The 56,577-nt window shown below is 67.4% G+C and carries 51 protein-coding genes and 1 riboswitch (2 of these 52 only partly in view); of the genes, 26 read left to right on the top strand and 25 right to left on the bottom strand.

From position 1 onward, the window contains the following. The 3 genes in view from rnhA to ispH are tightly spaced (each overlapping or abutting the next) and all read right to left on the bottom strand, a layout consistent with a single transcriptional unit that may run on beyond the window. Window positions 1–434: the 5' portion of a ribonuclease HI gene (gene rnhA, locus SJY20_RS14135; protein ID WP_380787554.1), read on the bottom strand. 22 nt of this gene lie to the left of the window's left edge; 434 of the gene's 456 nt are visible here — the first part of the coding sequence; it begins with the start codon at window positions 432–434; the stop codon falls past the left edge of the window. Then, window positions 431–1,378 carry a homoserine kinase gene (gene thrB / locus SJY20_RS14130; protein ID WP_380787553.1) on the bottom strand — a complete coding sequence of 316 codons (948 nt, stop codon included), beginning with the start codon at window positions 1,376–1,378 and terminating at the stop codon, window positions 431–433. The genes rnhA and thrB overlap by 4 nt, the downstream gene beginning before the upstream one ends. Next, window positions 1,378–2,334, bottom strand: a complete 957-nt coding sequence (gene ispH, locus SJY20_RS14125) for a 4-hydroxy-3-methylbut-2-enyl diphosphate reductase (protein ID WP_380787552.1) — start codon at window positions 2,332–2,334, stop codon at window positions 1,378–1,380. Before ispH ends, thrB begins: the two co-directional genes overlap by 1 nt. 118 nt (window positions 2,335–2,452) lie before the next feature. Here ispH and SJY20_RS14120 point away from each other — a divergent pair, with 118 nt between their 5' ends. From SJY20_RS14120 to gcvPB, 5 genes are all read left to right on the top strand, one after another. After that, on the top strand, window positions 2,453–3,088 hold the full coding sequence (locus SJY20_RS14120; RefSeq protein ID WP_380787551.1) for a hypothetical protein: 636 nt from the start codon (window positions 2,453–2,455) through the stop codon (window positions 3,086–3,088). Between the two features lie 111 nt (window positions 3,089–3,199). Further along, window positions 3,200–3,303, top strand: a riboswitch (glycine riboswitch). Window positions 3,304–3,466: 163 nt separating this feature from the next. Further along, complete coding sequence (gcvT, locus tag SJY20_RS14115) at window positions 3,467–4,705, top strand: glycine cleavage system aminomethyltransferase GcvT (protein ID WP_380787550.1); 1,239 nt, start codon at window positions 3,467–3,469, stop codon at window positions 4,703–4,705. A 1-nt stretch (window position 4,706) separates the two neighbouring features. Further along, the gene (gene gcvH, locus SJY20_RS14110; RefSeq protein ID WP_380787549.1) at window positions 4,707–5,078 is read left to right on the top strand and encodes a glycine cleavage system protein GcvH; all 372 of its coding nucleotides are present in this window, start codon (window positions 4,707–4,709) and stop codon (window positions 5,076–5,078) included. A 121-nt stretch (window positions 5,079–5,199) separates the two neighbouring features. Then, window positions 5,200–6,558, top strand: coding sequence for an aminomethyl-transferring glycine dehydrogenase subunit GcvPA (gene gcvPA, locus SJY20_RS14105; RefSeq protein WP_380787548.1), 1,359 nt, complete (start codon window positions 5,200–5,202; stop codon window positions 6,556–6,558). Continuing rightward, window positions 6,555–8,129, top strand: coding sequence for an aminomethyl-transferring glycine dehydrogenase subunit GcvPB (gcvPB, locus tag SJY20_RS14100; RefSeq protein ID WP_380787547.1), 1,575 nt, complete (start codon window positions 6,555–6,557; stop codon window positions 8,127–8,129). The genes gcvPA and gcvPB overlap by 4 nt, the downstream gene beginning before the upstream one ends. A gap of 66 nt (window positions 8,130–8,195) precedes the next feature. Here the strand turns inward: gcvPB and SJY20_RS14095 are convergent, their stop codons facing one another. Continuing rightward, window positions 8,196–9,089, bottom strand: coding sequence for a DMT family transporter (locus SJY20_RS14095; protein ID WP_380787546.1), 894 nt, complete (start codon window positions 9,087–9,089; stop codon window positions 8,196–8,198). Window positions 9,090–9,433: 344 nt separating this feature from the next. Here SJY20_RS14095 and SJY20_RS14090 point away from each other — a divergent pair, with 344 nt between their 5' ends. Further along, window positions 9,434–10,969: an aminoacyl--tRNA ligase-related protein gene (locus SJY20_RS14090; RefSeq protein ID WP_380787545.1), complete on the top strand. Its 1,536-nt coding sequence runs from the start codon at window positions 9,434–9,436 to the stop codon at window positions 10,967–10,969. Window positions 10,970–10,990: 21 nt separating this feature from the next. On the opposite strand, the gene SJY20_RS14085 is transcribed toward SJY20_RS14090, so the two are convergent. Continuing rightward, window positions 10,991–11,260, bottom strand: a complete 270-nt coding sequence (locus SJY20_RS14085) for a hypothetical protein (protein WP_380787544.1) — start codon at window positions 11,258–11,260, stop codon at window positions 10,991–10,993. A 166-nt stretch (window positions 11,261–11,426) separates the two neighbouring features. On the opposite strand from SJY20_RS14085, the gene SJY20_RS14080 reads away from it, so the two are divergent. Further along, on the top strand, window positions 11,427–13,724 hold the full coding sequence (locus SJY20_RS14080) for a ribonuclease R family protein (RefSeq protein ID WP_380787543.1): 2,298 nt from the start codon (window positions 11,427–11,429) through the stop codon (window positions 13,722–13,724). A gap of 79 nt (window positions 13,725–13,803) precedes the next feature. Next, window positions 13,804–14,091 carry a hypothetical protein gene (locus tag SJY20_RS14075; RefSeq protein WP_380787542.1) on the top strand — a complete coding sequence of 96 codons (288 nt, stop codon included), beginning with the start codon at window positions 13,804–13,806 and terminating at the stop codon, window positions 14,089–14,091. 13 nt (window positions 14,092–14,104) lie between these two features. On the opposite strand, the gene SJY20_RS14070 is transcribed toward SJY20_RS14075, so the two are convergent. Then, window positions 14,105–15,880: an ABC transporter transmembrane domain-containing protein gene (locus tag SJY20_RS14070; RefSeq protein WP_380787541.1), complete on the bottom strand. Its 1,776-nt coding sequence runs from the start codon at window positions 15,878–15,880 to the stop codon at window positions 14,105–14,107. A 138-nt stretch (window positions 15,881–16,018) separates the two neighbouring features. On the opposite strand from SJY20_RS14070, the gene SJY20_RS14065 reads away from it, so the two are divergent. Beyond that, window positions 16,019–17,251 (top strand): polyhydroxyalkanoate depolymerase, encoded by a 1,233-nt coding sequence (locus tag SJY20_RS14065; RefSeq protein ID WP_380787540.1) that lies wholly within the window; start codon window positions 16,019–16,021, stop codon window positions 17,249–17,251. 51 nt (window positions 17,252–17,302) lie between these two features. Here SJY20_RS14065 and SJY20_RS14060 read toward each other — a convergent pair whose 3' ends face one another. The 3 genes from SJY20_RS14060 to SJY20_RS14050 all read right to left on the bottom strand — a co-directional run bounded on the left by SJY20_RS14060 (window position 17,303) and on the right by SJY20_RS14050 (window position 19,580). Continuing rightward, complete coding sequence (locus tag SJY20_RS14060; RefSeq protein WP_380787539.1) at window positions 17,303–17,785, bottom strand: pyridoxamine 5'-phosphate oxidase family protein; 483 nt, start codon at window positions 17,783–17,785, stop codon at window positions 17,303–17,305. Window positions 17,786–17,912: 127 nt separating this feature from the next. After that, entirely contained in the window at window positions 17,913–19,091 is a 1,179-nt protein-coding gene (locus tag SJY20_RS14055) for an acetyl-CoA C-acyltransferase (RefSeq protein ID WP_380787538.1), read from the bottom strand. A 54-nt stretch (window positions 19,092–19,145) separates the two neighbouring features. Next, complete coding sequence (locus tag SJY20_RS14050) at window positions 19,146–19,580, bottom strand: MaoC family dehydratase (RefSeq protein WP_380788713.1); 435 nt, start codon at window positions 19,578–19,580, stop codon at window positions 19,146–19,148. Window positions 19,581–19,701: 121 nt separating this feature from the next. Here SJY20_RS14050 and putA point away from each other — a divergent pair, with 121 nt between their 5' ends. Further along, the gene (gene putA / locus SJY20_RS14045; RefSeq protein ID WP_380787537.1) at window positions 19,702–22,752 is read left to right on the top strand and encodes a bifunctional proline dehydrogenase/L-glutamate gamma-semialdehyde dehydrogenase PutA; all 3,051 of its coding nucleotides are present in this window, start codon (window positions 19,702–19,704) and stop codon (window positions 22,750–22,752) included. 153 nt (window positions 22,753–22,905) lie between these two features. Here the strand turns inward: putA and SJY20_RS14040 are convergent, their stop codons facing one another. Together SJY20_RS14040 and SJY20_RS14035 are read right to left on the bottom strand one after the other, a co-directional pair. Further along, window positions 22,906–24,081 carry a mechanosensitive ion channel family protein gene (locus SJY20_RS14040; protein ID WP_380787536.1) on the bottom strand — a complete coding sequence of 392 codons (1,176 nt, stop codon included), beginning with the start codon at window positions 24,079–24,081 and terminating at the stop codon, window positions 22,906–22,908. A gap of 13 nt (window positions 24,082–24,094) precedes the next feature. After that, window positions 24,095–25,132 (bottom strand): DNA topoisomerase IB, encoded by a 1,038-nt coding sequence (locus SJY20_RS14035; RefSeq protein ID WP_380787535.1) that lies wholly within the window; start codon window positions 25,130–25,132, stop codon window positions 24,095–24,097. Window positions 25,133–25,238: 106 nt separating this feature from the next. On the opposite strand from SJY20_RS14035, the gene SJY20_RS14030 reads away from it, so the two are divergent. After that, on the top strand, window positions 25,239–25,802 hold the full coding sequence (locus SJY20_RS14030) for a type 1 glutamine amidotransferase domain-containing protein (protein ID WP_380787534.1): 564 nt from the start codon (window positions 25,239–25,241) through the stop codon (window positions 25,800–25,802). Window positions 25,803–25,884: 82 nt separating this feature from the next. Here SJY20_RS14030 and SJY20_RS14025 read toward each other — a convergent pair whose 3' ends face one another. From SJY20_RS14025 to SJY20_RS14015, 3 genes are read right to left on the bottom strand one after another with little or no spacing between them, the layout of a single operon-like run. Further along, window positions 25,885–26,904, bottom strand: coding sequence for an acyltransferase family protein (locus SJY20_RS14025; RefSeq protein ID WP_380787533.1), 1,020 nt, complete (start codon window positions 26,902–26,904; stop codon window positions 25,885–25,887). Next, window positions 26,901–28,250 (bottom strand): putative O-glycosylation ligase, exosortase A system-associated, encoded by a 1,350-nt coding sequence (locus SJY20_RS14020; protein WP_380787532.1) that lies wholly within the window; start codon window positions 28,248–28,250, stop codon window positions 26,901–26,903. Before SJY20_RS14020 ends, SJY20_RS14025 begins: the two co-directional genes overlap by 4 nt. After that, entirely contained in the window at window positions 28,243–28,386 is a 144-nt protein-coding gene (locus SJY20_RS14015; protein ID WP_380787531.1) for a hypothetical protein, read from the bottom strand. Before SJY20_RS14015 ends, SJY20_RS14020 begins: the two co-directional genes overlap by 8 nt. A gap of 83 nt (window positions 28,387–28,469) precedes the next feature. On the opposite strand from SJY20_RS14015, the gene SJY20_RS14010 reads away from it, so the two are divergent. The 3 genes from SJY20_RS14010 (at window position 28,470) to SJY20_RS14000 (ending at window position 32,062) form a co-directional block, all read left to right on the top strand. Continuing rightward, window positions 28,470–29,705, top strand: coding sequence for a TIGR04063 family PEP-CTERM/XrtA system glycosyltransferase (locus tag SJY20_RS14010; protein ID WP_380787530.1), 1,236 nt, complete (start codon window positions 28,470–28,472; stop codon window positions 29,703–29,705). Further along, window positions 29,705–30,421, top strand: coding sequence for a hypothetical protein (locus tag SJY20_RS14005; RefSeq protein WP_380787529.1), 717 nt, complete (start codon window positions 29,705–29,707; stop codon window positions 30,419–30,421). Before SJY20_RS14010 ends, SJY20_RS14005 begins: the two co-directional genes overlap by 1 nt. Window positions 30,422–30,499: 78 nt before the next feature. Then, a complete protein-coding gene (locus SJY20_RS14000; protein WP_380787528.1) occupies window positions 30,500–32,062 on the top strand; it encodes a spinster family MFS transporter in 1,563 nt (520 codons plus the stop codon). Window positions 32,063–32,217: 155 nt separating this feature from the next. Here the strand turns inward: SJY20_RS14000 and SJY20_RS13995 are convergent, their stop codons facing one another. After that, window positions 32,218–32,754 (bottom strand): superoxide dismutase family protein, encoded by a 537-nt coding sequence (locus SJY20_RS13995; RefSeq protein WP_380787527.1) that lies wholly within the window; start codon window positions 32,752–32,754, stop codon window positions 32,218–32,220. 18 nt (window positions 32,755–32,772) lie between these two features. Beyond that, the gene (gene thpR / locus SJY20_RS13990; RefSeq protein ID WP_380787526.1) at window positions 32,773–33,339 is read right to left on the bottom strand and encodes an RNA 2',3'-cyclic phosphodiesterase; all 567 of its coding nucleotides are present in this window, start codon (window positions 33,337–33,339) and stop codon (window positions 32,773–32,775) included. Between the two features lie 124 nt (window positions 33,340–33,463). On the opposite strand from thpR, the gene SJY20_RS13985 reads away from it, so the two are divergent. The 4 genes from SJY20_RS13985 to SJY20_RS13970 all read left to right on the top strand — a co-directional run bounded on the left by SJY20_RS13985 (window position 33,464) and on the right by SJY20_RS13970 (window position 36,216). Beyond that, window positions 33,464–34,213, top strand: a complete 750-nt coding sequence (locus tag SJY20_RS13985; protein WP_380787525.1) for a Bax inhibitor-1 family protein — start codon at window positions 33,464–33,466, stop codon at window positions 34,211–34,213. 90 nt (window positions 34,214–34,303) lie between these two features. Beyond that, complete coding sequence (locus SJY20_RS13980; protein WP_380787524.1) at window positions 34,304–35,095, top strand: transglutaminase family protein; 792 nt, start codon at window positions 34,304–34,306, stop codon at window positions 35,093–35,095. Window positions 35,096–35,150: 55 nt separating this feature from the next. Then, a complete protein-coding gene (locus SJY20_RS13975; RefSeq protein ID WP_380787523.1) occupies window positions 35,151–35,432 on the top strand; it encodes a hypothetical protein in 282 nt (93 codons plus the stop codon). Window positions 35,433–35,673: 241 nt separating this feature from the next. After that, entirely contained in the window at window positions 35,674–36,216 is a 543-nt protein-coding gene (locus SJY20_RS13970) for a hypothetical protein (RefSeq protein ID WP_380787522.1), read from the top strand. On the opposite strand, the gene SJY20_RS13965 is transcribed toward SJY20_RS13970, so the two are convergent. Next, complete coding sequence (locus SJY20_RS13965; protein ID WP_380787521.1) at window positions 36,213–36,941, bottom strand: extensin family protein; 729 nt, start codon at window positions 36,939–36,941, stop codon at window positions 36,213–36,215. The two genes, SJY20_RS13970 and SJY20_RS13965, sit on opposite strands and share 4 nt — an antisense overlap. Then, window positions 36,941–37,672: an NUDIX domain-containing protein gene (locus SJY20_RS13960; protein ID WP_380787520.1), complete on the bottom strand. Its 732-nt coding sequence runs from the start codon at window positions 37,670–37,672 to the stop codon at window positions 36,941–36,943. Before SJY20_RS13960 ends, SJY20_RS13965 begins: the two co-directional genes overlap by 1 nt. Window positions 37,673–37,765: 93 nt before the next feature. On the opposite strand from SJY20_RS13960, the gene SJY20_RS13955 reads away from it, so the two are divergent. Both SJY20_RS13955 and SJY20_RS13950 read left to right on the top strand, forming a co-directional pair. After that, window positions 37,766–38,260, top strand: a complete 495-nt coding sequence (locus SJY20_RS13955) for a GAF domain-containing protein (RefSeq protein ID WP_380787519.1) — start codon at window positions 37,766–37,768, stop codon at window positions 38,258–38,260. 124 nt (window positions 38,261–38,384) lie between these two features. After that, a complete protein-coding gene (locus SJY20_RS13950; protein ID WP_380787518.1) occupies window positions 38,385–39,473 on the top strand; it encodes an RcnB family protein in 1,089 nt (362 codons plus the stop codon). 22 nt (window positions 39,474–39,495) lie between these two features. On the opposite strand, the gene SJY20_RS13945 is transcribed toward SJY20_RS13950, so the two are convergent. The 3 genes from SJY20_RS13945 to SJY20_RS13935 are packed head-to-tail and all read right to left on the bottom strand — an operon-like array spanning window position 39,496 to window position 41,984. Further along, window positions 39,496–40,776: a M20/M25/M40 family metallo-hydrolase gene (locus tag SJY20_RS13945; RefSeq protein WP_380787517.1), complete on the bottom strand. Its 1,281-nt coding sequence runs from the start codon at window positions 40,774–40,776 to the stop codon at window positions 39,496–39,498. Window positions 40,777–40,824: 48 nt separating this feature from the next. Then, window positions 40,825–41,517, bottom strand: a complete 693-nt coding sequence (locus tag SJY20_RS13940) for a hypothetical protein (RefSeq protein WP_380787516.1) — start codon at window positions 41,515–41,517, stop codon at window positions 40,825–40,827. An 11-nt stretch (window positions 41,518–41,528) separates the two neighbouring features. After that, window positions 41,529–41,984, bottom strand: coding sequence for a universal stress protein (locus SJY20_RS13935; RefSeq protein ID WP_380787515.1), 456 nt, complete (start codon window positions 41,982–41,984; stop codon window positions 41,529–41,531). A gap of 135 nt (window positions 41,985–42,119) precedes the next feature. Here SJY20_RS13935 and SJY20_RS13930 point away from each other — a divergent pair, with 135 nt between their 5' ends. The 5 genes from SJY20_RS13930 (at window position 42,120) to SJY20_RS13910 (ending at window position 47,014) form a co-directional block, all read left to right on the top strand. Beyond that, window positions 42,120–43,457, top strand: a complete 1,338-nt coding sequence (locus SJY20_RS13930) for a pyruvate dehydrogenase complex dihydrolipoamide acetyltransferase (protein ID WP_380787514.1) — start codon at window positions 42,120–42,122, stop codon at window positions 43,455–43,457. 1 nt (window position 43,458) lies between these two features. Beyond that, on the top strand, window positions 43,459–43,662 hold the full coding sequence (locus tag SJY20_RS13925; RefSeq protein ID WP_380787513.1) for a hypothetical protein: 204 nt from the start codon (window positions 43,459–43,461) through the stop codon (window positions 43,660–43,662). Further along, a complete protein-coding gene (locus tag SJY20_RS13920) occupies window positions 43,659–44,048 on the top strand; it encodes an acyl-CoA thioesterase (protein WP_380787512.1) in 390 nt (129 codons plus the stop codon). Before SJY20_RS13925 ends, SJY20_RS13920 begins: the two co-directional genes overlap by 4 nt. A 22-nt stretch (window positions 44,049–44,070) precedes the next feature. Then, window positions 44,071–45,465: a dihydrolipoyl dehydrogenase gene (lpdA, locus tag SJY20_RS13915; protein WP_380787511.1), complete on the top strand. Its 1,395-nt coding sequence runs from the start codon at window positions 44,071–44,073 to the stop codon at window positions 45,463–45,465. A gap of 112 nt (window positions 45,466–45,577) precedes the next feature. Next, entirely contained in the window at window positions 45,578–47,014 is a 1,437-nt protein-coding gene (locus SJY20_RS13910) for a hypothetical protein (protein ID WP_380787510.1), read from the top strand. A 181-nt stretch (window positions 47,015–47,195) separates the two neighbouring features. On the opposite strand, the gene SJY20_RS13905 is transcribed toward SJY20_RS13910, so the two are convergent. The 4 genes from SJY20_RS13905 to SJY20_RS13890 all read right to left on the bottom strand — a co-directional run bounded on the left by SJY20_RS13905 (window position 47,196) and on the right by SJY20_RS13890 (window position 56,003). After that, on the bottom strand, window positions 47,196–49,565 hold the full coding sequence (locus SJY20_RS13905; protein WP_380787509.1) for an EAL domain-containing protein: 2,370 nt from the start codon (window positions 49,563–49,565) through the stop codon (window positions 47,196–47,198). A gap of 94 nt (window positions 49,566–49,659) precedes the next feature. Continuing rightward, entirely contained in the window at window positions 49,660–53,298 is a 3,639-nt protein-coding gene (locus tag SJY20_RS13900; protein WP_380787508.1) for a TonB-dependent receptor, read from the bottom strand. Window positions 53,299–53,487: 189 nt separating this feature from the next. Further along, the gene (locus SJY20_RS13895) at window positions 53,488–54,213 is read right to left on the bottom strand and encodes a FadR/GntR family transcriptional regulator (RefSeq protein ID WP_380787507.1); all 726 of its coding nucleotides are present in this window, start codon (window positions 54,211–54,213) and stop codon (window positions 53,488–53,490) included. 38 nt (window positions 54,214–54,251) lie between these two features. After that, window positions 54,252–56,003 carry a fatty acyl-AMP ligase gene (locus tag SJY20_RS13890; protein WP_380787506.1) on the bottom strand — a complete coding sequence of 584 codons (1,752 nt, stop codon included), beginning with the start codon at window positions 56,001–56,003 and terminating at the stop codon, window positions 54,252–54,254. A 110-nt stretch (window positions 56,004–56,113) separates the two neighbouring features. On the opposite strand from SJY20_RS13890, the gene SJY20_RS13885 reads away from it, so the two are divergent. Further along, a protein-coding gene (locus SJY20_RS13885; protein ID WP_380787505.1) for a regulatory protein RecX crosses the window boundary here: on the top strand, window positions 56,114–56,577 show its 5' portion. It continues 88 nt past the right edge of the window; the window shows 464 of its 552 coding nt (coding positions 1–464); its start codon is at window positions 56,114–56,116; the stop codon falls past the right edge of the window.

Here is a 56,577-nt window from a genome sequence, read left to right as displayed (position 1 = left end):
GCAGCATCGCTCGCCAGCCGATCCGCGCGCTCGTTCTCCGGGTGGCCGGCATGACCCTTGACCCACTGCCATTCGATCCGGTGCCGCGCGACCGCGGCGAGCAGCGCGTGCCACAGCTCGGCGTTCTTCACCGGCTTCTTGTCCGCGGTCTTCCAGCCATTGCGCTGCCAGCCCTTCACCCACTTGGTCAGGCCATCCATCACGTATTTGCTGTCGGTATACAGCGTCACGATGCACGGCCGCGTCAGCACGTTGAGCGCCTCGATCGCCGCGGTCATCTCCATGCGATTGTTGGTCGTCAGCGCCTCGCCGCCCGACAATTCCTTCTCGTGCGCGCCCATGCGGATCACCGCGCCCCAGCCGCCGGGGCCCGGATTGCCCTTGCAGGCGCCATCGGTATAGATTTCCACCTTGGTGGCGGGTTCTTCGGTCACGCGAGCAATCCTTGTCGATACGCTTCGAACCGCCGCCAATAGGCGAGCGGGTCCTTCCGCGTCACCAGCGCATCCGCTGGGGTGTTGAGCCAGTCCCATGCCCGCGTCGCCAGGAAGCGCAGGCACGCCCCCTGCGCCAGGATCGGCAGCGCCGCGCGCTCCGCATCGCTCAGGGGGAAGCGTTCGGCATAGCCGGAGATCAGCGCCTTGCCGACCGCGTCGTCATACGCCTCCCCCTGCGCATCGAACGCCCAGGCGCTGTGCATGATCGCCAGGTCGTAGGCGCGGATGTCGGTGCACGCGAAATAGAAGTCGATCAGCCCGCTCACCCGGTCGCCGAGCATCAGCACGTTGTCGGGAAACAGATCGGCATGGATGATCGCGCGGGGCAGGGCGCTTGGCCATGCCGCAACGACCTCGTCTGCGGCCTGAGTCACCCGCGCGAAAAGACCCGGCTCGATCGCGTCGAGATCAAGCCCGCACCGCGTCAGCAGCGCCCGCCAGCCTTCCGGCCCCAGCGTGTTCGGCCGCTCCAGCGCAACTCCGGCCAGGCTTTCATGCATCGCTCCCATCGCCGCGCCCGCCGCACGCGCCTGCGCGGGCGTCGGATGCGACACCGACACGCCGTTCAGGAATTCGATCAGGCACGCCGGACGCCCGCACAGCGTATGGATCAGCGTGCCGTCGCGGTCGGGCAGCGCGCGCGGCACCGGGTTGCCGTCGCCCGCGAGGTGATCGAGCACGCCCATGAAGAACGGCAGGTCGTCCGCCGACACACGCTTTTCGTACAGCGTCAGGATGAAGCGCCCGGTGGTCGTGTCGACCAGGTAGTTGCTGTTCTCGACCCCCTCGGCGATGCCCTTCAGCGATACCAGCTCGCCGTGGTCGAACCCGCGCAGGAAGTCGCTCAGCGCCTCTGCCGATACCGCGGTATAGACCGCCACTATGCGGCCGCGTCGAGGCCGCGGGGCAGCTTGAAGGTGATCGTCTCGCGCGTCGTCTCGATCTCGCGCTCGGTCACCGTGAAGCGTTCCGACAGCCGCGTGACGAGTTCGCGCACCAGAAGCTCCGGCGCCGATGCGCCCGCGGTGATGCCCAATGTCGCGACCCCGTCGAGGAAGTCCCAGTCGAGCACATCGGCACGCTGGATCAGCCGCGCGCGGACGCCCTCGCGCTCGGCAACCTCGACCAGCCGCACCGAGTTGGACGAATTCGGCGCGCCGATCACCAGCATCGCATCGCATTCGCGCGCGATCGCCTTGACCGCGGCCTGGCGGTTCGAGGTGGCGTAGCAGATGTCCTCGCCGCGCGGCGGCTGCATCATCGGGAAGCGGCGCTGCAGCGTCGCGACGACCGCGGCGGTGTCGTCGACCGACAGCGTGGTCTGCGTCAGGAACGCCAGGTTGGTCGGATCGGGCGGCGTGACCGCCTCGGCGTCCGCCACCGTCTCGACCAGCGACATCGTGCCGTCCGGCACCTGCCCGAACGTGCCGATAACCTCGGGATGCCCGGCATGGCCGATGAAGATGATATGTCGGCCGGCAGCGACCAGTCGCTCGGCCTGGCGGTGCACCTTCGACACCAGCGGGCAGGTCGCGTCGAGATAGTCGAGCCCGCGGTCCTGCGCTTCGGCCGGCACCGATTTCGGCACGCCGTGCGCGGAGAACACCACCGGCGCGCCATCGGGCACCGCGTCCAGATCCTCGACGAACACCGCGCCCTGCGCCTTCAGCGTGTCGACGACGAACTTGTTGTGGACGATCTCGTGGCGGACATAGACGGGCGCGCCGTGCTTCTCGATCGCCAGTTCGACGATCCGGATGGCACGGTCGACCCCGGCACAGAAGCCGCGCGGGGCGGCGATCAGCAGGTCGAGCGGCGGCTTGGGGCTTGCGATCATGATGCCCTGCGCTCTACGCGATTGCTTGGCCCCACGAAAGCCGGTTATGATGCCGCCCGATCGAGGGACGCGGCGTTGCAGCGGTCCCCCACGCTCGTTCGAGAAGGTACGCGTCCCCGTGAAAGCCCCCATCCTAGCTGCCTCCGCCTGTCTGCTCGTGTTGGGGGGATGCGCCGGCAAGGGCGAAGTCGACGCGACCGGCGGCATCACTGCGGTACGTTCGGCCTGCCCGTCGGTCGCGATTCCGGCCGCGACCGGCGACGTCACGCTGTTCGAGGGCGCATCGCGCGACCAGGGATCGATCGATCTCGCCGCGCTGATGACCAACGTCCGCTCGACCTGCGCCGACGCGACCGACCAGATCGCCACCACGGTCACCTTCGACGTCCGCGCCCGCCGCACCCATGCTGAGGCCGCCCGCGACGTCAGCCTGCCGTATTTCATCACCGTGGTGCGCGGCGGCAGCGCGGTCGTCGCCAAGCGCATCGGCCATGTCGCGCTGCACTTCGACGCCGGCCAGACGCGTGCCGAGGCACACGGCCAGGCATCGTCGACCGTGGCGCGATCGGCGGCGACGCTGTCCGACGAGGTCCGCCAGAAGCTGACGCGGAAACGCAAGGCCGGCGATCAGGACGCCGCGGTCGATCCGCTGAGCCAGCCCGACGTCCGCCAGGCGGTGCTGCGTGCCAGCTTCGAAGCCCTGGTCGGCTTCCAGCTCACCGACGACCAGCTGAAGTACAACGCCACGCGCTGAGTTCCACGTCATCCCGGGACAAGCCCGGGATGACGGAAAGCGGTGCGAACCCGATTGACTTGATCCGGACGTAACGCCAAACACCAAGGCGTCGATGCGGGGCAACTCGCATGGCACCGCGCGGGAGAGCGTGACCCGGTCCTTCGAGGGCTGGCGAGCCGCCGAAGGAGCAACCACCCCGGAATCTCTCAGGCAACAGGGACCGCGCGGGGCTGATCGATACTCTGGAAAGCGTTCTTCCCACGGGAAGAACCACCGAAGGTGTAAGCCGCGCTACTGGGAACAGTGCCGGTCAAAGCTCTCAGGTCCCGTGACAGAGGGGGTATGCACAGGTCGCCGAGCGTGGCCTTGCGTCCCTTTTCGACGGAAGCCCCGATCATGAGCGACTTCTCCACCATCATCGATCACGCCGACGATTATGTCGCGCCCGAGCCACAGGCGCTGCCGCTCGACGCCTGGCACCGCGATCGCGGCGCCCGGATGGTCGAATTCGCCGGCTATCTGATGCCGATCCAGTATGATGGCATCATGGCCGAGCACGCCTGGACCCGCGACTCCGCCGGCCTGTTCGACGTCAGCCACATGGGCCAGCTGGTCTTCACCGGCGGCGACGTCGCCGCGGCGCTTGAGACGGTGTTGCCAGGCGACATCGCCGGGCTCGCCGAGGCCAAGATGCGCTATTCGCTGCTGCTCGCCGAGGACGGCGGTATCCTCGACGACCTGATGGCGACGCGCCTGCCGACCGAGAACCCGTTCGCGACCGACGATGCCGAGCCCGCCGGCTACGACCCGCTGCGCGCCAGCTCCCCATCCTCCGACGACGGAGCCACGACCGGCAGCTTCTACGTCGTCGTCAACGGCGCGACCAAATTCGACGACATCGCCTATCTGCTCGATCAGGTGCCCGACGACGTCACGATCAACCTGCTCGAAGACCAGGCGCTGATCGCGTTGCAGGGCCCGAAGGCAGTCGACGCGCTCGCCCGGCTCGTGCCCGGCGTCGAGGCGCTGACCTTCATGACCGCAGGCGCGTTCGCGTGGAACGGCGTGCCGCTGTGGATCAGCCGCTCGGGCTATACGGGCGAGGACGGCTTCGAGATTTCGGTCCCCGCGGACCAGGTCGTCGCCTTCGCCGACGCGATCGCCGCCGAACCCGAGGTCAAGCCGATCGGCCTCGGTGCGCGCGATTCGCTGCGTCTCGAGGCCGGCCTGCCGCTCTATGGCCACGATCTCGACCCGGAGATCACGCCGGTGATGGCCGACCTCGGTTTCGCGCTGTCGAAGCGTCGCCGCGAGGCTGCCGACTTCGCCGGTGCCGAGCGCATCCTCGCCGAACGCGAACACGGCCCCGCCACCAAGCGCGTCGGCCTGATCGTCGAGGGTCGCCAGCCCGCCCGCGAAGGCTCGGACGTCATTGACCAGAGCGGCGCGGTGATCGGCCGCCTGACCAGCGGCGGTTTTGCTCCCACCCTCGGGAAGCCGATAGCGATGGCCTATGTGCCGCTCGCGTTGTCGACCCCCGGCACCCGCATCGAGATCGCACAACGCGGCAAGGTCCATACCGCGACCGTCACCGCGATGCCCTTCGTTCCCCACCGTTACGTCCGGAGCAAGTGATATGAGCCGCTACTTCACCAAAGATCACGAATGGGTCGATGTCACCGGTGACGTCGGCACGGTCGGTATTTCCGACTATGCGCAGGGCCAGCTCGGCGACGTCGTGTTCGTCGACGTTCCCGAGGCCGGCAAGACCCTGTCCAAGGGCGACGAAGCCGCAGTCGTCGAATCGGTGAAGGCCGCATCCGACGTCTATTCGCCGGTGTCGGGCACCGTCACCGAGGGCAACGCCGCGCTGACCGACGATTCGAGCCTGGTGAATTCGGCCCCCGAGACCGAAGGCTGGTTCTTCAAGCTGACGCTCAGCGATGCGGCCGAGCTGGACGCGCTGATGGACGAAGCCGCCTACGCGACCTTCGTCGAAGGCCTCTAACCTTCTTTCCCCCTCCCGCTTGCGGGAGGGGCTAGGGGAGGGCCTGTCCCCCCTAGGGCGCTCCACCGTGACAGGCCCTCCCCCGACCCCTCCCGCAAGCGGGAGGGGAGAAGGATGTCGAATGCGCTACCTGCCGCTAACCCAATCCGACCGGTCCGAGATGCTTTCCGTCATCGGCGCCCCCTCGATCGACGCGTTGTTCGCCGACGTGCCCGAAGCCGCACGCCTCGATGGCCCGATCCACGGCCTGCCGATGCACGCTTCCGAAATGGCGGTGGAACGCCACATGACCGCGCTCTCGCAGAAGAACATCGCGGCCAGCGACGGTCCGTTCTTCCTCGGCTGCGGCGCGTACAAGCATCACGTCCCCGCGTCGGTCGATCACCTGATCCAGCGCGGTGAGTTCCTGACCGCCTACACGCCGTACCAGCCCGAAATCGCGCAGGGCACGCTGCAGATGCTGTTCGAGTTCCAGACGCAGGTCGCGCGGCTGCTCGGCACCGACGTCGCCAACGCCTCGATGTACGACGGCTCGACCGCGTGCTGGGAAGCGATCGTGATGGCGCGTCGCATCACCAAGCGGGGCAGAGCGATCCTGTCGTCGGGCCTCCACCCGCACTACGTCTCGGTCGCGAACACGATGGCCAAGTTCACCGGCGACGTGCTCGACACGACCGCGCCCGAACTGGTCGCCGACATGGACCTCGACCGGCTGATCGCCAAGATCGACGACGATACGTCGTGCGTCGTCGTCCAGTATCCCGACATCCTCGGCCGTATCGCCGACCTGCGCCCGCTCGCGGATGCGTGCCATGCGAAGAAGGCGCTGCTGATCGCGGTCGTCACCGAGCCCGTCGCGATGGGCGCGATCACCTCGCCCGGCGAGATGGACGCCGACATCGTCGTCGGCGAAGGCCAGTCGCTCGGCGTCGGCCTCCAGTTCGGCGGGCCCTATGTCGGCCTGTTCGGCTGCAAGGACAAATACGTCCGCCAGATGCCCGGCCGCCTGTGCGGCGAGACCGTCGACGCCGACGGTCGCCGCGGGTTCGTGCTCACGCTGTCGACCCGCGAGCAGCATATCCGCCGCGAGAAGGCGACGTCGAACATCTGCACCAACTCGGGGCTCTGCGCGCTGGCCTTCTCGATCCACATGACCTTGCTCGGCGAAGCGGGGCTGCGGCGACTGGCAGGAATCAACCACGCGGGCGCGGTCCACGCCGCACGTCGCTTGGCCGAAGTCCCCGGCGTCGAACTGGTCAATGACCTGTTCTTCAACGAATTCACGCTGAAGCTTCCGACCGAAGCGCGCCCGATTGTCCGGCAACTCGCCGATCGCGGCATCCTCGCGGGTGTCTCGCTCGGCCGGCTCTATCCCGGCCAGGACGACCTCGCCAACGGGCTGGTCGTCGCCGTCACCGAAACCACGTCCGCGGAGGACGTCGAGACGCTTGCCACCGCGCTTGAGGAGATCCTGGCATGAGCATCAACCAGAGCGGCTGGCGCCCGACGTCGCCCGAGGCAAGCACCGGCACCGTCCCGGCCAGCGTCACCGGCAACAAGGCCCTGATGCTGGAGGAAGCGCTGATCTTCGAGATCGGCGACGCGAAGACCACGGGCGTCGATTTCGCCGAGGGCGATGTCGCGCACGACCGGCTCGGCGCGCTGACGCGGAAAGCGCCGATCGGCCTGCCGGGCCTGTCCGAACCCGAGACCGTCCGTCACTACACCCGCTTGTCGCGCCAGAACTACGGCATCGACCTCGGCTTCTTCCCGCTCGGGTCGTGCACGATGAAGCACAATCCGCGCCTCAACGAGAAGATGGCGCGGCTGCCCGGTTTCTCCGACGTCCACCCGCTCCAGCCGGTCGACACCGTTCAGGGCGCGCTCGAAGTCATCCACCAACTCGCGCACTGGCTCGTGACGCTCACCGGTATGACCAGCGTCGCGATGAGCCCCAAGGCCGGCGCGCACGGCGAGCTCTGCGGCATCCTCGCGATCCGCGCAGCACTCGAAGCCAAGGGCGAAGGCTCGCGGAAAATCATTCTCGTCCCCGAGAGCGCACACGGCACCAACCCCGCCACCGCGGCGTTCGCCGGCTATAGCGTCGAGGACATCCCCGCCACCGCCGAAGGCCGCGTCGACACCGCCGCGCTGAAGGCCCGGCTCGGCCCCGACGTCGCCGGCGTGATGATCACCAACCCCAACACCTGTGGCCTGTTCGAGCGCGACATGCGCGAGATTTCCGACGCGGTGCACGCGGCGGGTGGCTTCGTCTATTGCGACGGCGCGAACTTCAACGCGATCGTCGGCCGCGTGCGGCCGGGCGATCTCGGCATCGACGCGATGCACATCAACCTCCACAAGACCTTCTCGACTCCGCACGGCGGCGGCGGTCCGGGCTCGGGCCCGGTGGTGTTCTCGGAAGCACTCACCCCCTACGCACCGCTCCCGTTCGTCGAGAACCAGGACGGCCAGTTCGTCCTCGTCGAGGAAGAAACCGCAGGCGAACACCACGCCGGCAGCTTCGGCCGCATGGTGGCATTCCACGGCCAGATGGGCATGTTCACGCGCGCGCTGACGTACATCCTCAGCCACGGCGCCGACGGCCTGCGCCAGGTCGCCGAGGATGCGGTGCTCAACGCCAACTACATCCTGCGCTCACTGGATGACACGCTCGACGCACCGTTCGGCCCGTCGGGTCCGTGCATGCACGAAGCGCTGTTCTCGGACGCCGGGCTCGCCGAGGGCTTCTCGACGATCGACGTGGCGAAGGGCCTGATCGACGAGGGCTATCACCCGATGACGATGTACTTCCCGCTCGTCGTCCACGGCGCGATGCTGGTCGAGCCGACCGAGACCGAATCGAAGGCCGCCCTCGACCAGTTCATCGCCGCACTCCGCTCGGTCGCCGAACGTGCCAAGGCCGGCGACCCCGCGCTCAAGACAGCCCCCCACTTCGCCCCCCGCAGCCGCCTCGACGAGACGCTCGCGGCGCGCAAGCCCGTGCTGGTCTGGAAGGATCCCGCCCCACTGGCGCAGGCCGCGGAGTAAAGATCTCCCCTTCTCCGTCATCCCGGGACGAGCCCGGGATCACGGGTGGGGGCGCCGCACAAACCTTCAGCAGATCGCCTGGTCCGTTTCTTCCTGCCGCCGGACATGCTCGCGCCAGACGATATACAGCCCGCTAGCGACGATGATCGGCGCCCCGAACCAGGTCGCCTCCGCCGGCAGCGTGTCGAACACCAGCCAGCCCAGCAGGGTCGCCCACAACAGGCTCGAATAATCCATCGGGACCACCACCGACACCGGTCCCAGCCGCAACGACGTGGTCATCGCGATCTGAGCGAGCCCACCGAGAATACCGACGCTTGCCAGGCAACCCCAGGCGATCAGGTCATGCGGTTGCGCCGCCAGCGCATAGAACACCGACAACGGTATCAACGACAGCGCCGAAAACCAGAATACCGTCGTCAACGCGCTCTCGGTCTTGCCGATCTGCCGCAACAGGATCGACACGCTCGCCGTTCCGAATGCGCCCGCGAGCGCGCAGCCCGCACCCCATAGCGGAAAATGCTCGCCGCCCGGCTGTGCCACGATCAGCACGCCGGCAAACCCCGCGATCACCGCGCCCCAGCGATGCCAGCCGGTCGGCTCGCGGAGCACCAGCGCCCCCAGGATCGTCGCGAAGATCGGCACCGCGAACCCGATCGTCGTCGCCTCGGCAAGCGGTAGCGCGACGATGCCGTTGAAGGTGAGCGCCATCGCCGACAGCCCGACGATCGCCCGAACGACGTGCGCCGGCATCCGCCTGGTCGCGATCGAGGGGAGGCCGGGGCCAACCAGGATGACGGCCGAAACCAGCACGCACGCCCCGAACTGGCGAAAGAACAGGATCTCCGACACGCTGGCGCCGTGGTGTTCGGCCAGCTTGATCGACGTGTTCATCAGCGCGAAGATTGCGACGGACAGCAACCGCATGCCGATGGCGGGAAGGATGCGGTCTGTGGGCATACCGGTTCCCTAGCGAGCGCAGGCGGGGCATCCCATCCCAAACGTCCGTCCTGGCGAAAGTCATCCCGACACTACCGCCCGTCATCCCGACGCTACCACCCGTCATCCCGACGCTACCACCCGTCATCCTGACGCTACCACCCGTCATCCTGACGAAAGTCAGGACCCAGGGTACCACCCACACCGCTTGTGGCTCTGGGTCCTGACGTTCGTCAGGATGACGAAGACGAAGACGGAGACGAAGACGAAGACGGAGACGGGAACGGAGACGGACACGGACACGGGGACGGCAGGGCGCAGTGGGATGGGGTGACGAACCCACCCGCACCCGCTATCCGCACCCCATGATCAAGCGCGCACTCAACGTCACCCGCGAGGCGGATTTTTCCGCCTGGTACCAGGCCGTCATCTCGGAAGCCGACCTCGCCGAGGAATCCGGCGTTCGCGGGTGCATGGTCATCCGCCCCTGGGGCTATGGCATCTGGGAGCGTATCCAGCGCCTGCTCGACGACCGGATCAAGGCGACCGGCCACGAGAACTGCTACTTCCCGTTGTTCATCCCGCTCTCCTATTTCGAAAAGGAGGCCGAGCATGTCGAGGGGTTCGCCAAGGAAATGGCGGTCGTCACCCATCACCGGCTGAAGGCGGACGGCTATGGCCGCCTGGTCCCCGATCCCGAGGCCAAGCTCGAGGAACCGCTGGTCGTCCGCCCCACCTCGGAAATGGTCATCGGCGCCGCGTTCGCGCGCTGGGTCCAGTCGTGGCGCGACCTGCCCGTGCTGATCAACCAATGGGCCAACGTCGTCCGCTGGGAAATGCGCACCCGGATGTTCCTCCGCACCAGCGAGTTCCTCTGGCAGGAGGGCCATACCGCGCACGCGACCGCCGACGAGGCCCGGGACGAGACGCTCAAGATGCTCGAAGTCTACCGCGACTTTGCGGAAACCTGCCTCGGCCTCCACGTCATCGCCGGTGAGAAGCCCGAGAACGAGCGCTTCCCGGGCGCCGTCTCGACCTATTCGATCGAGGCAATGATGCAGGACGGCAAGGCATTGCAAGCCGGCACCTCGCATTTCCTCGGCACCAATTTCGCCTCCGCGCAGAACATCCGCTTCCAGAACGCGGCCGGCGAGTTCGAGCTATGCAACACCACCAGCTGGGGCGTGTCGACGCGGATGATCGGCGGCGTCATCATGGTCCACGGCGACGACGACGGGCTGCGCGTGCCGCCGATGATCGCGCCGTGGCAGGTCGTGATCGTGCCGATGTTGCGCGACAATCCCGACGACGCGGCGATCGTCGACTATTGCAAGGCGCTGCAGGCGGAACTCGCCAAGCAGTCCGCGCTCGGCGAACCGGTCCGTGCGCTGCTCGACCTCAAGCCCGCCAAGGCCGCGACCAAGCGCTGGGGCTGGGTCAAGAAGGGTGCACCGATCGTGATCGAGGTCGGTGGCCGCGACGTCGCCGGCGGCAACGTCTCGGTGATCCGCCGCGACCGGCTCTACCGCGAGGACGGCAAGCTCGACAGCGCGGTCACTGCGCGCGATGCGTTCGTCGGCGCGGTGTCCGGGATGCTGGCGGAGATCCAGACCGGCCTCCATGTCGAATCGATGGACCGCCTGAAGGCGAACATCGTGCCGGTCAGCGACTTTGCCGAACTCGAAACGCACTTCGCCGATAGCGTGAAAAACCCGGGCTGGGTCGACGTGCGCTGGTCCAAGCCAACCGGCGCGGCGCTCGACAAGGTCGTCGAACGGCTGAAGGCCTTGAAGCTGACGATCCGCAACGCGCCGCTGGGTCAGACCGGCGCGGACGAGGGTCCGTGCATCTTCACCGGCGAACCGGCGGTAGAACGCGTCCTGATCGGCCGCGCCTACTGAGTAGCGTCCTCCGGGCGAACGTCAGTTCGTCCGGCGGTGCTTCCCGCCATAGCGGTGGCCGACATAGGCGCCGATCTGCGCGATGTCGCTGGCTGCCGCCTGTGCGCTCTTGGCTGCGCAGGGCAGTGGGTCGTGGGCATGGTCGGCCGCACGGGCCTGCACCGTCGCACAGAGATCCTCGATATCGGCGCGCGACAGGATGTCCTTTTCGCGCAGCAGGCAGATCAGGCTCTGCAGGATCACGAGGTTCTTGTCGTCGGGTTCCGCTTCGAGTGTCGGGTACGGAGTCATCGGTCGTTTCCTCTGATGGTTCGTAAGAGACTATGCCGATGGCGTGCAGATGCAAGTGCGCATGTCGAAACCGCGGTCTGCGTGACGGTCCGGTTTTGCGGAAGGCCGTTGGCGCATTTGTGGCGGGGGGTTTGGCGAAGCGCGCGCGACCGCCTATCTCGGGGTCATGTACAAACCAAAAGCCGGGCTTCCGACCCGCGAGCAGATCCTCGATTTCATCGCGACGTCCGACGTTCCGGCCGGCAAGCGCGAGATCGCCAAGAGCTTCGGGCTCAGCGCGCAGGACAAGATCGGTCTCAAGGCGCTGCTCAAGGACATGGCGGACGAGGGGCTGATCGATTCGGCGCCCGGCCGCGCCTTCCACAAGATGGGCGGCGTTCCGAAGGTCACCGTGTTGCGGATCGTCGATGTCGACGATGGCGGCAATGTCTGGGCGGTGCCCGAGCGTTGGGAAGCCGAAGGCGTGCCGCCACCACGGCTGCGCGTCCGCGAACGCAAGCGCGGCGCGCTGGGGGTGGGCGAACGCATCCTCGCGCGGACCGAGGAGGCCGGCAACGGCTGGATCGCGCAACCGATGAAGGTGCTGGCGCCCGCGTCCGAGCAGGTGCTGGGCGTGCTGCGCGAGGAAGCCGGACGGTTGTGGCTGACCGGCGTCGACAAGCGCGAGCGGCGGGAATTCGCGGTGGCGGATGCAGGCGACGCGGCGCCCGGCGATCTGGTGCTCGCTGAACTCGCCGGCAAGCCGCCACGGATTTCGGCGCGTGTGGTCTCGCGGCTTGGCGATCCGTTCGCCGCGCGCAGCTTCTCGCTGATCGCGATCCACAAGCTCGGCATTCCGGACGTCTTTTCGCAGGAGGCGCTCGACGAGGCGACGCAGGTCGCCGGGCAGCCTCTAGGGGAAGGCCGCGAGGATTTGCGCCATCTGCCGATCGTCGCGATCGACCCCGAGGAAGCGCGCGACCACGACGACGCAGTGTGGGCGGAGGCGGACGACGATCCCGCCAATCCGGGCGGCTGGAAGGCGATCGTCGCGATCGCGGACGTCAGCTTCTATGTGCGGCCGAAATCCGAGATCGACCGCGAAGCGCGCCGTCGCGGCAATTCGGTCTATTTCCCCGACCGCGTCGTGCCGATGCTGCCGGAGATCCTGTCGGCGGATATCTGCTCGCTGAAGGAGCACGAGGATCGCGCCGCGCTCGCCTGTCACTTGCTGATCGGCAAGGATGGGACGCTGAAGTCGTGGCGGTTCACCCGGGCGGTGGTGCGGTTGGTCGCCAATATATCGTATGAGGAAGCGCAGGCGGCGATCGATCTCCGCAACGATACGTCACCCCAGCGTAGGCTGGGGTCTCAAGAAGGAGAAGATGCCCCTGCCGCGCGAGATCCCAGCCTTCGCTGGGATGACGGACTGGTGGAAACGGCGCTCGTTCCCCTCTGGTCCTGCTGGCACGCGCTAGCCAAAGCCCGCGACGCGCGCGCGCCACTCGACCTCGACCTCCCCGAACGTCGTGTCGTACTCGACGAGAAGGGCCGGATCGTCTCCGTCGCGCCGCGCGAGCGGCTCGACGCGCACCGCCTGATCGAGGATTACATGATCGCGGCGAACGTCGCGGCCGCCAAGGCGCTGGAGGCCAAGAAGGCGCCGGTGATGTACCGCGTCCACGAGCCCCCCAGCCGCGAAAAGCTCGCCGCGCTGAAGGAGTATCTCGACACCTTCGACGTGCCGTTCGCGCTCGGCCAGGTGGTGCGTCCGGCGACGTTCAACCACGTCATCGAACGCATCGGCGACGCCGATTTCCGCCCGCAGGTGATGGAGCAGATCCTCCGCACCCAGACCCAGGCCTATTACGCGCCCGCCAATCACGGGCATTTCGGGCTGGGCCTCGGCAGTTACGCGCACTTCACCTCGCCGATCCGCCGCTACGCCGATCTGTTGGTCCACCGCGCGCTGGTCGGCGCCTATGCGCTCGGGCCCGGCGGCCTGCCGGCGGACGATGCTGCCGCGATGGAATCGATCGGCGAGATCATCAGTCGCCTCGAACGTCGCGCGATGGAGGCGGAGCGCGACACCACCGACCGCTATGTCGCGGCGTTCCTGTCCGAGCGGGTCGGCCAGATCATGGACGTGCGCATCACCGGCGTGACGAACTTCGGTTTCTTCGCGACCGTCGAGGGGATCGGCGGCGACGGGCTGATGCCGGTCCGCGACCTGGGCAACGACTATTTCCGGTTCGACGAGGGCGCGCGCACGCTGACGGGCGAGAATACCGGCGAGGTGTTCGCGCAAGGCCAGCGGCTCGAACTCAAGCTGGCCGAGGCGAACCCGGTATCCGGGGCGCTGCGTTTCGAGATGCCCGAAGGCAAGCGTGCGGCGCCGACCACGCGCGACGCGCGAAAGCCGACGCGGGTGATCAAGCATCGCGGCCGGCCCACGAACATCCGCCATCAAGGCAAGCGGCGTTAGGGTTTCGACAAAGCGGGCTTGCTAAACCGCGAGCGGTCTGGCGGAAGTTGGGGACAAACGGGGGGACGGGATGCTGGGAATGCTGATTGGCGCGAAGCGGCGGCGGATCGTCAGCGATTTCGTCGCGGCCGGCGCCACGTCGCCAATGATGGCGATCGCTTATGATCCCGCCGATACAGCCACCTTCAAACGGCTGCTCGGCTACGGCGCGATCGTCGCAGACCGCGACGATCGTTTCCACCTCGATGTCATGCGCCTGGGCGCATTCCGCGGTGCCGTTCGCAGGCGCGCCGCGGCGATCGCCGCGACCACCGGACTAATCGCCAGCGCGACCGCCGCCATGACGGTGTTCGCGCTCGCCGAGTGATCCGCGGTGAACTTTACGCCGCTTCGTTGAACTGCAGGCTGGCGAGCCGCGCATAGAGGCCGCTATTGGCCATCAAGACACCATGACTGCCCTGTTCGACGATCTGCCCGTCGTCCATGACGATGATCCGTTCCGCGGCGCGCACGGTCGCCAGGCGGTGTGCAATGACCAGCGTGGTTCGGTTCGCCATCAGCCGCTCCAGCGCCTCCTGCACCAACCGCTCGCTCTCCGCATCGAGCGCGCTGGTCGCTTCGTCGAGCAGCAGGATCGGCGCATCGCGCAGCAACGCGCGCGCGATCGTCACGCGCTGGCGCTGCCCGCCCGACAGCCGCGCGCCACCTTCGCCTAGGAAGGTGTCGAGCCCTTCGGGGAGCTTGCGCAGGAACTCCGCGGCGTTGGCGGCTTCCGCCGCGGCCCAGAGCTGGTCGTCGGTCGCGGACCAGTCGCCATAGCGAAGGTTGTCGCGGGCCGACGCGCCGAAGATGATCGTCTCCTGCGGTACCATCGCGATCCGCGCCCGCACCTCGGCAGGGTCGGCCTCGCGCAGGTCGACGCCGTCGAGCGTAATCCGCCCGGCATCGGGGTCGTAGAAGCGCTGGACCAGTTGGAACAACGTCGATTTGCCTGCGCCAGACGGGCCGACCACCGCCACCGTCTCACCCGGCCTGACATCGAGTGAGAAACCGTTGAGGGCGGCGACGTCGCGACGCGTCGGATAGTGGAACTGCACGCTCTGGAACACGAGCGCGCCCAGCGGCGGTTGCGGCAGCGCCTTCGGGTTGGCGGGGGCTGCGATCTCGGGACGCTCGCGGAGCAGCTCGGACAATCGGCTGGCAGCCCCCGCGCCGCGCAGCAGATCGCCGTAGACTTCGGTCAGGGCACCGAACGCGCCCGCGACGATGCCGCCGGTCAGCACGAACGCGGCGATCGCGCCGCCGCTGATCCGGCCCGCCGCGACGTCGATCGCGCCTTCCCACAGCACCATCGTGATCGATCCGAACACCAGCCCGATCACGATCGCGGTCATCACCGCGCGCAGCAGGATGCGCGCGCGCGCCGCAGCGAAGGTCGCGGCAACCGCGTCTGCAAAGCGGTTCGCCTCGCGGTCTTCCTGTCCGAACGCCTGCACCACCTTCATCGCGCCCAGCGTCTCGGTCGCGATCGATCCAACATCGGCGACGCGGTCCTGCGAGGTCCGCGAATGGGTCCGCACGCGCTTGCCCAGCACCGCGATCGGCAGGATGATCAGTGGAATCCCGATCATCAGCAACCCGGCGAGCTTTGGGCTGATCGCGAACAGATAGATGAGCCCGCCAATCCCGGTGAAGGTGTTGCGCAGCGCGATCGATACCGTGCTGCCGACCACCTGTTCGATCAGCGCGGTGTCGGACGTCAGCCGCGACGCGATCTCCGACGGGCGATTCTCCTCGAAGAACCGCGGCGTCAGGCGGAGCAGGTGGCGCTGCACGTTGGTGCGGATGTCGGCGACCACCCGCTCGCCCAGCCATGAGACGTAGTAGAAGCGCACGGCGGTCGCCAGCGCGAGCACGACGACGATCATCAGCAGATAATGGAACGAGTTGCCGACCGATCCGCTCGCGCCGGGGCCGAAGCCGCGGTCGATCACCCGCTTGAAACCATAGGGGATCCCGATCGTCGCGGCCGACGTCATCAGCAGCGCCAGCCCCGCGAAGGCGATCTGGCGGGGATAGGCGGAGGCGTGTTGCCACACCATCGCGAGGTCGCCGATCCGGCGGTTGGGTTTTTCGTCGATGTTCGCCGTGGCCATGGCGTGGGCCTAGCAGCGGCGGGGGTCGGGCTCAACGTCAACGGATGGCGTGCGGCCGGCACGGGACCGTCCCGCATGTTGCGTCGCAGCGGATATGCGTTACGGCTGTCGTCACGGATTTTGCGCACAGGATACCCGATGCTCTACGATTCCTATGAGTTTCAGCGGTCGATGATGTCCAGCGCTAGCGCATTCGCCAAACTCGGGGCCGATATGCTCAGCAATCCGGCAAACCCGTTCGCCTATCTCGGCGGCGGAACTGTGGTTGCATCGGCGCTCCAGGTGTTCGCGCATGCGAACGCATCGCGTGGGAAACCGGCATTCGGGCTCGATCACACGGTGATCAACGGCCGGGAAGTCGCGGTGCGCGAGGAGATCGTGCTGCGCCACCCGTTCGGGCAGCTCAAGCGGTTCGTCCGCGACGGCGTCACCGGCGGGCCCAAGCTGCTGATCGTCGCGCCGATGTCGGGCCATTATGCGACGCTGCTGCGCGGCACGGTCGAGCGGATGCTACCCAGCGCAGACGTCTACATCACCGACTGGCGCGACGCGCGCAGCGTGCCCGTCGGCGACGGCCGCTTCGACCTCGACGACTATATCGACTATCTGGTCGCCTATCTCGAAACGATCGGCGCCAATGCGGGCGAGGGCGGCACGCACATGCTCGCGGTCTGCCAGCCGTCGGTGCCGTGCTACGCGGCCGCTGCGCTGATGAGCGCCGACCGCAACCCGTGCCGGCCCCGGACCCTGACCATGATGGGCGGCCCGATCGATACGCGCGAGTCGCCGACTGCGGTCAACACGCTGGCCACGGAGCGCCCGCATTCCTGGTTCGAACAGAATGTCATCGCGACCGTGCCGGCCACGTATCCTGGCGCCGGGCGCCGGGTCTATCCGGGCTTCCTGCAGCTCGCCGGGTTCATGTCGATGAACCTCGGCAACCACATGATGTCGCACTGGGACATGTACAAACACCTGGTCCAGGGCGACGGCGAAAGCGCCGATGCAACGATGGCGTTCTACGACGAATACCGTTCGGTCTGCGACATGACCGCGGAATTCTACCTGCAGACGATCGATGTCGTGTTCCAGGACCATGCGTTGCCGAAGGGCGAGATGATGCACCGGGGTCGCCGGGTCGATCCGGCCATGATCACCGACATCGCGTTGCTCGCGATCGAAGGCGAGCGGGACGACATCTCGGGGCTGGGGCAGACCAGGGCTGCGCTGACGCTGGCGACGCAGTTGCCGGACGACAAGAAGCGCTACCTGATCGCCGAGGGGACCGGGCACTACGGCATCTTCAACGGATCGAAATGGCGCGACTCCATCGCGCCGGTCGTCGAGCAGTGGATCGCTGCCAACGGGTAACGCCGTTCCCGTCATCCGGCATGCGCCGTGATGACGGGAACGGATAGGCGGTTAGGCGATCGAGTCGACCACCGCATGGCTGCTGGATTCGCTGGATGTGATCGTGCCGCCGAGCAACATCTTGACCCGACCCGACAGCGAGATGTCGGTTTCCCAAAGCTCCGCGCTGTCGATGTCGAAGCGCAGAAGAGTCAGGTTGGGATCGCTCTTGCCGCCGGGAAACCATGCCTCGACCTGCTTGTTCCAAAGCTTGTCGATCTGCGCCCGATCGTTGTCGGTGGCGACGGTGCCGGAAAGGCAGGCGAAGAAGTCATGGCCCTTGCTGACGAACTGCGTCATCGCCGCGCCACCGCCGGCAATGCGGTTGTCCTTGCCGGTGAAGAAGAACAGCGTGTTGGGCTGATCGTCGTCGAGCTGTGCGGTCAGCGGCTCGCTATGCCCGCCGCTGTTGAGCCCGACCATCACGAACGGGCTGTCGTTCAGCTTGGCGAGGAATGTCGCGGCAACTTCCTGCGGAGTGTCCTGGTCGGCCATCGTCGATCTCCTTTAGATATGGTCGGCAGGAGAACGGGCGGGACCGGGGATGGTTGCGGCGCGACGTTGTCGAAGAAGGTCCGGGTAAGGCCATCCGCAGGCAGCCCCGATCCCGGACCCGCTGCGATTACAGGACCTCGAACAGCCCCGCCGCGCCCATGCCGCCGCCGATGCACATCGTGACGACGACATGCTTCGCGCCGCGGCGCTTGCCTTCGATCAGCGCATGGCCGGTGGCCCGGGCGCCGGTCATGCCATAGGGATGCCCGATCGAGATCGCGCCGCCCGAGACGTTGAGCAGCTCGTCGGGAATGCCGAGCTTGTCGCGGCAGTAGAGCACCTGCACCGCGAACGCCTCGTTCAGCTCCCACAGCCCGATATCGTCCATCTTGAGGCCGAACCGCTGCAGCAGCTTGGGGATCGCCACGACCGGACCGATCCCCATCTCGTCGGGTTCGGTGCCGCCGACTGCCATGCCGATATAGCGACCGAGCGGCTGGAGCCCGCGCTGCGAGGCAATCTTCTCTTCCATCAGGACGCTCGCCGACGATCCATCGGACAGCTGGCTGGCATTGCCGGCGGTGACGGTGGCGTCGGGGCCGAGCACCGGTTTGAGCGACTGGAGGCCTGCCAGCGTAGTGTCGGCGCGATTGCCCTCGTCCTTGGCAATGGTCACGTCCTTGTACGAGACCTCCTTGGTCTCCTTGTCGACCACCGCCATCGTCGCCGAGACCGGCACGATTTCCGTATCGTAATACCCTGCGGCCTGCGCCGCTGCGGTGCGCTGCTGCGACTGGAGCGCATAGGCGTCCATCGCGTCGCGGCTGATACCATAGCGCTTGGCGACGACTTCGGCGGTCTGCAGCATCGGCATGTAGACGTCGTGATGCATCTTGATCAGTTCGGGGTCGGGGGCGACGCGCATCTGCGGTGTCTGGACCATGCTGATGCTCTCGACCCCGCCACCGATGGTGATGTCCATCCGGTCGATCACGATCTCCTTGGCGGCGGTCGCGATCGCCATCAGGCCGGAGGCGCACTGGCGATCAAGCGACATCCCCGCGACGGTAACCGGCAGGCCCGCGCGGAGCAGCGACGTGCGGGCGATGTTGGTCGCCTGATGCCCCTGTTGCAGCGCGCAGCCCAGCACGACGTCGTCGACCTCGCTCCCCTCGATCCCGGCGCGCTCGACCGCGGCACGGATCGCGTGCGCGGCAAGCGTCGGCGAGGGGGTGTTGTTGAACGCGCCGCGATAGGCGCGGCCGATGGGTGTGCGGGCGGTGGAAACGATGACGGCGGAACGCATGATAGGCTTCCTTTCGGTGTCGTCCCCGGCAACGGCCGGAGCGGCGAAGATGGGTTAGACGAAGATCTGGCTGATCCACTCGGCGACCAGCGCGGGCTTCTCGGCGCCCTCGATCTCGACGGTGAACGCGACGGTTTCCTGCCACTGGCCGGGTCGCTTCTCGGCGAAGCTCAACAGCTTAAACCGGCCACGGACTCGCGATCCCGATCGCACGGGGGAAAGGAACCGGACGGAATTGCCGCCGTAGTTGATCCCCATCCGCGTGCCCTCGACCACCGGCGCGTCCGGTACCTTGGATGCGAGCAACGGCATCAGCGACAACGTCAGGAACCCGTGCGCGATCGTCCCGCCGAACGGCGTCTGCGCGGCGCGCGTCGGGTCGACATGGATGAACTGGTGGTCGCCGGTCGCCGCGGCGAACTGGTCGATCATGACCTGGGTGACCTCGACCCAGTCGGACAGAGTTTCGGTGCCGATGCGGTCGGTCATCTCGGCGGTGCTGATCGTCGCCACGGGATTCCCCTTGTGCGCGGTTTACGGCTAATGCTCCACGCGTCTCTAGGCGCGGGGACCCGTTCCTCGCAAGCCTCACCCAACCGGAAGCTGGAAAATGACGACTGCCGTAACGTCCGCCGCTCGCGAAGCCATGGCGAAACTCTACCGAGCGAGCGAACCCGAAGTTCTAAAGGGGCTTTTGCAGCACGCTGCGATGGACACCGATTCGCGCGAGCGGGTGATGGGTCACGCGTCGGGATTGCTGGCGGACCTGCGTGCGGCGCAGTCGAGAGGCTGGGTGAACCAGTTCCTGCAGGAATATCGGCTGAACTCGTCCGAAGGCGTCGCGTTGCTCAGCCTGGCGGAGGCGTTCCTGCGGGTGCCCGATCCCGAAACCGCCGATCTGCTGATCGCCGACAAGCTGGGCGATGCGGACTGGCGCGCGCATGCGGGCAAGTCGAACTCGAAGCTCGTCAATTCGGCGACCTGGGGCCTGGTGGTAGGGCGCGTGCTGGTCGGCGAGGGGACGACCGGTCCGCTGCGCCGCCTCATCTCGCGCGCGGGTGAGCCGTTCGTCCGCCAGGCGGTCGGCGCCGCGATGAAGATGATGGGTGAAATCTTCGTGATGGGGCGCACCATCGACGAGGCGGCGAAGCGCATGCGGCGGCCCGAGCACAAGGGCTTCACCGCCAGCTTCGACATGCTGGGGGAGGCGGCGCGGACCCACGCCGATGCCGAGCGCTATTTGAAGGCCTATGCCGACGCGATCGACGCCATCGGCCGCGATCCGGCGGCCGGGCATTCGATCTCGGTTAAACTGTCCGCGCTGCATCCGCGCTACGAGGTCGCGCGGTGGAACGAGTGCGTGCCCGCGCTGACCGAAATGCTCGAGGCGCTGGCGGTGCAGGCGGCCTCGAAGGGCATCGCGCTGACCGTCGATGCCGAGGAAAGCGAACGGCTCGAGATGAGCCTCGACATCATCGGCACCGTCGCGGCGCTGCCGAGCCTGAAGGGGTGGGAGGGCTTCGGTATGGCCGTGCAGGCCTATGGCAAGCGCGCGCGACCGGTGATCGCCTGGGCGAACGGGCTCGACCGGATCATGAACGTGCGACTGGTCAAGGGCGCCTATTGGGACAGCGAGATCAAGCGGACGCAGGTCGAGGGGCTGGCCGACTATCCGTTGTTCACCCGGAAAGCGGCGACCGACGTGTCGTATCTGGCGGTCGCGCGCGACATGCTGGACGCGGAGAATATCCGCCCGGCGTTCGCCAGCCACAACGCGCTGACCGTCGCGACGATCATGGAATGGGCAGGCAACAGCCGCGACTTCGAGTTCCAGCGGCTGCACGGCATGGGCGACGGGCTGTACGAGCGGCTGGTGCGCGAGAACGGCTATCACTGCCGGGTCTATGCCCCGGTCGGCGGCCACCGCGACCTGCTGGCCTATCTCGTCCGGCGGCTGCTGGAGAACGGCGCGAATTCGAGCTTCGTGCACCAGCTGGCGGATGAGCGGCTGACCGAGGCGGAGATCCTGGCGGACCCGGTCGAGAAGATCGCGGCGGTCGGCGGGCGCCGGCATCCGAGCATTCCGTTGCCGGTGGCTCTGTTCGGGGTGGAAGGGCATCGCAATTCGGCGGGGTTGGACCTGAGCGACGTTGCGACGCTGGAAGCGACGGTGCAGGCGGTCAACACTCCCCTCCCGCCTGCGGGAGGGGCTGGGGGAGGGCTCCCGGCTTCCTCGAACGGAGCGGCCGACGTGGAGCGCGAGCCCACCCCTAACCCCTCCCGCAAGCGGGAGGGGAATGATGTCGCGTCCGCCATCGGCCGCGCGCATGCCGCGTTCCCGGCGTGGTCTCGCACATCGGTCGACGACCGCGCCACCTGCCTCGAACGCCTCGCCGACCTGCTCGAATCGAACCGCAAAGAGCTGATGGCGATCTGCGTCCAGGAGGCGTTCAAGACGATCCCCGACGCGATCGGAGAGGTCCGCGAGGCGGCGGATTTCTGTCGCTATTACGCCCGCGAAGCTCGCACCAAGCTGCAGTCGATCGAACTCCCGGGCCCGACCGGCGAACGCAACACGCTGCATATCGAGGGGCGCGGGGTGTGGGCGACGATCGCACCGTGGAATTTCCCGCTGGCGATCTTCCTGGGGCAGACCGTCGCCGCCTTGGTGACCGGCAATACCGTCGTCGCCAAGCCCGCGCCGCAGACCCCGCGGATCGCGGCCGCGGCAGTGCGGCTGGCGCATCAGGCGGGCGTTCCGGAGGACGCGCTGGTGCTGGTGCCGGGCGGACCGGAAGTGGGCGCAGCGCTGACCGCAGACGCGCGGATCCAGGGGGTAGCGTTCACCGGCTCCACCGGCACCGCGCGGAAAATCGCGCGGGCGCTGCTTGACGATGAGACGCGCCCGATCGTGCCGCTGATCGCCGAGACCGGCGGGATCAACGCGATGATCGTCGATTCGACCGCGCTGCCCGAACAGGTCGTTGCGGACGTGATCGCGTCGTCGTTCCGATCCGCGGGGCAGCGGTGTTCGGCGTTGCGGTTGCTGCTGGTGCAGGCGGATGTCGCCGATACCGTGATCGAGATGCTGTCCGGCGCGATGGATACGCTGACGATCGGCGATCCGGGCGATCCGGCGACCGATGTCGGGCCGGTGATCGACCAGGCGGCATACGACCGGTTGATGGGATACCGCGAAAGCGTCCGGGCGCGTTGGGTCAAGACCCTCGACGCTCCGGCGACCGGCTTGTTCGTGCCGCCGACGCTGATCCGTATCGATGCGGTTGAGGATCTGACGCAGGAATGGTTCGGCCCGGTGCTGCACGTCGCGACCTGGGAAGCGGGCAAGCTCAGCGAGACGATCGCGCGGGTCAACGCGAAGGGGTACGGGCTGACGATGGGCCTTCACAGCCGTATCGCGCGGGCTGCCGAAGTGACCGAGGCGGAGGCCGCGGTGGGGAATCTCTATATCAACCGGTCGATGATCGGCGCGGTGGTCGGCAGCCAGCCATTCGGAGGCGAGGGCCTGTCCGGGACCGGACCGAAGGCGGGCGGCCCGCGCTACCTGTACCGGTTCTGCGCGGAACGGGCGGTGTCGGTGGACACCACCAGCGCCGGGGGGAACGCGACGTTGCTGTCGCTGGATGAGGGCGGGATTTAGCTCCCTCTTGATCCCCCATTGACCCTTCCCTCACCGTCACCCTGAACTCGTTTCAGGGTCCACCCCGCCCCGGACGCTGTCGCTGGAGGCGCGGTGGATGCTGAAACAAGTTCAGCATGACGGAAGGGGGGGGCTCCCCCCGCTCGCAAACCGTCAGGCGGCGTCTTCCGCTGGCCGGGCGGTCGGAGTCGGCGGATAGGGCATGATGCTCGACCCATCCGGCGCGGCGGTCAAATTGACCTGGGTGGGGAAGGCGATGTCGATCTTCTCGGCGTTCAACCGCTGCAGGATCGCCAGGCCCACCGCGGTTCGCCCGGTGTAGAAGCTGGCATAATCCGGGCCGGTGCTGTCGAACTGGACCTCGAAATCCAGGCTCGATGCACCGAACCCGGTGAAGCCCGCACGGATGAAGATCTTGTCGTTCGCCTCGACGATCTCCTTCAGCATGTCGGGAATGCGCGCGCAGACCTCGGGCGGGGTCCAGTAGGTCACGCCGATGACGAATTTCGCGCGGCGATGGTTGCGCTGGGTGTTGTTGAGGATCTCCTTGTTCAGGAGGTTCTTGTTCGAGATGATGCGTTCTTCGCCGTCGATCCCGCGGATCCGGGTCGATTTGAGCCCGATCCCCTCGACGCTGCCCGAGGTGTTGTCATAGCTGATGTTGTCGCCGCGGCGGAACGGGCGGTCGAAGATGATCGCCAGCGCCGCGAACAGGTCGGCAAAGATGCCTTGCGCGGCGAGGCCGATCGCGATGCCGCCGACGCCTAGGCCCGCCACCAGGCCAGTCACGTTGACCCCGAGATTGTCGAGCACCACGACGAGCGCGACCGCGAACAGCACCAGCGTCACGAGCAGTCGGATCAGCCCCATCGCCGATAGCAGCGCCTCGCCCGAATAATGTTCGGACGCGGTGCGATGCTCGATCGAGCCGAGGATGATCTCGCGCGCCCAGATCGCGGCCTGGAACACCGACGCGACGGTCCACAGGAAATTGACCGTGGTCGACACTTCCTGCGGCGCGCCGGCGTAACCGACCACCAGTTTCACCGCGAGCATGACGATGAAGAAGTTGTTGGTGCGCACGATCGCGCGGCCGACCACGCTGCCCCAGCCGAACCGTGCGCCCTCGCGGTCGCAGAGCCTGCGGCCCAGCCGCCGCGCGGCGTGCAACGCGATGACGATCACCGCACCCGCCGCGAACGCGATCAGGATCTTCAACCAGTTGGTGTGGATCCACTCCGAGCTCGACGCGAAGAACGTCTCGAACTGCGCCTGGACGTCGATCGGCTGGATGAGCGGAGCTTTCGCCGCGGCGGTGGTGTTGGACATGGATTAACTTTCGTCAGGCGGCTTTCGCCATCGGCGCGGCAATCTTCGCCACCAGCGTAGGAGCGGCAGGCGTACCGGCCTCGAGAAAAGCGATCAGCCCGCATTCCTCACGCGTCATATACCGCTTGGCGCGGGGCAGGCGCAGCGCCGTACGAAAGGCGGACTGCCCCTTTTTCACCAGGTCGATGAGCGAGGGATGAACATAGCTTTTCCGCGCGATCGCCGGCGTGTTACCGAGCTTGGCTACGACCGGTTCGAGCAGGGTCTTGAGGCTGAGGTCGCGTTCGGCACCGGCAAGCGCCTCGAACGCCGTGACGCTGGCGGCCCAGGTACGGAAATGCTTGGCGGTGAAGTCCTCGCCGGTCGCCGCCTTGATATACGCGTTGACGTCCGACGACGTCACCGGATGCGCGTCGCCGGCATCGTCGAGCCAGGCGAACAGATGCTGTTCGTCGAGGTCGGCCATCTTCTTGACGACGCTGGCCAGCGCACGATCGGCGACCTTCAGCGTGCGTTCCTTGCCCGACTTGCCCTTGAACTGCAGCTTCAGCGTACTGCCGCTGACCGCGCCGTGGCGTTTGCGCAGCGTGGTTGCGCCGAACGATTCGTTCGCCTCGGCATAGGCTTCGTTGCCGACGCGGATATGCGCGGTGTCGAGCAGGCGGACGACCGCGGCGACGGCGCGGTCGCGGCCGAGCTTGCGGCTGGCGAGGTCGGCCTCGACACGTTTGCGCAGTTTGGGCAGCGCATGGCCGAAATTGGCGCAGCGTTCGTACTTCGCAGCCTCCTGCGCTTCGCGGAAGCCGAGATGATAGCGGTATTGCTTGCGACCCTTCTCGTCCCAGCCGACCGCCTGGATATGGCCGTTGGGCTTCGGGCAGAACCAGGCGTCGCGATAGGCGGGGGGCAGGGCGATCGCGTTGAGCCGGTCGATTTCGTCGCGGTCGGTGATGCGGTCGCCGTTGGCGTCCCAATAGCCCCAGTTGCCGCGGATTTTCTTGCGCGTGATCCCCGGTTTCGAGTCATCGGAATATACGATCCTGGTCGCCAAATGCGTCGCTCCTCTGGCCTTTCGAAATGTTCGGCGGAGCGCATCGTTCCGGAACGCCCGGCGCCGTCCGTGTGTTCTCGGATCGAGACTTCACTGGAGATACGACATGGCCGATCTTTCGCAGGCACGCGTCCTGTTCCTAGCCGCCGACGGTTTCGAGACCGTCGAACTGTTCGAACCCAAGAAAGCCCTGGAAGCGGCCGGCGCAAAAGTGACGCTGGCGTCGATCAAGACCGACCCGATCCAAGGCATGAAGGGCGACATCAACAAGGCCGAGACGATCACGCCCGACCTGACGCTCGACGAGGTCGATACCGACGATTACGACGCATTGGTGCTGCCGGGCGGGGTCGCGAACCCGGACACGATGCGCCAGCAGGAGCGCGCGATCGAGATCATCACCGAGTTCATGGAGGACGGCAAGATCGTCGCCGCGATCTGCCATGCGCCGTGGCTGCTCGCCGAAGCGGACGTGATCGACGGACGCACGCTGACGAGCTTTCCGTCGATCCGGACGGACCTCGAGAATGCCGGTGCCGACGTGGTCGATGAGGAAGTCGTGGTCGACGGCAACCTGATCACGAGCCGCAAGCCCGACGATATCCCCGCGTTCAACAAGGCGATCATCGCCGCGCTCGAAGAAGAACTGGCGGACGAACCGGTCGATTGACGGCTTGCTCTTCCTTGTTCTCCCGCGAAGGCGGGAGCCCAGTCTGGGTCCCCGCCTTCGCGGGGAAACTAGGAGGGGGTTGCTAACGCCGGTTGATCCAGCGTTGCGCCGGGCGCTCTACCATATGGTAGAGCGCTATCGACGCTCCCAACACCAGCACCAGATACAGCCCGATCAACCCCGCCGGCACCGCGCTCGCATCGCTGACGAACGCCAGCTTGAACACCACCCACAGCATGAAATGGCCGAGATAGGTCGCGTAGCTGATCTCGCCGAGGTAGTGGAGCCAGCGTGCTTCCAGCGGGTTGCCTGGCGCGCCGCTGGTGAGGGCGAGGACGAGCAACAGGCTCGCGAACGCCGCAGGGACGACGAGCGTCTCGGGCGCCCCCAGTAGCCAGGCGATCAGCAACACCAACCCCGTGCCGGCCACGATCGGCGCTCGACCCCGGCCTCTCCACCGCAGCCAAAGCGCAGCGACAATGGTTCCGGTCGCGAACTCGGCGATGCACCGGAGCAGGCCGAAGCGGGGGATGCCGGTGCCGAGCGTCGGCGCACCCATGGCGACGTGAAGCAGCAACAGGATCGCAGCCGCGATGCCGAGCAATACCGGTGTCGGCACGCGGCGCCAGTCGACGGCGCGAACGAGCAGCGGGAACAGCAGATAGGCGCCGAGCTCCGCACTGATCGACCAGCTCGGATCGTTCCAGGTCAGCCGATCGGTGAACCCCCAGTTCTGCACCAGCAGGACGTGCAGCGGCAATTCGGCGAAGGGATAGTCGGTCGAACCGGGCCTACCCGTCGCCTTCAACAGCAGCGCCAGCGTCACCGCGCCGGCGAGAATGACCAGGTGGAGCGGCCAGATCCGGGCGATGCGCTTGCGCAGGAACGGCACCACGCTGCCACGCGCGCGCAATCGTTCGTGCCAGGTCAGCCAGATCACGAAGCCCGACAGCAGGAAGAAGAAATCGACCGCCAGATACCCCTTGGCAAGGACGTCGCGAAGGCCCGGCGGCAGTCCGGCGATCGACAGGCGGATATGGTAGAGGACGACGAACCACGCAGCGATCCCGCGGACGCTGGTCAGCGCGCGCAATTCGGTCATGCGGGAAGCGGCGCCGTAGCCCGCCGCATCGGCCGGAAGCTTTCCTCGCTGCGCTTGCGCCCCAGATAGGTATCGAGCCCGATCTGCGCGCCGATCAGCATGTAGATGAACGGCTGGAAGGCGATGGCGATGAACGCGGCGCCGAGCAGATAGACGATGTGCCCGCTCTGCAATGCGGCGGCGAGCGGACCCGCCCAGGGATACGGTCCCTCGGGATCGCGGTAGCGGCGGCGCAGGATCTCCATCCGGATAATCCCAATGAGGTTGATCGCCAGCCACAGCGCCAGCCCGAAATAACCCTGTTCGCCGAGCATCTCGAAATAGGCGCTGTGATACGCACGCGCCTTGTCGACCTCGACCTTGGGACCGGCGGCGGGGGCGCTGCCGTCCACGGTCTTGAGGTCGTAGCGGATGTGGTTGCCGCGATACGCCTCGAAGCCGCCGCCGAACGGATGCGACTTGGCGTAGTCGATCGTCCATTTCCACACCGCGAGCCGGGTCGCGGCCGATTCGTCCGCCTGATAGGTCTGGATCGTGTTCATCCGGTTGGTGAAGCTCGACGGCAGGAACGGCACTGCGATCAGTCCGAGCACCGCGAGCGCCCCGATATACAGCCCCTTGCGCTTGACGACGCGCAACGACAGCAGCGCCAGCAGCGCGATGCAGAGCAGTCCGGTGCGGGTCGACGTGCCGATCGGGATCAGCAGGCACGCGAACACCAGCGCGAGGCAGAAGGTCTTCACCCGCCAGTCGGGCTTGAAGATCGTGCCGTGGGTCATGAACCAGAAGATCAGCGGCACGATCGCGACCGCGACCGCACTGATCGTGCTTCCCTCGTACAGCCCGGAATTGTTGTCGACCATCAGGTTGAGCTGGCCATAACCGCCACCGCCGCTGGCGATCGTCTTGATGCCGCCGACGATGATGATCGATGCCGCCGACAGGATCATGAACAGCAAAAGCGCCTCGATCCGCAGCCGCGTGCGCAGCGTCAGCGGCAGGAACGCCGCGAACGCCAGCGCCTTCCAGACCCAGTCCCATTTCTCCAGCGCCTCGACCGGGAAGTCGGCGGCGATCGTGGTCGCCCAGCAATACAGCAGCAACAGCACGATCAGCCCTTGGCGCGGTGCGACGCGGGTATCGCGCTTGTCGTCGGCGATCGCCCAGCCACCGACCGCCAGCGCCACCGCGATCAGCGAGATCGGGACGGCGTTGAGCAGGTAATAGGTCAGCCGCTGCGGCGAGACGATGTCGATATAGACATAGACCAGCACCAGCAGGAACGGCCGGCGAAGACCCATCCCGAATAGTCCGAGCAGGAACGCGATGAACGCGAGGTCACGCACCGAAGCGCTCTTTCTTCGCCTTGCCGGGGGGCGCCTTCGCGTCGGGTTCGGAATCGAGGTCGGGCCGCTTCAGCAGCAGGAACGCGGCGAGCATCATCAGGCCGTGCGTCAGGCCGAGCGCGAGATTGTCGATCATGGTACGGCCCTGCTGAAACGAAGGCCCGTCGTAGCGCGAGCCGGTTGACGCGCCGTTAAACCAAAAGGTGGCAGGGAGTCGCCATGCGCATTCTCCATATCCTCGATCACGGCCTGCCGTTGCAGAGCGGCTACACGTTTCGCACCCGCGCGATCCTGAAGGCGCAGGAGGCGCAGGGCTGGGCGGTGGCGGCGGTGACGGGGCCGCGGCATGGCGCAGCGGAGGCGTCGGTCGAGGCGGTCGACGGGCTGACCTTCCACCGCACGCTGGCGCCGGCGAAAGCGGGCCCGATCGGCGAGCTGGCGGGGATTCGCGCGTTCGCCAAGCGGATCGAGGCGGCGGTCGATGCCTTTCGCCCCGACATCCTCCACGCGCATTCGCCGGTGATCGATGCGCTGGCGGCGCTGATCGTCGCGCGGCGGCGCAACCTGCCGCTGGTGTACGAGATTCGTGCGTTCTGGGAGGACGCCGCGGTCGGCAACGGCACCGGAACCGAGGGCTCGCTGCGCTACCGGACGACGCGCGCGCTGGAGACCTGGGCGGTCCGGCGCGCCGGCGGGGTCGCGGTGATCTGCGACGGGCTGCGGCGCGATCTGGTCGCGCGCGGCATCGATGCGGGCAAGATCATCGTCTCGCCCAACGGCGTCGACCTCGACCTGTTCGGCACCGTCCCGCCGCGCGACGATGCGCTGGCCGCCGAGCTCGATCTCGACGGCAAGGACGTCGTCGGGTTCATCGGCAGCTTCTACGATTACGAAGGGCTGGACGACCTGATCGCGGCGATGCCGGCGCTGGTCGCGGTCCGGCCGAACGCGCGGTTGGTGCTGGTCGGGGGCGGGCCGATGGACGCTGCCCTGCGTGCGCAGGCGGCGGCATCGCCGGTGGCGGCTGCGATCCGCTTCGTCGGACGGGTGCCGCATACCGAGGTGGAGCGCTATTACGGGCTGGTCGACATCCTCGCCTATCCGCGCAAGCGGATGCGGTTGACCGATCTGGTCACGCCGCTCAAACCACTGGAGGCGATGGCGCAGGGCCGACTCGTCGCGGCGTCGGATGTCGGCGGGCACCGCGAGCTGATCCGCGACGGCAAGACCGGGACGCTGTTCGCGCCCGACGATCCCGGTGCGATCGCGGCGGCGTTGGCGGCGATGTTCGCGGACCGCTCGGGTTGGGATGCGCGGCGTACGGTGGCGCGCGCCTTCGTCGAGCGGGAGCGTAACTGGTCGTCAAACATTTTGCGTTACGAACCGGTTTACCAGCGGTTGGTCCAGGCCGCTTCATTGGATGTCTCATGTCAGCGTTCACCAGCCAAAGTCTGATGCGATCCCTTCCGCTGTACGGCGGCCTCGCCGTCGGCGTGCTCGCCGCGATCTGCTTCGTCGCGGTGCCGGCCGAACTACTCGAGTCGCTGGTATCGAACAGCGGCATCTCCGCGCTGCTGCCGGTCGCGGCGCCGCCGCTCGGCGCCACGGCGCGGGCGTTGCTGGCGCTGGGTAGCGGCCTGTTGTTCGCCGCGGTGGCCTGGGCGGCGCTGTATCTGCTGTTCGGACCGGGGGGCTTCCTGGTGAAGCCGGTGCGGTCCGAAGGCGTGCCCGTCATCCGCCGCGCCGATGCCCATCCCGATGCGCCGCCGCGCCGGCCGATGTCGTCCGCGGACCTCGGCATGCCATTGATGGACGTGGTGCCGACCGCGGCCGAGCGACCGATCCCTGCCGATCTCGACCAGCCGCTGGCGGCGTTCGATCCCGCCGCGCTGCTGCCCGTGCCGATGGAGCCGATGCGGCCGGTGGCGCCGCTGCCGTTTGCACCGCTGGTGGTCGAACGCGCGCCCGAGCCGGTCGTGACGTTCGCGGCTGAATGCGCGCCCGAGCTGGTCATGGAGGCCGAGCCGGAGCCCGTGTTCGCCGAACCGATCGAACCGATCCCGATGTCCCGCCCGCTCCGTGCCGCGCCCACCAGCCCGCCGTCGATCGAGGCGCTGCTGCGGCGGCTCGAACAGGGTGCGGGCCGTCGCGCGCAGGCTTCCGCGCACTGACGTACCCGGTCCACGCGAAAGCCCTTCTGTAGCGAGGCATGCTCTGATACCCTGTGTTCGAAAACGCAGGGAGGGCTCATGGCGGAGATCGATACGAAACAGTCCGAGGCAAAGGCTTCGCGCTACGCCTGGTACGTGCTGTCGATCCTGTTCCTGGTCTATGTCCTGAACTTCGTCGACCGGCAGATCATCTCGATCCTCGCCGAGGACATCAAGCGCGACCTGGGGCTGAAGGACCAGGACCTGGGGTTCCTGTACGGCACCGCGTTCGGCGTGTTCTATTCGCTGTTCGGGATCCCGCTGGGGCGGCTCGCGGACAATTGGCACCGCGTCCGGTTGATGACGATCGGGCTGACCCTATGGTCGGTGATGACCGCGCTCTCCGGTTTCTCGCGCACCGGCGGGCATCTGGCGGCGGCGCGGATCGGGGTCGGCGTCGGCGAGGCGACGGCGAGTCCGTCGGCCTATTCGATCATCTCCGACTATTTTCCGAAGTGGCTGCGGGCGACCGCATTGTCGATCTATTCCGCCGGGCTGTTCGTCGGGGGCGGCTGTTCGCTATTCGTTGGCGGGTTGATCGTGCAGGGCTGGAACCGCGCCTGGCCGCACGGCGGCCCGCTCGGGCTGGTCGGATGGCAGGCCGCGTTCATGGCGGTCGGGTTGCCGGGCCTGTTGCTGGCACTGTGGGTGGCGACGCTGCGCGAACCGATCCGCGGACTGGTCGAGGGGTTGCCCGAACCCGAAAAGCACCCCGCGCCGTTCCGCGCCTTTGCCGGCGAGTTGCTGACGATCGTTCCGCCGCTGACGCTGATCGGCGCCGCGGCGGGCGGTGTGCGCGCGTTCGTGATCAATCTTGCCGGGCTGGCGACGGTGGTCGCGGTCGTGCTGGCGCTGGTATCGATCGGCGAGCCGTGGCCGCAATGGGTCGCGGTCGGGATCGGGGTCTATGCCGTGTTCTCGTGGAGCTGTGCGCTGAAACGCCGCGATCCGCCGGCCTTCGCGCTGATCGTCGGGACGCCGGCGTTCCTCTGCACCGTCGTCGCCTATGGCTGCAACGCGTTCCTCAGCTATGCCGCGAGCTTCTGGGCGGCGCCCTATGCGCTGCGCGAACTGGGGGCGACGCCGTCGTCGGCGGGCCTGCTGGTCGGCGGCCTCGGCGCGATGGCGGGGTTCCTGGGGCTGACGATCGGCGGCGTGGTGTCGGACCGGTTGCGGCGGACCAACCCGGCGGGGCGGCTGTTGGTGGTGATCTTCGGCGCGGTGGTGCCGGTGCCGTTCCTGATCCTGGCGTTCACCGCGTCGGGGCTGGTGCCGTTCTCGATCGGCATCTTCTTCGCGCAGATCACCGCAGCGTGTGCGCTGGGGGCAGCGGCGGCCACGACGCAGGACATGGTCCTGCCGCGGATGCGCGGCGCGGCGACGGCGACGTTCTTCATCGGGACGACGCTGATCGGGCTGGCGCTCGGGCCGTATCTGGCGGGGCGGGTCTCGACGCTGACGGGCAGCCTGTCGACCGGGATGCTGGCACTGCTGGTCGTGACGCCGATCACGCTGACGAGCGCGATCGCGGCGTATCGGCTGGCACCGGGCGCCGAGGCCACCCGGGAGGCAAGGGCGAGGGCGGCCGGGGAGGCGATCTAGGGCTTCTTGATCCTGAAGCCTTCGCGTGATCCTAAAAGCCATCGTCATCCCGGGCTTGACCCGGGACCCCGGGTTACGAGCGCTGCACTCCGTAACCCTGGATCCTGACTTTCGTCAGGATGACGGAAGGGTGGGATGACGAACGCAGGCGGCCGTCACGCCGGCGCAAAGACGCCGCAGGCGATGCGGCCGCCGCTGTTGCCCGAAGGATCGGTCATCAGGTCGTCCGGGTTGGCATGGACCACGAACGCCGCACCGTCGGCATCGAGCAGCCCGGCCATCGTCGCGCCGGGAACGGTGATGCCGATCGTACCGCGGCCATCGGTGCCGATGATCAGGTTGGGCAGGTCGCCCTCATGCGGTCCCTGCGGGTTCATGCTGCCATGCTTCGCGCCGGTCGGGTTCCAGTGACCGCCCGCGGTGGTGAAGTCGGGGGCGTCGCAGCGGCCGACCATGTGGATGTGCGCACCGTGCGTGCCGGGGGGCATCGCCTTGGCATCCAGCGTGAAGCGGATGCCGCCTCCGACTTCGGTCGCGGTCGCGCGCCCGACATCGGTACCCGCCGCGGTCTGCAGCATCGCGACAGCCTTTTGCCCGCCCGCCATCGGTGTGCCGGTCTCCATCCCGCCCTTGTCGCACGCCGCCAGACCGATCGTCGCCGCGCCGATCATCGTCAATGTCGCAATCCGCATCGTCGTTCTCCCTGTTGTTCAGTGCCAACCCGTCGTCGGGTCGGCGGTTCCGAGCGGCTGGCGCATCACCGGTTCATAGCGTGCACCCTCTCGCGTCAGGACGCTCTGGTACAGCACGAGATGCGGCATGGCGAACGGTGCACTCGACAGGCCGGCATGCGTCGCGATCCAGCGTTCCGCGTCGGGCCCGGCGGCACCGCGCGCCAGCCGGGCGAGCGTCAGGTGCGGCAGATAGGCGCGCCGTTCAGCCACTAGGCCGGCACGAACGCACGCCTGGTCGACCTTGCGGTGCAGCGCAGCCAGCGCATCGTGCGGCGTCACCCCGGCCCATAACGCGGTGGTCGCGCCGCGACGCTCGAACCGGCCGACGCCGTTCAGCGCGACGACCGGCGCTTCGGCATGGACCTGGCCGATAGCCGCCGCGATGTCCTCCGCGACCGGCCGCTCGACCTCGCCGATGAAGCGCAACGTCAGATGCAGCTGGTCGTCGTCCTGCCAGCGCGCGCCGATCACCCCGTCCATCGTCGCGGCAAGAGACGCGCGGATCGCAGGCGGCGGGCGGAGGGCGACGAACAGGCGGATCATGACCGGGGCATGCTTAACCCGACACGGGCGGGGGGTTGCAACCGTTCACCTTGAAAAGGGTTGGGGAAAGAGCGATATTTGGGTCTATCGGCATCAAGCCGGACAAAGGAGCGAGTTTTTCACAATGGCTAACTGGTCTGATCCCCGGCCCCGCGCCGCGCCGTTCGGAGCGACGGCCACGGGAGCCCGTACCGAAGCATATGACGCGGGTCTCCGCGCCTACATGCTTTCCGTCTACAACTACATGGCGTCGGCGGTCCTACTGTCGGGCATCGTAGCGTTGCTGTTCGCATGGGGTGGCGAATCCTCGCCCGCCGCGCAGATCATGATGGGTGGCGGCCTGCTGAAGTACGTCATCATCTTCGCACCGCTCGCGATCGTGTTCGGCATGAGCTTTGGCCAGGCGCGCATGAGCACCGGCACGATGCAGGCGATGTTCTGGGGCTTCGCGGTCCTGATGGGCCTGTCGATGTCGACGGTCTTCCTGGTCTATAGCGGCACGTCGATCGCCGGCGCGTTCTTCGCGACCGCATCGGGCTTCGCGGCGCTGAGCCTCTATGGCTACACCACGAAGCGTGACCTGTCGGCGTTCGGGACGTTCCTGATCATCGGCGTGGTCGGCCTGCTTGTCGCCAGCATCGTCAACATGTTCCTGCAGTCGGGCGTGATGGGCCTGGTGATCAGCGCGATCGGCGTGCTGCTGTTCGCGGGCCTCACCGCCTATGACACGCAGCGGACCAAGAGCCTGTACGCACAGGTTGCGGGTACCGACATGGTCGGCAAGGTCGTGATCATGTCGGCGCTCAGCCTGTATCTCGACTTCATCAACATGTTCATGTTCGTGCTGCGTCTGTTCGGCAGCGGCCGTAACTGATACCAGCCTGTAACGCGTTTCAGGGAAGGGCCCGGCGGGAAACCGCCGGGCCTTTTTCGTGTGCCCCCCACATCAAAGGATTTGCGCGCGATGCGCCTGACGATCGACGTGCGCCTGGATTACGGCATCACCGGGAGTGCGGACGTGCTGCTGCAGATCGAGGCGGCGGCGATGGCCGACCAGCGGATCGTCGACGAACAGCTGACGATCTGGTCCGAATCGCCGATCCGTGCGGTGCCGGGCGAGGACGGCATCGGCCAACGCTGCTGGGCGCGCGGGCATGGCCGGCTGGTCGCCGAATATCGCGCGATCGTCGACGTCGCGCGCGAGAAGGTCGAGCTCGACCGCTACCCTGCGACACCGCCGCGGATGTTGCCGGGCGAACTGACCGCGTACCTGATGCCCAGCCGCTATTGCCAGTCGGACCGGCTGGAGGGGTTCGTGATGCGCGAGTTCGCCGGGCTCGAGGGTGGTCCGCTGGCGGCGGCGCTGTCGGCATGGGTGACGGACTCGCTCGACTACCGGATGGGCACGAGCAGCGGCGAGACCACCGCACTCGACACCTTTGCGTCGCGGGCAGGCGTATGCCGCGACTATGCCCATCTGCTGGTCGCGCTGTCGCGTGCTGGCGGGATCCCGGCGCGGTGCGTGTCGGCCTATGCGCCGGGCGTCGATCCGCCCGACTTCCACGCGGTCGCCGAACTGTGGCTCGACGGCGGCTGGCGGCTGGTCGACGCGACGCGGATGGCGTCGTGCGGCGACGTCGCACGCGTCTGTATCGGCCGCGACGCCACCGACATCGCGTTCATGACGGTGTTCGGCCAAGCCCAACTCTACGAACAGGTCGTGCGGGTAACCGTGGTGGATCCGTCGGCGACGTAGGAACGCAGTTCGGCGCGGAACGTTGATGTCGGCAAGTTTACAGGAGACACTCGCTATGCCGGATATCGACCAACGCGCACTCGACAGCCTGTCGGTTGCGCCCGACGAGGACACCGGCCGCGATCCGCGTCAGGATGCAGGGCAGGACAAGTCGATCGCCAAGCGTCTGCAGAAGAACCCCGACAGCGCCGACGCGCGGCTGGACAACGCGCTGGACGAGTCGATGGACGGCAGCGATCCGCCCGCACAGACCCAGCCGGGCGCAAGCACCGACGCACCGGACTCGTCAGGGTACGATCCGGAAGCCGAGAAGGGCCTGACGCACAAGCGGGCGTGACCTGAAGATACCAAGATCGAACGCGTCGGCCCCCACGGGCCGGCGCTTTTTTTATGCGCCAGCCGAATTGGCGTCGCCATCAGATTTTCTCGCTCGCTTCGTCGCATAGCATGTTGCGATGCAGCAGTTTCCATGTCGCTATGGTGTCAAGGTGAGATGGCGCGCTCAGGGCCCGTTAACCAACCTGGGCGTATGGTCTTACCAGTTCCTTTGAGGGCGGGGTGACGACATGGCTTCCAGAATGAGACCGGCGCAAGGCTCGATGACGCTCGCCGAGATGAAGGAATTCGCCGGCTTTCCGGCCGCGACTCAGCGCTACATCCGCCGCTCGCTCGATATCGGGCTCGACCGCGACGATGCCATGGAACGGTGGTCGCGCGATGTCGTCGAGGCGGCGAGCATCCGGGCTCAGGCGCGGATCTATGCGAACTTGCCCGCGCTGCGCGCGATCGTGCCCGACGACAGCGGCCTCGATGCGATCGAACCGTTCCTCGGCCCGATGGTCACGCTGGTGGCGTTCGATCTGGGGCAGGGGCGGTTGACGACCTTCTCGGCGTTCCGGTTCCTTTACGAGCGGCTGATCGGCGCCGAAGTCCGGCCCTGGCTGCCATCGGCGTTCTGCGCAGCGGCCGCCCTGCCGCATCTTCACCCCGAACTGCGCCGGAAGCTGCTGCAGTCGATCAGCGAAGCGGCGGCGACGGCATCGGGCTGGTCGAACCGCCAACCGGCTTTCTATCCTTATTGGGTCGAGAAGGTCGACACCGGCACCTCGCTGGCGAATTAACGGCACGCCCGCCAGCCGCCCATGCCGCGATTGGCCTGGTCGAGGTGCAGATGGTCGGCATGCGCGGCGTTGTAGTCGGGGGACAGGGTCGTCGCGAACAGCTGGCACGCACCATCGCGCACCGCATGCAGGAACCGCGCTTTCGGCCCGTCGCCCTGCCAGTCGCGCGCGACGGTGATGCGTCTGCCATCGGTCAGTCGGAAACCGGCGATATCGACCGCGTCGGCGGTGGCATGCTCGCTCCAGGTCCCGGCATCGCGGCCATAGATCCGGCGGCAATTATAGCTGCCGAAATGATCGATGCTGGCGACACGCGCGCCGAACTGCGCCTGCGCGGCAGGCTGCACGACGTCCCATTCCCACATCGACAGCGCGGCAGCGACCGGACAGGCGACGCCGAGTCCGGCCGGCACGAAGCCGATGCGCCGTGATCCCCCGGGTGTGAAGCGGACGCCATCGGCATAGCCGCATTGCCCGTCGTGGCGGGGCGGCAGCACGGTGTAGCGCACCCCCGCCCGGTCGAGCAGCGCGCGGCATTGCGCGAAATCCTCGGTCAGCGCGGTCAGCTTGCGGCCGGTGAACAGCCCCGCAGGCTGGCCGAGGTCGAGCGGCGTCCATGGCAAATCCTGCGGCGTCCCGCGCGCACTCGCCCACAGCACGAAGCCGAGCGTGGCCAGCAACGCCAGTCCGGCCAGCCAGCCGATCGCCAGGCGCACCGTCCGCATCAGCCGCGCGTCACGTCCGTCAGCGGTTCGGTGATCACCGGATAGCCGAGCCCGTCGGGGATGCAGAGGTGATCGACCCCGTCGCGATCCTCGATCCACGGCGTGATCGTCTGGATCGGGTGCGCGCGTGCATCTGCCACCGCGGCTTCGAAGCTCGCGAACCGCGCCAGCCGCTCGAGCGTACGGCGGGTCGGAAAGATCAGCGTCGCACGACCGGCATCCGCTTCGGCGAGAATGTCGGCGGCACTGGTCCAGAACAGCCGCGTATTCTCGGTCGCATCGACGCTGGCTGGCGGCGCATCAGCAGGTAGCCGCGCCAGGTAGAACCGCGTGTCGAACACCCGCGACGGCGCATGCGCCGGTCGCCAGCGCGCGAACGGCTCCAGCGTCTCCAGCCTCAGGTGCGCGCTGCCGAGCACGGCGGCGAACGGTTCGCCCGCATGGAGCGCGGCGCGCATCGGCGCGATCGCGGTGGGCGCCGGGTCCAGCCCGATCGCCAGCCCGACCTCCTCGATCGTCTCGCGGATCGCAGCGATCCGCGCGGCAGCTTCGTCGTCATCGCCGGCAAGCGCGTAGTCGCCGGGATCGACGCGGCCGCCGGGAAACACCAGCGCGCCGGCGGCGAACGCCATCGCCTTCGCGCGCTCGACCATCAGCAGTTCGGGCGGTCCGGTGTCGCGCTCGCGAAACAGGATCAGCGTCGCGGCGGGAATGGCGGGGGGCAAAGTCATCGTCGGGTCCCTAACGCGCGGGATGGATGGCGGACCCATCCACCGCGTCCGGCCGGGCTTGTTCCGCTATTCATCGCTCCGCATATGGGCGCGATGTATCAATTCGACATATCCGCCGGCAGCAAGGCCGAACTGTACCACGATCTGACCGCCGCGCTCGATGCGCTGACCGCGGACGAACCCGATGCGATCGCCAACATGGCCAATGCCGCAGCATTGATCTGGGAATATCTGCCCGATCTGAACTGGGCGGGCTTCTACCGCGCAGTTGCCGATTCGGATGGTGGCGAACTCGTGCTCGGGCCGTTCCAGGGCAAGGCCGCCTGTATCCGCATCGCGCTCGGCAAGGGGGTGTGCGGCACCGCCGCGGCCACGCGTCAGACCCAGCTGGTCGCCGACGTCCACGCCTTTCCGGGCCACATCGCCTGCGACGCCGCCAGCCGTTCCGAACTGGTCGTGCCGGTGGTCCATGACGGCCGCCTGATCGGCGTGCTCGACCTCGACAGCCCCGAACCCGCGCGGTTCGACGCCGAGGATGCCGCAGGGTGCGAGGCGCTGATGGCGGTGCTGGCTTCTCGCATAGCCTAAAGTTTCGGCCCGTTTCGGGACAGCGCGGGTGCTGGCCGCGGTGAAACGAGTTTGGTAAGCAGCGTGTTAACACATGCGACGTTTGGCCGAGACTCGGACGCGCACGGCGGAACAGGGAGACACCATGATGCGGAGCCTTTTGATCGCGAGCGGAGCCCTGGCGCTGGTCGCAGCCGGATCGGCTGACGCCCAGCAGCGGCCCGGCGCGAGCTACGGCATGCCCGGCCGCGGTCCGTCGCAGGTCCGCCCGATCGGACCTGGGCCTGTCGTCCAGCACGGCGGCCAGGTTCAGGGGCAGGTTCGCGGCCCGGACCGGGGCCAGGTCCGCGGACAGCGCTGGGGCAGCCGGATCGGCGGGCGCTGGTGGGGCGGGGCCAACGCGCCCGGCGGCTGGAGCGCGTATCGCCGCCCGTATCGCGGCTATGCCGTGCCGAGCTACTGGGTGTCGCCGCGCTTCTATATCTCCGACTGGGCGGGCTACGGCCTGACGCGGCCGAACGCCGGGTATAACTGGGCACGCTATTACGACGACGCAGTGCTGATCGACGGGCGCGGATCGGTGTACGACACCGTCGGCGGGCTCGACTGGGACGGCGGGTATCGCGGCGGCTATGACGAGGCCTATGCCGACGACTCGGTCTATGCGGGGCCTGACGACCGCGGCTACCAGCGCGGCGGCGACGACCGCGGTTACAGGCAGCGCGGCGACGACCGCCAGCGCGACAGCGGCGTCGGCGGCGCGGTGATCGGTGGTGTCGTCGGCGGCGTCGCGGGCAACGTGATCGCGGGGCGTGGCAACCGGCTGGGTGGCACGTTGATCGGTGCAGGCGTCGGCGCGGCCGCGGGCTATGCGATCGACCGGAGCCAGGATCGCGGCCGTCGCGGGGTCCCGCCAGCCTATGGGGCGAGCTATGGGCGCGGCTATGCTCCGCCGCCCGTGCCGGCCTATGGCGGCGGTTACGCGCCACCAGCCGTGCCGGTCTATCGCGGTCCGCCGGGCGGATCCTGGGTCTCGCCCGACGGCGTCACGACCGTGACGACGACCAGCGGCGGCTATGCCGGCTATGCTGGCGGATCGACGACCACCGTGGTGGTGCAGTCCGCCCCGATAGTCACCACCACGACCACCGAATATTACGAGGACGCGGCGCCCCGCGCACGGCCGCACCGGGTCTGGAAGAAGCGGTGGAAGGGCAAAATGCTGCCGCGCTGACGATATCGTTGCGGCGGCGGGATCATTTCCGTCCTTCTCGCCCTGCAAACGTCACGACGCTCTCCGCACCATCCGGACCGAGCGCCGACACCCCGACGAAGTTGTCGTCGACCGGGACCTGGGTCAGCACCGTCGTGGTGTCATGCACGTCACGCGTGCCGGTCCAGTCCTGCGCGTCGTTGCGGCGCCAGCGGACGCGGTATCCGGCCGCACCGGGTACCGCGGCCCATTTGACGGTCGTGTCGCGCGACAGAGCCCCTGCGATCGAGACGTCGGTCGGTGCTGCGGGTGCTGCGGCTAGCCGTGCGATCGTCGCGACGTTGATCGCGGTGACCTTCGCTAGATAGGGGAAGTCCATGCCGTCGATGGTGTCGCCATACGCGACCCCGGCTTCGGTCCGCAGGTCCTGGTGCTGGCGGTCCCAGTTCTCCGCCGCGACCGAGAAGCGCACCGCGGGGTAGCCGAGTTTCAGGAACGGTTCGTGATCGCCGCCGCGGCCGAAGCGATCGGGGCGGCGGTCGAGCATCACGTCGAGGCCGTCGGGAATGGTCCTGGCGACACCGTCGATCGCCTTGGCGAGCGCCCGGCTGGGGCCATCGTCCTCGCCGCCCTCGGCCCGACGGCCCTGCTGCGCGACCTCGCCTTCGGATGCGCGGATGCCTTCGGAAAAGACCCGGACGCGGTCGTCGATCTTGACACCCCCCTGGCCGATGGTGTTGCCGACGATGTCGTTGTTGAGCATCGCCGACACTCGCCAGCCCCGCGCCTTTGCGGTGTCGGCAAGCAGTTCGGCGCCCCACAGGCCCTGTTCCTCGCCTGAGAACACCGCGTAGACGATCGTCGCGTCGAAGCTGTGTCGCGACAGCAGCCGTGCGGCCTCCAGCACCAGCGCGACGCCGGACGCATTGTCGTTGGCGCCGGGCGCATCCGACGTCGCGTTCATCACGTCGGTGACGCGGCTGTCGATATGCGCGCCGACGATGACGACACGGTTCGGGTCGCGGCCCCGCTGGATGCCGAGCACGTCCTCGACCACCACCCCGGTCGGCGCGCGCGGGCCGGTAAAGGGGCGGGCGATGCGCTCCACGGTGATGCAGCCGTTGCAGCCCCGCGCGATCTGCTTGAACTGCACAGCGGCCCAGTTGCGCGCCGCACCGATGCCGCGCTTCGGATCGGTCGTGGTCGACGCGGTGTGCCGCGTCCCGAACCCGACCAGCGTGGTAACGGTGGCTTTGAGGCGCTCCGGGGAGGGGGCGGGGAGCGAGGCGGCCGCGAGCAGCAACGGTAGGGCGAGCAGGGTCATGCGCGGATCGTGACGCGTTCGGGGCGGGCGCTCAAGGGGATGCGGACGCTATTTCCCGTACTTCGCCCGGTACTCGCGCATCTGGCGGTCGTATTCCGCCTGAGCCGCAAGCGCGGCATCCGAGCGCGCCTTGTCGGTCTGATATTGCGCCTGCGCCGTCTGATAGTCCTCGCGCGCGCGCAAACCCGCCTGCTTGTCCGCCAGGATCTTGTCGGTATCGGCCTTCGCGCGCGCCGCGGCCTGGCGGTTGAATTCGGTGACGCGTTCGCGTTCGGCGGCATCGGCCTTGGCGGCCTCTTCCTGCAGGCGGAGGCGTTCGGCTTCGGCGGGCGGGACGGGCTTCGCGACCGCGACGGGTGCCGGCTTTGCAACCCTGGCGGCGGTCGGCTTGGCGCCACCCGCAGCGGCCCACAACGCCGGCGGGATCGCGTCCTCGCACGGCGACCGGCTCGGGTCCGCCACGATCAGCTTCAGCACCTTCGCCATCTGCACCGCATAATCGTCGGCCTCGGCGGGGCTCGCGCTACGCTTGGTCGCGGCGGCGGCGCACGCGGTCCAGGCCTGCGCGTGGTCGGGGTCGGCCTGCGCCTTGTCCTGATAGGTGCGCGCGAGATCGGTTTCGCTGGGGACGATCGTCGAGGCGGGGATGTCGACGGTCGCGATCGGCGCGGCGGCCTGCGGCATCGCCTGCGCGCCGGTAGCAGCGAATAGCGCCAGCGCGGCGATTCGGAATTGCGTCATACGAACGTCCTTCAACTGAGCCGGTCGATCGCTTCGCGAGTCAGCGACCCCGGGATGATCATCACGGGCACCGGCAGCGTGCCCGCGTCGGTACCCGAAAAATGCGCGATCAGCGCGCCTGGTGCGCCGGTGGCTGCCGCACCCAGGACGAGCGCGGCAATATCGGGGTTGGCGGCGATGATGTCGCGGATGATCTTCGGGCCATCGCCTTCGCGCACCACGATCGACGGCCGCAGCCCCGATTCCTCGAGCAGCGTCCCCGCCGCGCCCGCGACCAGGCCCTCGGCATGCAGCCGCGCTTCTTCCTCGATCGTCGCCTGCACGCCGCCGAACGCGATGAATTCCTGTGGCGGCAGGATCGTCAGGATCTCGACGCCGCCGCCGGTCTTCACCGCGCGTCTGGCGGCGAAGCGCAGGGCTATTCCCGCCTCGGGACTTTCGTCGATCACCACCAGATAGATGCGCATTAAACTGTCCCCGTATGGGGCCGTAGGTGGCCCGGTTATCGCCCCCATGCAAGTCCGCGACCCCGACCCGGCCCTTGACCCGGGCGGGCGACGGGGCGAGTAGGCGTGCCGTTACGTAATGCCTTGGGGACTTCCATGTCGATCGAGATCAAAATGCCCGCCCTGTCGCCGACCATGGAGGAGGGCACCCTCGCCAAATGGCTGGTGAAGGAAGGCGACGTCGTGAAGTCCGGCGACCTGATGGCCGAGATCGAGACCGACAAGGCGACGATGGAATTCGAAGCGGTCGACGAAGGTACGATCGTCAAGGTGCTGGTCGCCGAGGGTACCGACAACGTGAAGGTCGGCACCGTGATCGCGATCCTCGCCGAGGAAGGCGAGGACGTCGCGTCGATCGGCGCGTCGACCAAGAGCGAGACTCCGGCGCCTGCCGCTAAGGAATCGGAAGCCAAGCCCGATCCGACCGACCCCAACGACACCGGCACCGAATCGGCACCGGTCGACCGCACCGTCAGCGAGGCCGAGGATCACGGTCGCCCGGCCGACGCCGGTCCCGCGTCGTCGAGCGGTGAACGGATCAAGGCCAGCCCGCTGGCGCGGCGCCTTGCCGCCGACAAGGGCGTGGACCTGGGCGGCGTCACCGGTTCGGGACCGCACGGACGCATCGTCAAGGCGGACATCGATGGCGCAAAGGCCGGTGCCGCACCTGCCAAGTCGGCAGCACCGACCGAGGCGGCTGCACCCGCACCGGCCGCGGCAGCCAAACCCGCAGCGATCCCCGACGTGCCGTACGAATCGACCAAGCTCACCAACGTGCGGAAGACGATCGCGCGTCGCCTGACCGAATCGAAGCAGACCGTGCCGCACATCTACCTGACGGTGGACGTCCGCCTCGACGCGCTGCTGAAGCTTCGCGGCGAACTGAACGCCAGCCTCGAAAGCCGCGGCGTGAAGCTGTCGGTCAACGACCTGCTGATCAAGGCGCAGGCCGTCGCACTGATGCAGGTGCCGTCGTGCAACGTGATGTTCACGCCCGACCAGCTGATCACGTTCGGTCGCGCCGACATCTCGGTCGCGGTCAGTACGCCGTCCGGCCTGATCACGCCGATCATCGTCGGCGCCGACACCGCCTCGCTGTCGAGTATCGCGACGCAGATGAAGGACCTTGCTGGCCGTGCCCGCGAGGGCAAGCTGAAGCCTGAGGAATATCAGGGCGGCACCGCGTCGATCAGCAACATGGGGATGTTCGGCATCACCCAGTTCGATGCGGTCATCAACCCGCCGCAGGGCATGATCCTGGCGGTCGGCGCAGGCGAGAAGCGTCCGTACGTGATCGACGGCGCGCTCGGCATCGCCACCGTGATGTCGGCGACCGGCAGCTTCGACCACCGCGCGATCGATGGCGCGGACGGCGCGCAGTTCATGAAGGCGTTCAAGAACCTGGTCGAGCGGCCGTTGGGCATGCTGGCCTGAGATGCCGCGCCGGACCCTCGTCGAGGCGCTGCACGTCGCGGCGGGGCTTGCCGCGGCGGTGGCGATCACCTGGGCGGCGGCATGGTCCTATCCCTTGGGATGGGACGTGATCTGGTGGTGCGGCGCGGGCGCGATGGTCGCGACGCTGCTGATGGGGATCGGACCGCTGCGGCGGGCGTGGTCGGAAGACAAGGCCGTACGATGACCGACTTTCCCCCCGACATCGCGCCGACGATCCGCGTCACCGCGATGCCCGCCGACGCCAACCCGTATGGCGACATCTTCGGCGGCTGGCTGATGGGCCAGATGGATCTTGCCGCCGGCTCGGTCGCGTCGCGGCGCAGCGGCGGCCGCGCGGTCACCATTGCGGCCGACGCGATGAAGTTCCACATGCCCGTCGTGGTCGGCGACGAGGTGTCGGTCTATGCCAGCCTCGCCGCCGTCGGCCGTACGTCTATGACGATCGAGGTCGAGGCGTGGCGCCGGGCGCGGCACAGCGACGACAGTTGCAAGGTGACGCAGGCCCGCTTCGTCTTCGTTGCGGTCGGCGACGACCGCAAGCCGCGGCCCGTGCCGCCCCTCACTGCCTGAAATTCCAAGAAGGACTGTTGCTGTGGCTGACACATTCGATCTCGTGATCCTCGGCTCCGGCCCCGGCGGCTATGTCGCCGCGATCCGCGCGAGCCAGCTTGGCCTCAAGGTCGCGATCGTCGAGCGCGAGCGGCTCGGCGGCATCTGCCTCAACTGGGGCTGCATCCCGACCAAGGCGCTGCTGCGCACCTCGGAAATCTACCACTACATGCAGAACGCCGAGAGCTACGGCCTCAAGGCGGACAATGTCGGCTTTGATCTCGCCAAGATCGTCGATCGTTCGCGGAAAGTTGCCGGCCAGTTGAACGCGGGCGTCAAGGGCCTGATGAAGAAGAACAAGGTGACCGTCGTCGAAGGCGTCGGCACGGTTACGGCCAAGGGCAAGCTGTCGGTCAAGCAGGGCGACAAGACGGTCGAACTCGAAGCCAAGAACATCATCGTCGCGACCGGCGCGCGCGCGCGCGACCTGCCGTTCGCCAAGGCTGACGGCGAGCGGATCTGGACCTATCGCCACGCGATGGTCCCGACCGAGATGCCGACCAAGCTGCTGGTCATCGGCTCGGGCGCGATCGGCGTCGAGTTCGCCAGCTTCTACAACGACATGGGCGCCGACGTGACGATCGTCGAAATGCTCCCGCGGATCCTGCCCGTCGAGGACGAGGAAGTCTCCGCGTTCATGGACAAGGCGCTGTCGAAGCAGGGCATCAAGCTGCTGACCCAGACCGGTCTCGAAGGTCTTGCCCCGTCGGCGAACGGCGTCACGGCCAAGATCAAGGCGAAAGACGGCAAGGTTTTGGAAGAGACCTTCAGCCACGCGATCATCGCGATCGGCATCGTCCCCAACACCGAGAATATCGGACTGGAGGCTCTCGGCGTCGAGACCGACCGCGGCCACATCAAGACCGACGGTTATGGCCGCACCAATGTCGACGGCATCTGGGCGATCGGCGACGTCACCGGCGCGCCCTGGCTCGCGCACAAGGCCAGCCATGAGGGCATCATCGCGGTCGAGAAGATCGCCGGCGGTTCGCCGCACCAGATGGACAAGGCCAACATCCCCGGCTGCACCTATTCGCGTCCTCAGGTGGCGAGCGTCGGCATGACCGAGGCGAAGGCGAAGGAAGCGGGCTACGAGCTGAAGGTCGGCAAGTTTCCCTTCATCGGCAACGGCAAGGCGATCGCTCTCGGTGAGGCCGAAGGTTTCGTGAAGACGGTGTTCGACGCGAAGACCGGCGAACTGCTCGGCGCGCACATGGTCGGCGCTGAAGTCACCGAGCTGATCCAAGGGTATGTCGTCGCGCGCCAGCTCGAGACGACCGAGGCCGAACTGATGGAAACGGTGTTCGCGCATCCGACGCTGTCCGAGATGATGCACGAGAGCGTCCTCGCCGCCTACGGCCGGGCGATCCATTACTGAGGTGACTGCCCGTCACCCCGGGCTTGTTCCGGGGTCGATGGTGCCGCAAACTCCGCCCGTGGAACCTCACGCGATGCCCCTGTCGTCCGATGGACCCCGGAACAGGTCCGGGGTGACGGGATCGGCGGGGCGTGCGCAACCCCCGCGGCCGTCGTCCCGCTCGCGGTATGCGGCCGCGGCTGCGCTGCTGTTCGTCCTGTCGCTTGGCGCGGCGTGGCCGGGCGTGGCGATGTACGACACCATCGCGCAATATCGGCAAGTGCTGTCGGGCCGCTATGACGACTGGCACCCGCCGGTGATGGTCCGGCTATGGGCGCTGCTGGCACCGCTCGGACCCGGCGCGGCACCGATGCTGGTGCTCCAGCTCGCGACCTATTGGACGGGGTTCGGGCTGATCGCCGCGGCGCTGGGCGAGGTGGGGGCGCGGCGTCGCGCGATCGCGATACTGTGCCTGGGGGCGTTGCCGCCGTTTCTCGGCTGGCAGATCGTCGTGTTGAAGGACGCGCAACTGGTCGGCGCCGTGCTGGCGGCGACCGGGCTGGTCGCATGGTGGCGGTTGCGCGGCCTGCGCATCCCGCCGGCCGCCGTCGCGGCGATCCGCGTGCTGCTCGGCTATGCGATACTGGTGCGCGCCAACGCGGTGTTCCTCGTGGTGCCGCTGGTGGTCATGATGATCCCGGCGCGCCCGATCGCCAGGATCGGCGCCGGACTGGTCGCGGTCCTGGCGGTGCTCGCCGTCTCGCCCGTCATCAATCACGGGGTGCTGGGTGCAGCGCCGAGCGGGGTCGAGCGGACTCAGGCGCTGTACGACCTCGCCGGCATCGCCTCTAGGGTGCCCGACGCGACGCATATCGGACTGACCGCACAGGAAGCGCAGGCGGTGGTCGCGCGCGGTTGCGCGAAACCGTTCTTCTGGGATCCGCTGGGCGACGATGCGCATTGCGGGCCAGCAATGGCGCGGTTGCGCGCGCAGCCGGTAGGGCAGCTCTACGCCACGCTGGTCGACGCGATGCTGCACCACCCGGTCGCCTATGCGAGCCAGCGGCTGGCGCATTGGAATTCGACCGAGCGCTGGCTGGTACCGGTCCATTGGCCCAACGCGGCGCCGCCTGCCGAGCCCGAGCCGAACACGCTGGGACTGGGCCGCGTAGGCGTGGTCGCGCGCGGATGGCAGGGGGTGACCCGCGGCGTGGTAGAGACCCCGCTTGGGTGGCCGATCGCCTGGCTGGTGGCGGCGGTAGCGGCGCTGGCCGTGGCAGCGCGACGTCCACACGCACCGGCGCGCGATTTGGCGCTGGCGCTACTGGTGTCGGCGGTGGCGCTGGAGGTGAGCTTTGGCGTCCTCAGCATCGCGTCGGACCTGCGCTATCACCTCTGGTCGATGGTCGCGACGGCGGTTGCGCTTGTGTTGCTGGCAGACGGCCGTGCGGTGCCGCGGGGGCTGGCAAGGGCGGCGGCGGTGGGTCTGGCGATCGTGATCGCCGGGGGCGTGGTCGCCCGCGCAACGCTGCCGACTCCTCCGGCGACCTATCAGGGTATGCTCGGCTGAGTAGTCGGCCGTTCGCTACGCAATAGCCGTCATCCCGGGCTTGACCCGGGACCCAGAGTTACGAGCGCCGCCGCCCGTGGCTCTGGGTCCTGACTTTCGTCAGGATGACGAAGGAGGGAGGAGGGAAGACGAGGGAAGGCGGACGAAGGAAGGCGGACGACGCAGCGACACCGCCGGACAATCACGCCGCCGCGGACTCATCCCACCGACGGCTAGCCAGCGCGCGGGCCTCCTCGACCGGCAGGGGCCGGCCGAAATAAAAGCCCTGGACCTTGGTGCAGCCGAACTCCTGGACCATCTGGTGCTCGGCCTCGGTCTCGACTCCCTCGGCGGTGGTCGCCATCCCCAGGCTCTTCGCGAGCGCCACCACTGCGCGGATGATCGCGATCGCCTCGCGCACCCCCTTCGCGGCGTCCTGCACGAAGCTGCGGTCGATCTTGATCGACGAAAATCGCGTGCGGCTGAGATAGCCGAGCGACGAATAGCCGGTGCCGAAATCGTCCAGGCTCAACCGCACGCCTAGGTCGAGCACGCGTTCCAGGACCTTGGTCGCGCCCAGCCCCTCGTGCATGAACACGCTCTCGGTCACCTCCAGCTCCAGCCGTTCGGCGGACAGCCCGGTATTCGACAGCGCGCTCGTCACGGTGGTGACGAAGTTGGGGTTCTGCAGCTGATCCGGCGAGACGTTGACCGCGATGCGGATGTTCGACGGCCACCGCGCCGCCTCCTCGCACGCGGTACGCAGCACCCAGGCGCCGATCGGCGCGATCAGCCGGGCGTCCTCCGCCAGCGGAATGAACTTCACCGGCGAGACCGGACCGAACTCCGGGCTGGTCCAGCGCAGCAGCGCCTCGAACCCGCGCAGATGCCCCGACCCAGCATCGACCACCGGCTGGTACACCAGGTACATCTCGCCCTTGTCGACCGCGCTGCGCAGCGCCATTTCCAGCACCCGGCGTTCCTCGGCCTGGACGTGGAGTTCTGGTTCATAGGTGCGGAACACGCCGCGGCCGGCATCCTTGGCGCGGTACAGCGCGAGGTCGGCGGAGCGGATCAGCATTTCCGAGGTTCGTCCGTCGCGGGGGCCGATCGCGAGCCCGATGCTGGCGCCGATGTAGAGCGTGTGCTGATCGACCTCGTACGGCCGCGACAACAGCTCGATGATGCTGTGCGCCAGCCGTTCGACCGCGGGGGTATCGGACGCGTCGCGGATCACCACCGCGAACTCGTCGCCGCCAAGCCGACCGCACATTGTGTTGTCGGTCATCAGCTGTTCCAGCCGCTCGGACACGCGGCCCAGCAAGCGGTCGCCGATCGGGTGGCCCAGCGTGTCGTTGACCGCCTTGAAGCGATCGAGGTCGAGCATCATGAACGCGCAACGCCCGCGCCATTTGTCCGCCTCGGCCATCGCGCGGACCAGCGTCTCGTTGACCATCAGCCGGTTGGGCAGCCCGGTCAGCGTGTCGAACCGCGCCATCCGGTTGATCTTGTCGGCCGATGCGCGCTGTTCGGTGACGTCGGAGCCGACGCCGCGGAACCCGCAGAACTTGCCTTGGTCGCCGAACCGCGGCGACGCCGAGATCTGCCACCAGCGTTCCTCGCCGCCGATCTGCACGGGCAGCCGCAGGTCGCGGAAACTCTCGCGCGCCTTCAGCTTTTCGGCGAGCGCGTGCAGCCCGGGCGGGAAGGTGCCGGTCTCCCAGTTCGGGCCTGCCAGCACCTGGAGGAACGGCATGCCCTCGATCGTGATGGGGTCGAGCCCGCACGCATAGGCGAAGCGCGACGACGCCTTGATCACCCGGCGCGATGCGTTGGTTTCCCAGAGCCAGTCGGCGCGGTTCTCCTCGAACTCGCGCAGCAACAGGCTGACGGTTTCGTCGCGTTCCTCCAGCGTGATTTCGCCCGCACGGATCACGACCAGCGACCGCGCCCGGGTGATGCACACCACCATCAAAAGCATCGTAAAGATCAAGCTTCCCAGCGCCGCCCCATAGGTTCCCGAAGCCGCCAGCTGCGCGCAGATCGCGAGCCCGAGCCCGGCGAGGAAGGCGAGCGTCGCGAGCACCAGCGGTGCCATCGCCACGCTCGCCGCGGTCATCAGGATGGTCAGGACGACGCCCAGCCCGGCGGTGGTGCCCGACGGCGAATGGCTGCAGAAATACAGCGGCACGACCGACCAGATCGCGGCCAGGCAGACGCCTTCGTACGCGGTGTCGCGCATGTCGTGCATGGTCGCATAGCCGTCGCCGCGGTGGCGCGTCGCCAGTCGGCGGAAGGCGACCGTCGTCGCCACGGCGGTGACCAGTGCGCCCCAGCTGAGCAGCCCCCACAACGGCGCAATGCTGGTCATCAGCGCGACCGTCGCGGTGACGCCGGCCAGGTTCACCGCGAGCAGGAACAGCGCAAGTCGGCGGCCCGCGGTCAGCTGGGTCGCGCGGATGCGACCCCATTCGGCGGCGTCCGACCCCTCGCGCAGACCGACGAGGGTCCGGAAGCTGATCGACGCCGGGCCGGGCCGCGGATGAGTTGAAAGGGATGAACGCGTGGTCACACACCCATTCTAGTTTGATGTGCTGGCGGACGCGTTCCCGAACAGGGTTACCGCGGCGTTAGGGACTTTCCCCGACGCCGCGGAACCTCTGCGGTTACCGCCCGAACTGCACGCGGACCCCGGTCATGATCCGCCGCCCGCCATAGGTCAGCCGCGAAATCTTTGGCGAACCGTCGCCGAACGGGACATACTGCCCGGCCGAAACGGTCTGCGCCTCGCGGGTCATGTTGCGCCCCTCCACATAGACCTGGATGGCGCGGTTGATGTTGTACGAGACCTTGGCGTCGATGAACGTCGTGCTGTCGTTGAACCGCGGCACGCCGGGGTTGTAGCCGGGCGCGACGAGGCGGACGTTGGTCCATTGCTCGCCCGGATAGTTGATGTCGGTCGTGTTGCCGCCGCACGGCGTGATGCAGGTGAACGTCGAGCTGCGCCGCTGGTGCGCGAGACGGATATTCAGCTTGCCGTCGTCATACCAGAGCGAGGTGTTCATGTAGTAGCGCGACTCGTTCGGCGGGGCCATCACGTCCCCGGTCTCGGGATCCTGCTGGCCGGAGGTGACCGCCGACGCCAGGATCGACAGGTTGCTGTCGAGCCCGGTGTGCTTGAAGATCCAGGGCAGCTGGGTGAAGGCGGTCTTGACCGCGAACTCCCAAATGTCGCGCTTGTAGCCCGGGCCGTTGTCGAAGGTCGGGTAGTTGAACTCATAGTCGGCGATCGACTTTCCGGTCGCCGGATCGACCTGCGTGCTGCCCGCGAATGGCTTGGCGACACGGGTCACGTTGATCGGGCTGCCGATCTTCACGTCTAGCTTGCCATAGGCGACCGAGAACAGCGTGTCCGGGTTCGCATACCATTCCAGGCTGGCATTGTAGCTCCATGCCGTGAATGGCTTGAGCCCCGGATTGCCGACGCGGCCGGTGCAACCGAAGATGTCCTCGTCGGAGGTGTCGAGGAAGCTGCGCTCGTCGATCGTGCACGTGCCGCCCGAGATCAGCCTGTCCATCGCCGGGCGTGCCACCGTCTTGCCGCCATACAGGCGGAACACCAGGCTTTCGTTGAAGCCCCAAAGGTTGAAGTTGGCGGACGGCAGCCAGTCCGACGTCTTTGCGTTCAGCGTCACGTTCTGGCTGAAGCTCTGCGTCGTGATGCCGCCGGCGTTGTTCGGATCGATAGGGTTGAACGCGCTGTTGGGCCGGATCGAGGTCAGCGTCAGCAGCGCGGAGCCCTTGACCGTGGCAAACACGCCGCGGACGCCGACATTGCCGTTGAACAGCAGGCCGAACGGCAATTGCTGTTCGAAATCGGCCATCGCATAGACGTTCTTGATCTCTTCGCGGACCCGGGTGACGGGCTGATCATACATCTTGCCGTCGCTGCCGGCGCAGCTCTTCAGGCAGTCGAAGTTCATGAACTGCGCGGCGCCCAGCGCGTCGAACAGCTGGTCGGTCCGGATGCCCTGCCACGCGTCGGGCAGGTTGCCGCGATCGGGCAGGCCGCCGAAATATTTCGAATCGCTGTCTTCCGAGGTCCGGCCGAACAGGTCCTGCAATGCCGCTGGGGTCAGGGTGTCGACCCCTGAGCGAACCGCGGCCGGGTTCGTGCTGGGTACGAAGCCGAAGTTGCACGACAGGCCGTTCGCCGCGGAAGATCCCGCGGTCGGCTGGCAGGCGCGCAGCGTGCCGCGGACGTTGACGGTCGGCACGATGACCGCGGGAACATAGCCGGGCTGGCCGAACGTACCGACCGCGCTCGAGACGGTGTAGCCACCGCCACCCCAGCGATCGAGCTTGTTCTTGCGGTACATGCCGCCGACCTTGACCCGGTTGATGAACGGGATCAGCCCTTCGGTGCTGTAGCTGACGTCGAGCTTGGCGATCCGTTCCGATGATTCGCCGAGCGCAGGCGAGTAGGAGACGCCGAACGACGGCGTCGTCAGCGGCATCTGGCCGACGGTGTACAGCGGGGTCGCCGGCCCGTTCGGCCCCGCAGCGACCGCTGCCTGGCCGGTACAGGTCGGTGCCGACCCGCCACCGATGCACGCAGGCGCATTGAGCTGGACGAAGTTGGCCGGGTTGGTGTCGTCGTAGTTGGACGGCAGGCCGACGTTCCACAGCCCGTTCGGCTGCAGCGTCAGCGCCGCATCGCCGTACGCATAGCTGCGCGCGGTGCGCTTGTCGTTGCGGCTCGAGGTGGCGAGCGTGAGGCCCGCCATCGCATCGATCTCCAGCCGCTCGCCGCGATATTCCGCGCCGGTCTGGGCATATTTGGTCTTGGTATCGATGGTGTTCTCGATCTGGTCGATGTTCACCGAATTGTTGGTCAGCGTCATTGCGGTGACGTTGTGCTTTGAATCGACCTTGATGCTGCCCGGGACCACGTTGAGCACGTTGCCGATGGTGGCGTTGTTGGCGACGTTGTTGATGCCGTCATACAGGTAATAGCCCGCCGGCGAGTTCGGTGCGACGGTGCGCACGCGCGGGTACCCGGCGGCGGTGTCGACGAAGGTGCCGTTGAGGTTCTGGTTGAACAGATTGACGGGGCTGCGGCTGCGATTCTGGTCGTGGACCTTGCGGTTGCCGATCGTCCCCTTGGCGAACAGCGTCAGTTCGCTGGTCGCGCGAAAATCGATGCGGCTGTCGATCGCATAGCGCTGGTCGGTCTGGGTGTTCATGAAGTTGCGGATCAGCGACGGCGTCGCGTCGTTCCACTGGTTCAGGCAGCTCTGCTGTTCGAGGATACGCTGCGACCGCTGCGCGGTGGTGCCGGTCGGGTTGTTGGGGAACAATGTCAGGCACTGCGCCTTGGTCTGCGCGCCGGCGGACTTGGTGACCAGCGAGCGCGGCGTTTCTGTGCTGTTGGCGAACAGGACGTCGGCCGCATCGGTACCGATCGTGCTGGGATTGTAGGCGAACGTCTTTTCGGGCGACTGGTCGAAATCGAACAGCCGCGAATAGCCACGGTTGTTACTGGTGGTGTTCTCGAAACCGTGGCCGTTGTTCTGCAGCTTCGAATAGCTGCCGCTGGTGATGATGCCGAGCCGGTTGTCGAAGAACCGGCTGGCTGCGACCACATTGGCATCCGGCGTCCAATCGCGTCCCAGCGAATTCTGACCTGCGCCAGCGCGCACCGACAGGAACGGCTTGGCGAAGTCGAGGCCGGTCCGCGTCTTGATCTGCACCGTGCCGCCCAGCGAGCCTTCGGTCATGTCGGCGGTCGAACCCTTGACGACGTCGACGCTCTTCACGAGTTCGGCGGGAAGTTCGCGAAGATCGGCGCTACGCCCGCCGCCTGGTCCGAGCGCAAGGCCGGTGGTGCTCTGCACGCCGATACCGTCGAGTTCGACTCGCGTCAGATCGGGACCGTTGCCGCGTACCGCGACCGAGTCGCCCTCGCCGAACTCGTTGCGACCGAGTGCGACGCCCGGAATGCGCGAAATCGCCTCGTTGACGTTGCGATCGGGAAAGGATCCGATGTCGTCCGCGACGATCGAATCGGTCGCGGTCTTGGCCTTTTTCTTGCGGGTGTTGGCCGATTGCTGGCTGGCGCGCGAGCCGACCACGACGACATCGGTATTGGCCTGGCTGTCGCTGCCGGCATCTGAAATCGTGCCGCCCTGACTTACCGGATTCGCTTGCCCCCAAGCGGTTCCGGTCACGGCGAGCGCGACGCCCAGCATAGTCCAAGATACGGTCGCGGCCATACGCACGCGTACATTCTTGCGAATGCTCATTATCCTCTCCCTTTACCGTCGTGCAGCGCACGCCGGTTCCCTGTTGTTGTCCGGCGTTGCTCGTACGGCACACCTGAACATCGCCCTCATTTGCGAAGTGCGATGACATGACAATATCATCACATTGTGCGACGGCAAGTAATAATATGATAATTTAACGCGGCAGCCGATTTGGATCGGTCCGGTCGACTATTCGACGGTATCGATCAGGTCGAGGACGTCCTGGATCAGTGCCTTCATCGCGGCACGGGCGAGGTCCGGCTCGCGGCGGCAGATCGCGTCGCATACCGCGGCATGATCGACGATGTTGGCGTTGCGGCCGGCGATGCGGTTGGTCAGGCGGATCGAGGTTTTCAGCGCGGTGCTGACCATCTCGCGCAACTGGGCGTAGAACGGGTTGCCCGATGCCTGCAGGATCGCGACGTGGAATGCGATGTCGGCGTCCAGCGGGTCGTCGCCGCCGCTGTCTGCATTCCGCATCCGATCGAGCCCGCCGCGAATCTGCTCCAGATGATGCGCCTCCGCGTGGCGCGCGGCGAGCGCGGCGGCTTCGGGTTCGATTGCGAGGCGCAGTTCGGTGAAGTGCTTCAGCAGTTCGACCGAAAACGTCCGTTCGAGCAGCCAGCGCAACACATCGGTATCGAACAGGTTCCACGATGCCGGCGGCTGTACGACGGTGCCGACGCGCGCGCGGGCGCTGAGCAACCCCTTGGCGGTCAGCATCTTGACCGCTTCGCGGGTAACCGAGCGGCTGACCCCGTGCTGTTCGGTCAGCTGCGCTTCGGTCGGGAAGGGCACGCCGTCATACGCCCCCGTGACGATCGCGCGACCGACCGTGTCGAGCATCCCCTGCGTCAGGTTGCGGCCGCCGCGGGCCGGGGACGCGGACAGGGACGGGGCAGGCAGGAAGGTCATGCGCGCCTAACGCGACTCGGAGTGGTGGCGGGGGCGCTTCAGGCAGCGATGTCGTAGGGCTTGATGTCGCCGCTCAGGTACAGGTTGCGCGCCTTCGCCCGGCTCAGCTTGCCCGAACTGGTGCGCGGCAGGGTGCGCGGCGGGATCAGTTCGATCACGCAGTTCATGCCCGTGACCGATCGCACGCGCTCGCGGATCTCGTCGCGCAGGCGGACGCGCTCGGCCTCGTCGGAACTGCGGCACTGGACCAGCACGGCGGGGGTTTCCTCGCCGCCGGGGGTTGTGATCGCGAACGCTGCGATATCGCCGGCCTTGAAGCCCGGGAGCTGTTCCACCGCCCATTCGATGTCCTGCGGCCAGTGGTTGCGGCCGTTGACGATGATCATGTCCTTGGCGCGGCCGACGATGTAGATATAACCTTCGGAAATATACCCCATGTCGCCGGTGTCGAGCCAGCCGTCCGACATGCACGCTTCGGTCGCGGCGTCGTCGCGGAAATAGCCGACCATCACCGACTTGCCCTTGCACCAAAGCTTGCCGATCGCACGCTCGGGCAGGGGGGTGCCGTCCTCTTCGCGGATCTCGACGACCATGTCGCGCACCGGCTTGCCGCAATTGACGATCGCACGGTAGCGCTGCGGGCGGTCCTTGCCGTGCGCGCCGCCCGAGAGCTGGGTTTCCTCGACCAGTTCGACGCGGATGCCTTCGCCCGGCGGCATCAGCGACACCGCCAGCGTGGCCTCGGCGAGGCCGTAGCTCGGCAGGAACGCGGTCGCCTTGAAACCGGCATCGGCGAACGCATCGACGAAGTTCTGCATCACGTCCGGCCGGATCATGTCGGCGCCATTGCCCGCCACCCGCCAGCGCGACAGGTCGAAGCGGTCGCTCGCCTTGGTCTGCGAAGACATGCGGCGCGCGCAGATGTCGTAGCCGAAGGTCGGCGAATAGCTGAGCGTGGTGCCCGCGTTGCGGCTGATCAGGTCGAGCCATGCTAGCGGGCGACGCGCGAAATCCTCGGTCTTAAGGTAATCGGTCGAGACCTGGTTGGCGACCGGCGACAGGAAGCAGCCGACCAGACCCATGTCGTGATACCAGGGCAGCCACGACACGCAGCGATCGGTGTCGCACACTTCCATGCCGTGGCTGTGCGCGGCGAGGTTGTTGAGCAGCGCGGCATGCGTGATGATCACGCCGTGCGGGAAGCGGGTCGAACCGCTGCTGTACTGGAGATAGGCGATATCGTCGGGCTTTGCCTCAGGCAGGGTCGCCTTGGGCGCTTCGATCTGTGCGAACTCGGACCAGTCCACTCCGTCGACGCCGGCAAGCCGCGCGGATTCGCTCGCCATCTGCGCCAGTTCGGGCGGGAAGATCAGCATCCGGGGATCGCAGCTCGCCAGCTGCACGCGGAGCTGTTCGATATAGGATTCGCGCCCGCCGAACGAGGTCGGCAGCGGCAGCGGCACCGGCCACGCGCCGGCATAGACCACGCCGAAGAACAGCGCGGCGAATTCCGGGCCGGTCTCTGCGACCAGCGCGATGCGGTCCTTGGGCGCCACGCCCGCCGCGATCAGCCGGTCGGCCATCGCCAGCGCATCGGCGCGCAGTTCCGCAAACGGATATGGCCGCACCAGCGCGCCGCGAGCATCATGGAAGTTCAGCCCGCGGCTGCCGGTCGCGGCATAGTCCAGCGCCTCGCCCAGCGTGCCGAAATCGGCGAAGCAGCGCGGCAGCGTGTCTGCGGTCGGGGTGGCATGGACCGGGTCCGCATTGCTCACCGAGAGGTTGGTCATCGCAGTCCCTGTTCTTCATCATGGCGTCGCTGCGTAACGCGCGTCGCCATTAGATGGCCCTGACAGGCCGTGGCGTTTAAATTCGACTGTCACTGTGGCACAATGATGGCGTGACCTTTAACCAACCAAAGGCGCAGCGCGAGCGCCGCGTCATCCCGCCGCTCGACGCCGCCGCGCTGGACCGGCTGGCATTGCGCTATGTCGAACGGTTCGCGACCTCGCGCGGCAAGCTGACCGAGTATCTGGTGCGCAAGATTCGCGAGCGCGGCTGGGACGGGGAGCCGGTCGACGCTGCGGCGATCGCCGAGCGGATGGCGGAGCTCGGCTATGTCGACGACCGGATGTTCGCCGAAGCCAAGGCGGCGGCGATGCAGCGCCGCGGGCTTGGCGGGCGCCGCGTCGCAGGGGCGCTGCGCGAGGCGCGGATCGACGAGGCGGACACCGACGCGGTGGCGCCCGCGATCGCCGACCGTGCGGTTACATCGGCGCTGGCGTTCGCGCGGCGCAAGCGGATCGGACCCTATGCCCTGGAAGAGGCAGACCGCGTGCTGCGCGAGAAGCAGATCGGCGCGAT

The organism is Sphingomonas sp. R86521 (assembly GCF_042466235.1).
Lineage (GTDB): Bacteria > Pseudomonadota > Alphaproteobacteria > Sphingomonadales > Sphingomonadaceae > Sphingomonas.
The sequence above is the reverse complement of the archived record's forward strand: the minus strand, read 5'-3'. Positions and strand labels throughout refer to the sequence as shown.

Excerpts from the sequence above, each read along its gene's own strand:
- ispH (WP_380787552.1), bottom strand. The coding sequence starts at position 2,334 with ATGATCGCAAGCCCCAAGCCGCCGCTCGACCTGCTGATCGCCGCCCCG.
- gcvT (WP_380787550.1), top strand. The coding sequence starts at position 3,467 with ATGAGCGACTTCTCCACCATCATCGATCACGCCGACGATTATGTCGCG.
- gcvH (WP_380787549.1), top strand. The coding sequence starts at position 4,707 with ATGAGCCGCTACTTCACCAAAGATCACGAATGGGTCGATGTCACCGGT.
- gcvPA (WP_380787548.1), top strand. The coding sequence starts at position 5,200 with ATGCGCTACCTGCCGCTAACCCAATCCGACCGGTCCGAGATGCTTTCC.
- gcvPB (WP_380787547.1), top strand. The coding sequence starts at position 6,555 with ATGAGCATCAACCAGAGCGGCTGGCGCCCGACGTCGCCCGAGGCAAGC.
- SJY20_RS14095 (WP_380787546.1), bottom strand. The coding sequence starts at position 9,089 with ATGCCCACAGACCGCATCCTTCCCGCCATCGGCATGCGGTTGCTGTCC.
- SJY20_RS14090 (WP_380787545.1), top strand. The coding sequence starts at position 9,434 with ATGATCAAGCGCGCACTCAACGTCACCCGCGAGGCGGATTTTTCCGCC.
- SJY20_RS14085 (WP_380787544.1), bottom strand. The coding sequence starts at position 11,260 with ATGACTCCGTACCCGACACTCGAAGCGGAACCCGACGACAAGAACCTC.
- SJY20_RS14080 (WP_380787543.1), top strand. The coding sequence starts at position 11,427 with ATGTACAAACCAAAAGCCGGGCTTCCGACCCGCGAGCAGATCCTCGAT.
- SJY20_RS14075 (WP_380787542.1), top strand. The coding sequence starts at position 13,804 with ATGCTGATTGGCGCGAAGCGGCGGCGGATCGTCAGCGATTTCGTCGCG.
- SJY20_RS14070 (WP_380787541.1), bottom strand. The coding sequence starts at position 15,880 with ATGGCCACGGCGAACATCGACGAAAAACCCAACCGCCGGATCGGCGAC.
- SJY20_RS14065 (WP_380787540.1), top strand. The coding sequence starts at position 16,019 with ATGCTCTACGATTCCTATGAGTTTCAGCGGTCGATGATGTCCAGCGCT.
- SJY20_RS14060 (WP_380787539.1), bottom strand. The coding sequence starts at position 17,785 with ATGGCCGACCAGGACACTCCGCAGGAAGTTGCCGCGACATTCCTCGCC.
- SJY20_RS14055 (WP_380787538.1), bottom strand. The coding sequence starts at position 19,091 with ATGCGTTCCGCCGTCATCGTTTCCACCGCCCGCACACCCATCGGCCGC.
- SJY20_RS14050 (WP_380788713.1), bottom strand. The coding sequence starts at position 19,580 with ATGACCGACCGCATCGGCACCGAAACTCTGTCCGACTGGGTCGAGGTC.
- putA (WP_380787537.1), top strand. The coding sequence starts at position 19,702 with ATGACGACTGCCGTAACGTCCGCCGCTCGCGAAGCCATGGCGAAACTC.
- SJY20_RS14040 (WP_380787536.1), bottom strand. The coding sequence starts at position 24,081 with ATGTCCAACACCACCGCCGCGGCGAAAGCTCCGCTCATCCAGCCGATC.
- SJY20_RS14030 (WP_380787534.1), top strand. The coding sequence starts at position 25,239 with ATGGCCGATCTTTCGCAGGCACGCGTCCTGTTCCTAGCCGCCGACGGT.
- SJY20_RS14025 (WP_380787533.1), bottom strand. The coding sequence starts at position 26,904 with ATGACCGAATTGCGCGCGCTGACCAGCGTCCGCGGGATCGCTGCGTGG.
- SJY20_RS14015 (WP_380787531.1), bottom strand. The coding sequence starts at position 28,386 with ATGATCGACAATCTCGCGCTCGGCCTGACGCACGGCCTGATGATGCTC.
- SJY20_RS14010 (WP_380787530.1), top strand. The coding sequence starts at position 28,470 with ATGCGCATTCTCCATATCCTCGATCACGGCCTGCCGTTGCAGAGCGGC.
- SJY20_RS14005 (WP_380787529.1), top strand. The coding sequence starts at position 29,705 with ATGCGATCCCTTCCGCTGTACGGCGGCCTCGCCGTCGGCGTGCTCGCC.
- SJY20_RS14000 (WP_380787528.1), top strand. The coding sequence starts at position 30,500 with ATGGCGGAGATCGATACGAAACAGTCCGAGGCAAAGGCTTCGCGCTAC.
- SJY20_RS13995 (WP_380787527.1), bottom strand. The coding sequence starts at position 32,754 with ATGCGGATTGCGACATTGACGATGATCGGCGCGGCGACGATCGGTCTG.
- thpR (WP_380787526.1), bottom strand. The coding sequence starts at position 33,339 with ATGATCCGCCTGTTCGTCGCCCTCCGCCCGCCGCCTGCGATCCGCGCG.
- SJY20_RS13985 (WP_380787525.1), top strand. The coding sequence starts at position 33,464 with ATGGCTAACTGGTCTGATCCCCGGCCCCGCGCCGCGCCGTTCGGAGCG.
- SJY20_RS13980 (WP_380787524.1), top strand. The coding sequence starts at position 34,304 with ATGCGCCTGACGATCGACGTGCGCCTGGATTACGGCATCACCGGGAGT.
- SJY20_RS13975 (WP_380787523.1), top strand. The coding sequence starts at position 35,151 with ATGCCGGATATCGACCAACGCGCACTCGACAGCCTGTCGGTTGCGCCC.
- SJY20_RS13970 (WP_380787522.1), top strand. The coding sequence starts at position 35,674 with ATGAGACCGGCGCAAGGCTCGATGACGCTCGCCGAGATGAAGGAATTC.
- SJY20_RS13965 (WP_380787521.1), bottom strand. The coding sequence starts at position 36,941 with ATGCGGACGGTGCGCCTGGCGATCGGCTGGCTGGCCGGACTGGCGTTG.
- SJY20_RS13960 (WP_380787520.1), bottom strand. The coding sequence starts at position 37,672 with ATGACTTTGCCCCCCGCCATTCCCGCCGCGACGCTGATCCTGTTTCGC.
- SJY20_RS13955 (WP_380787519.1), top strand. The coding sequence starts at position 37,766 with ATGTATCAATTCGACATATCCGCCGGCAGCAAGGCCGAACTGTACCAC.
- SJY20_RS13950 (WP_380787518.1), top strand. The coding sequence starts at position 38,385 with ATGATGCGGAGCCTTTTGATCGCGAGCGGAGCCCTGGCGCTGGTCGCA.
- SJY20_RS13945 (WP_380787517.1), bottom strand. The coding sequence starts at position 40,776 with ATGACCCTGCTCGCCCTACCGTTGCTGCTCGCGGCCGCCTCGCTCCCC.
- SJY20_RS13940 (WP_380787516.1), bottom strand. The coding sequence starts at position 41,517 with ATGACGCAATTCCGAATCGCCGCGCTGGCGCTATTCGCTGCTACCGGC.
- SJY20_RS13935 (WP_380787515.1), bottom strand. The coding sequence starts at position 41,984 with ATGCGCATCTATCTGGTGGTGATCGACGAAAGTCCCGAGGCGGGAATA.
- SJY20_RS13930 (WP_380787514.1), top strand. The coding sequence starts at position 42,120 with ATGTCGATCGAGATCAAAATGCCCGCCCTGTCGCCGACCATGGAGGAG.
- SJY20_RS13925 (WP_380787513.1), top strand. The coding sequence starts at position 43,459 with ATGCCGCGCCGGACCCTCGTCGAGGCGCTGCACGTCGCGGCGGGGCTT.
- SJY20_RS13920 (WP_380787512.1), top strand. The coding sequence starts at position 43,659 with ATGACCGACTTTCCCCCCGACATCGCGCCGACGATCCGCGTCACCGCG.
- SJY20_RS13900 (WP_380787508.1), bottom strand. The coding sequence starts at position 53,298 with ATGAGCATTCGCAAGAATGTACGCGTGCGTATGGCCGCGACCGTATCT.
- SJY20_RS13895 (WP_380787507.1), bottom strand. The coding sequence starts at position 54,213 with ATGACCTTCCTGCCTGCCCCGTCCCTGTCCGCGTCCCCGGCCCGCGGC.
- SJY20_RS13890 (WP_380787506.1), bottom strand. The coding sequence starts at position 56,003 with ATGACCAACCTCTCGGTGAGCAATGCGGACCCGGTCCATGCCACCCCG.